The 56141-nt window shown below is 59.2% G+C and carries 58 protein-coding genes, 2 tRNA genes and 1 other RNA gene (1 of these 61 running past the window's edge); 37 read left to right on the top strand and 24 right to left on the bottom strand.

The window, feature by feature from the left end:
- Positions 1-405: 405 nt before the first annotated feature.
- Both ACO9S2_RS08585 and ACO9S2_RS08590 read left to right on the top strand, forming a co-directional pair.
- A complete protein-coding gene (locus ACO9S2_RS08585; protein ID WP_423721584.1) occupies positions 406-735 on the top strand; it encodes a hypothetical protein in 330 nt (109 codons plus the stop codon).
- Positions 736-834: 99 nt separating this feature from the next.
- Entirely contained in the window at positions 835-1203 is a 369-nt protein-coding gene (locus ACO9S2_RS08590; RefSeq protein WP_423721585.1) for a hypothetical protein, read from the top strand.
- Positions 1204-1921: 718 nt separating this feature from the next.
- Here ACO9S2_RS08590 and ACO9S2_RS08595 read toward each other — a convergent pair.
- Positions 1922-2182: a Trm112 family protein gene (locus tag ACO9S2_RS08595; protein WP_423721586.1), complete on the bottom strand. Its 261-nt coding sequence runs from the start codon at positions 2180-2182 to the stop codon at positions 1922-1924.
- 170 nt (positions 2183-2352) lie between these two features.
- Between ACO9S2_RS08595 and ACO9S2_RS08600 the strand changes: the two genes are divergently transcribed.
- From ACO9S2_RS08600 to ACO9S2_RS08655, 12 genes are all read left to right on the top strand, one after another.
- Positions 2353-2964, top strand: coding sequence for a DUF502 domain-containing protein (locus ACO9S2_RS08600; protein ID WP_423721587.1), 612 nt, complete (start codon positions 2353-2355; stop codon positions 2962-2964).
- An 11-nt stretch (positions 2965-2975) separates the two neighbouring features.
- Positions 2976-3497, top strand: coding sequence for an N-acetyltransferase family protein (locus ACO9S2_RS08605; RefSeq protein WP_423721588.1), 522 nt, complete (start codon positions 2976-2978; stop codon positions 3495-3497).
- 12 nt (positions 3498-3509) lie between these two features.
- Complete coding sequence (locus tag ACO9S2_RS08610) at positions 3510-3896, top strand: hypothetical protein (protein ID WP_423721589.1); 387 nt, start codon at positions 3510-3512, stop codon at positions 3894-3896.
- A gap of 1 nt (position 3897) precedes the next feature.
- Positions 3898-4323, top strand: a complete 426-nt coding sequence (locus ACO9S2_RS08615) for a hypothetical protein (protein WP_423721590.1) — start codon at positions 3898-3900, stop codon at positions 4321-4323.
- 65 nt (positions 4324-4388) lie between these two features.
- Positions 4389-5246, top strand: coding sequence for an LOG family protein (locus ACO9S2_RS08620; RefSeq protein ID WP_423721591.1), 858 nt, complete (start codon positions 4389-4391; stop codon positions 5244-5246).
- Positions 5243-6640 carry an MBL fold metallo-hydrolase RNA specificity domain-containing protein gene (locus tag ACO9S2_RS08625; RefSeq protein WP_423721593.1) on the top strand — a complete coding sequence of 466 codons (1398 nt, stop codon included), beginning with the start codon at positions 5243-5245 and terminating at the stop codon, positions 6638-6640. Before ACO9S2_RS08620 ends, ACO9S2_RS08625 begins: the two co-directional genes overlap by 4 nt.
- Positions 6630-7823, top strand: coding sequence for a P1 family peptidase (locus ACO9S2_RS08630; RefSeq protein WP_423721595.1), 1194 nt, complete (start codon positions 6630-6632; stop codon positions 7821-7823). The genes ACO9S2_RS08625 and ACO9S2_RS08630 overlap by 11 nt, the downstream gene beginning before the upstream one ends.
- A 90-nt stretch (positions 7824-7913) precedes the next feature.
- On the top strand, positions 7914-8141 hold the full coding sequence (locus tag ACO9S2_RS08635) for a hypothetical protein (RefSeq protein ID WP_423721596.1): 228 nt from the start codon (positions 7914-7916) through the stop codon (positions 8139-8141).
- A 16-nt stretch (positions 8142-8157) separates the two neighbouring features.
- Positions 8158-9384 (top strand): FIST signal transduction protein, encoded by a 1227-nt coding sequence (locus ACO9S2_RS08640; RefSeq protein ID WP_423721597.1) that lies wholly within the window; start codon positions 8158-8160, stop codon positions 9382-9384.
- A 58-nt stretch (positions 9385-9442) separates the two neighbouring features.
- On the top strand, positions 9443-9814 hold the full coding sequence (locus ACO9S2_RS08645; protein ID WP_423721598.1) for an FKBP-type peptidyl-prolyl cis-trans isomerase: 372 nt from the start codon (positions 9443-9445) through the stop codon (positions 9812-9814).
- A gap of 15 nt (positions 9815-9829) precedes the next feature.
- Positions 9830-10930, top strand: coding sequence for a glycine cleavage system aminomethyltransferase GcvT (gene gcvT, locus ACO9S2_RS08650; protein WP_423721599.1), 1101 nt, complete (start codon positions 9830-9832; stop codon positions 10928-10930).
- A gap of 11 nt (positions 10931-10941) precedes the next feature.
- The gene (locus ACO9S2_RS08655; protein ID WP_423721600.1) at positions 10942-11457 is read left to right on the top strand and encodes an NUDIX domain-containing protein; all 516 of its coding nucleotides are present in this window, start codon (positions 10942-10944) and stop codon (positions 11455-11457) included.
- A gap of 78 nt (positions 11458-11535) precedes the next feature.
- On the opposite strand, the gene ACO9S2_RS08660 is transcribed toward ACO9S2_RS08655, so the two are convergent.
- A complete protein-coding gene (locus ACO9S2_RS08660; protein WP_423721601.1) occupies positions 11536-11748 on the bottom strand; it encodes a hypothetical protein in 213 nt (70 codons plus the stop codon).
- A gap of 222 nt (positions 11749-11970) precedes the next feature.
- Here ACO9S2_RS08660 and ACO9S2_RS08665 point away from each other — a divergent pair, with 222 nt between their 5' ends.
- The 3 genes from ACO9S2_RS08665 (at position 11971) to ACO9S2_RS08675 (ending at position 14426) form a co-directional block, all read left to right on the top strand.
- Positions 11971-12558, top strand: a complete 588-nt coding sequence (locus tag ACO9S2_RS08665) for a mismatch-specific DNA-glycosylase (protein WP_423721602.1) — start codon at positions 11971-11973, stop codon at positions 12556-12558.
- Between the two features lie 214 nt (positions 12559-12772).
- The gene (locus tag ACO9S2_RS08670) at positions 12773-13420 is read left to right on the top strand and encodes a tetratricopeptide repeat protein (protein WP_423721603.1); all 648 of its coding nucleotides are present in this window, start codon (positions 12773-12775) and stop codon (positions 13418-13420) included.
- Positions 13421-13646: 226 nt separating this feature from the next.
- Positions 13647-14426, top strand: coding sequence for an enoyl-ACP reductase FabI (locus tag ACO9S2_RS08675; protein WP_423721604.1), 780 nt, complete (start codon positions 13647-13649; stop codon positions 14424-14426).
- 83 nt (positions 14427-14509) lie between these two features.
- Here the strand turns inward: ACO9S2_RS08675 and arfB are convergent, their stop codons facing one another.
- From arfB to gcvP, 3 genes are all read right to left on the bottom strand, one after another.
- Positions 14510-14920, bottom strand: coding sequence for an alternative ribosome rescue aminoacyl-tRNA hydrolase ArfB (gene arfB, locus ACO9S2_RS08680; protein WP_423721605.1), 411 nt, complete (start codon positions 14918-14920; stop codon positions 14510-14512).
- A 96-nt stretch (positions 14921-15016) separates the two neighbouring features.
- Positions 15017-15241: a hypothetical protein gene (locus ACO9S2_RS08685; RefSeq protein ID WP_423721606.1), complete on the bottom strand. Its 225-nt coding sequence runs from the start codon at positions 15239-15241 to the stop codon at positions 15017-15019.
- Positions 15242-15381: 140 nt separating this feature from the next.
- Positions 15382-18276 (bottom strand): aminomethyl-transferring glycine dehydrogenase, encoded by a 2895-nt coding sequence (gene gcvP / locus ACO9S2_RS08690; protein WP_423721607.1) that lies wholly within the window; start codon positions 18274-18276, stop codon positions 15382-15384.
- 179 nt (positions 18277-18455) lie between these two features.
- Here gcvP and ACO9S2_RS08695 point away from each other — a divergent pair, with 179 nt between their 5' ends.
- From ACO9S2_RS08695 to ACO9S2_RS08710, 4 genes are all read left to right on the top strand, one after another.
- Positions 18456-20126 carry an FAD-binding protein gene (locus ACO9S2_RS08695; protein WP_423721608.1) on the top strand — a complete coding sequence of 557 codons (1671 nt, stop codon included), beginning with the start codon at positions 18456-18458 and terminating at the stop codon, positions 20124-20126.
- A gap of 110 nt (positions 20127-20236) precedes the next feature.
- Positions 20237-20908, top strand: a complete 672-nt coding sequence (locus ACO9S2_RS08700; protein ID WP_423721609.1) for a response regulator — start codon at positions 20237-20239, stop codon at positions 20906-20908.
- A 72-nt stretch (positions 20909-20980) separates the two neighbouring features.
- Positions 20981-22384 carry a sensor histidine kinase gene (locus ACO9S2_RS08705; RefSeq protein WP_423721610.1) on the top strand — a complete coding sequence of 468 codons (1404 nt, stop codon included), beginning with the start codon at positions 20981-20983 and terminating at the stop codon, positions 22382-22384.
- 110 nt (positions 22385-22494) lie between these two features.
- Positions 22495-24006, top strand: a complete 1512-nt coding sequence (locus ACO9S2_RS08710; RefSeq protein ID WP_423721611.1) for a DegQ family serine endoprotease — start codon at positions 22495-22497, stop codon at positions 24004-24006.
- A 157-nt stretch (positions 24007-24163) separates the two neighbouring features.
- Here the strand turns inward: ACO9S2_RS08710 and purU are convergent, their stop codons facing one another.
- Together purU and rimO are read right to left on the bottom strand one after the other, a co-directional pair.
- A complete protein-coding gene (gene purU / locus ACO9S2_RS08715) occupies positions 24164-25030 on the bottom strand; it encodes a formyltetrahydrofolate deformylase (RefSeq protein ID WP_423721613.1) in 867 nt (288 codons plus the stop codon).
- A gap of 77 nt (positions 25031-25107) precedes the next feature.
- Entirely contained in the window at positions 25108-26526 is a 1419-nt protein-coding gene (rimO, locus tag ACO9S2_RS08720) for a 30S ribosomal protein S12 methylthiotransferase RimO (protein ID WP_423721614.1), read from the bottom strand.
- 83 nt (positions 26527-26609) lie between these two features.
- On the opposite strand from rimO, the gene ACO9S2_RS08725 reads away from it, so the two are divergent.
- A complete protein-coding gene (locus ACO9S2_RS08725; protein ID WP_423721615.1) occupies positions 26610-27146 on the top strand; it encodes a gamma carbonic anhydrase family protein in 537 nt (178 codons plus the stop codon).
- Positions 27147-27161: 15 nt separating this feature from the next.
- Here ACO9S2_RS08725 and ACO9S2_RS08730 read toward each other — a convergent pair whose 3' ends face one another.
- The 7 genes from ACO9S2_RS08730 to trmFO form a co-directional block, all read right to left on the bottom strand.
- The gene (locus ACO9S2_RS08730) at positions 27162-27857 is read right to left on the bottom strand and encodes a hypothetical protein (RefSeq protein ID WP_423721616.1); all 696 of its coding nucleotides are present in this window, start codon (positions 27855-27857) and stop codon (positions 27162-27164) included.
- The gene (locus ACO9S2_RS08735; protein WP_423721617.1) at positions 27857-28711 is read right to left on the bottom strand and encodes a M28 family peptidase; all 855 of its coding nucleotides are present in this window, start codon (positions 28709-28711) and stop codon (positions 27857-27859) included. The genes ACO9S2_RS08730 and ACO9S2_RS08735 overlap by 1 nt, the downstream gene beginning before the upstream one ends.
- Positions 28712-28737: 26 nt before the next feature.
- A complete protein-coding gene (argB, locus tag ACO9S2_RS08740) occupies positions 28738-29631 on the bottom strand; it encodes an acetylglutamate kinase (protein WP_423721618.1) in 894 nt (297 codons plus the stop codon).
- 87 nt (positions 29632-29718) lie between these two features.
- A complete protein-coding gene (gene hslU, locus ACO9S2_RS08745; protein WP_423722479.1) occupies positions 29719-31107 on the bottom strand; it encodes an ATP-dependent protease ATPase subunit HslU in 1389 nt (462 codons plus the stop codon).
- Positions 31108-31125: 18 nt separating this feature from the next.
- Entirely contained in the window at positions 31126-31662 is a 537-nt protein-coding gene (gene hslV / locus ACO9S2_RS08750; RefSeq protein WP_423721619.1) for an ATP-dependent protease subunit HslV, read from the bottom strand.
- A complete protein-coding gene (xerC, locus tag ACO9S2_RS08755) occupies positions 31659-32600 on the bottom strand; it encodes a tyrosine recombinase XerC (RefSeq protein ID WP_423721620.1) in 942 nt (313 codons plus the stop codon). The genes hslV and xerC overlap by 4 nt, the downstream gene beginning before the upstream one ends.
- Positions 32573-33889 carry a methylenetetrahydrofolate--tRNA-(uracil(54)-C(5))-methyltransferase (FADH(2)-oxidizing) TrmFO gene (gene trmFO / locus ACO9S2_RS08760; protein ID WP_423722481.1) on the bottom strand — a complete coding sequence of 439 codons (1317 nt, stop codon included), beginning with the start codon at positions 33887-33889 and terminating at the stop codon, positions 32573-32575. Before trmFO ends, xerC begins: the two co-directional genes overlap by 28 nt.
- 208 nt (positions 33890-34097) lie before the next feature.
- On the opposite strand from trmFO, the gene ACO9S2_RS08765 reads away from it, so the two are divergent.
- The 3 genes from ACO9S2_RS08765 to ACO9S2_RS08775 all read left to right on the top strand — a co-directional run bounded on the left by ACO9S2_RS08765 (position 34098) and on the right by ACO9S2_RS08775 (position 35976).
- Positions 34098-34172, top strand: a tRNA-Val gene (locus tag ACO9S2_RS08765).
- A gap of 169 nt (positions 34173-34341) precedes the next feature.
- Positions 34342-34683 carry a hypothetical protein gene (locus tag ACO9S2_RS08770; RefSeq protein WP_423721621.1) on the top strand — a complete coding sequence of 114 codons (342 nt, stop codon included), beginning with the start codon at positions 34342-34344 and terminating at the stop codon, positions 34681-34683.
- 138 nt (positions 34684-34821) lie between these two features.
- Positions 34822-35976, top strand: a complete 1155-nt coding sequence (locus tag ACO9S2_RS08775; protein WP_423721622.1) for a tetratricopeptide repeat protein — start codon at positions 34822-34824, stop codon at positions 35974-35976.
- Between the two features lie 23 nt (positions 35977-35999).
- On the opposite strand, the gene ACO9S2_RS08780 is transcribed toward ACO9S2_RS08775, so the two are convergent.
- From ACO9S2_RS08780 to ACO9S2_RS08805, 6 genes are all read right to left on the bottom strand, one after another.
- A complete protein-coding gene (locus ACO9S2_RS08780; protein ID WP_423721623.1) occupies positions 36000-36446 on the bottom strand; it encodes a TraR/DksA family transcriptional regulator in 447 nt (148 codons plus the stop codon).
- A gap of 86 nt (positions 36447-36532) precedes the next feature.
- Entirely contained in the window at positions 36533-37135 is a 603-nt protein-coding gene (recR, locus tag ACO9S2_RS08785; protein ID WP_423721625.1) for a recombination mediator RecR, read from the bottom strand.
- Between the two features lie 8 nt (positions 37136-37143).
- On the bottom strand, positions 37144-37467 hold the full coding sequence (locus tag ACO9S2_RS08790) for a YbaB/EbfC family nucleoid-associated protein (RefSeq protein WP_423721626.1): 324 nt from the start codon (positions 37465-37467) through the stop codon (positions 37144-37146).
- The gene (dnaX, locus tag ACO9S2_RS08795) at positions 37464-39278 is read right to left on the bottom strand and encodes a DNA polymerase III subunit gamma/tau (RefSeq protein ID WP_423721627.1); all 1815 of its coding nucleotides are present in this window, start codon (positions 39276-39278) and stop codon (positions 37464-37466) included. The genes ACO9S2_RS08790 and dnaX overlap by 4 nt, the downstream gene beginning before the upstream one ends.
- Positions 39279-39367: 89 nt before the next feature.
- Positions 39368-39467, bottom strand: an RNA gene (ffs, locus tag ACO9S2_RS08800) — signal recognition particle sRNA small type.
- A 121-nt stretch (positions 39468-39588) separates the two neighbouring features.
- Positions 39589-39678, bottom strand: a tRNA-Ser gene (locus ACO9S2_RS08805).
- Between the two features lie 129 nt (positions 39679-39807).
- On the opposite strand from ACO9S2_RS08805, the gene ACO9S2_RS08810 reads away from it, so the two are divergent.
- The 12 genes from ACO9S2_RS08810 to ACO9S2_RS08865 all read left to right on the top strand — a co-directional run bounded on the left by ACO9S2_RS08810 (position 39808) and on the right by ACO9S2_RS08865 (position 53100).
- On the top strand, positions 39808-41913 hold the full coding sequence (locus ACO9S2_RS08810; RefSeq protein WP_423721628.1) for an AsmA family protein: 2106 nt from the start codon (positions 39808-39810) through the stop codon (positions 41911-41913).
- Positions 41914-42066: 153 nt separating this feature from the next.
- Entirely contained in the window at positions 42067-43716 is a 1650-nt protein-coding gene (locus tag ACO9S2_RS08815) for an AsmA family protein (RefSeq protein ID WP_423721629.1), read from the top strand.
- 13 nt (positions 43717-43729) lie between these two features.
- A complete protein-coding gene (locus ACO9S2_RS08820; RefSeq protein ID WP_423721630.1) occupies positions 43730-44518 on the top strand; it encodes a mechanosensitive ion channel family protein in 789 nt (262 codons plus the stop codon).
- A gap of 121 nt (positions 44519-44639) precedes the next feature.
- Positions 44640-45179 (top strand): ATP synthase F1 subunit delta, encoded by a 540-nt coding sequence (atpH, locus tag ACO9S2_RS08825; protein ID WP_423721631.1) that lies wholly within the window; start codon positions 44640-44642, stop codon positions 45177-45179.
- A 2-nt stretch (positions 45180-45181) separates the two neighbouring features.
- Complete coding sequence (gene atpA, locus ACO9S2_RS08830) at positions 45182-46699, top strand: F0F1 ATP synthase subunit alpha (protein ID WP_423721633.1); 1518 nt, start codon at positions 45182-45184, stop codon at positions 46697-46699.
- 45 nt (positions 46700-46744) lie between these two features.
- Entirely contained in the window at positions 46745-47623 is an 879-nt protein-coding gene (gene atpG / locus ACO9S2_RS08835; RefSeq protein ID WP_423721634.1) for an ATP synthase F1 subunit gamma, read from the top strand.
- A gap of 92 nt (positions 47624-47715) precedes the next feature.
- On the top strand, positions 47716-49161 hold the full coding sequence (atpD, locus tag ACO9S2_RS08840) for a F0F1 ATP synthase subunit beta (RefSeq protein ID WP_423721635.1): 1446 nt from the start codon (positions 47716-47718) through the stop codon (positions 49159-49161).
- A 126-nt stretch (positions 49162-49287) separates the two neighbouring features.
- Complete coding sequence (locus ACO9S2_RS08845; RefSeq protein ID WP_423721636.1) at positions 49288-49710, top strand: F0F1 ATP synthase subunit epsilon; 423 nt, start codon at positions 49288-49290, stop codon at positions 49708-49710.
- A gap of 88 nt (positions 49711-49798) precedes the next feature.
- Positions 49799-50599, top strand: coding sequence for a hypothetical protein (locus tag ACO9S2_RS08850; RefSeq protein WP_423721637.1), 801 nt, complete (start codon positions 49799-49801; stop codon positions 50597-50599).
- A 327-nt stretch (positions 50600-50926) separates the two neighbouring features.
- Positions 50927-51892 (top strand): RluA family pseudouridine synthase, encoded by a 966-nt coding sequence (locus ACO9S2_RS08855; RefSeq protein ID WP_423721638.1) that lies wholly within the window; start codon positions 50927-50929, stop codon positions 51890-51892.
- A 31-nt stretch (positions 51893-51923) separates the two neighbouring features.
- Positions 51924-52346 (top strand): hypothetical protein, encoded by a 423-nt coding sequence (locus ACO9S2_RS08860; protein WP_423721639.1) that lies wholly within the window; start codon positions 51924-51926, stop codon positions 52344-52346.
- 322 nt (positions 52347-52668) lie between these two features.
- Positions 52669-53100 carry a GNAT family N-acetyltransferase gene (locus ACO9S2_RS08865; RefSeq protein ID WP_423721640.1) on the top strand — a complete coding sequence of 144 codons (432 nt, stop codon included), beginning with the start codon at positions 52669-52671 and terminating at the stop codon, positions 53098-53100.
- A 166-nt stretch (positions 53101-53266) separates the two neighbouring features.
- On the opposite strand, the gene ACO9S2_RS08870 is transcribed toward ACO9S2_RS08865, so the two are convergent.
- From ACO9S2_RS08870 to ACO9S2_RS08885, 4 genes are all read right to left on the bottom strand, one after another.
- On the bottom strand, positions 53267-53908 hold the full coding sequence (locus ACO9S2_RS08870; protein ID WP_423721641.1) for an outer membrane beta-barrel protein: 642 nt from the start codon (positions 53906-53908) through the stop codon (positions 53267-53269).
- 437 nt (positions 53909-54345) lie between these two features.
- Positions 54346-55164: a metal ABC transporter permease gene (locus tag ACO9S2_RS08875; RefSeq protein WP_423721642.1), complete on the bottom strand. Its 819-nt coding sequence runs from the start codon at positions 55162-55164 to the stop codon at positions 54346-54348.
- Positions 55165-55205: 41 nt separating this feature from the next.
- On the bottom strand, positions 55206-55997 hold the full coding sequence (locus ACO9S2_RS08880) for a metal ABC transporter ATP-binding protein (protein WP_423721643.1): 792 nt from the start codon (positions 55995-55997) through the stop codon (positions 55206-55208).
- 54 nt (positions 55998-56051) lie between these two features.
- Positions 56052-56141, bottom strand: partial view of a metal ABC transporter substrate-binding protein gene (locus ACO9S2_RS08885; protein WP_423721644.1) — the end only. The gene runs 864 nt beyond the window's last position; the window shows 90 of its 954 coding nt (coding positions 865-954); the start codon falls outside the window, past its right edge — the gene reads right to left on this strand; its stop codon occupies positions 56052-56054.

Consider the following 56141-nt stretch of genomic DNA (forward strand, 5'->3'; position numbering starts at 1 on the left):
CGAGATGTACAACGATACCGTCCTGGGCTTCAACAAGTCGGGCAAGGAAGTGGCGCGTATTCAGGTCGAAGAGCCGATCTACATTCGGCCGGCCGAGCGCGTGACCTGGCTGTAAGTCTGAGCTAGGGATCGCTTCATGGATGGGCGGAGTTCCTTCGGGAGCTCCGCCCGTTCTTTTTTCTCCTCACCGTCAACATTAAAGTATTTGTCCGGCGGGGATCTCTTCGATCACTCGGATCGATGGAACTGTTCGCGGTGGAGCCAGCTCTATTGGGCCCAGCCCCTCCGTGATATATCCGTCTTTCGGCTCAGGCGCTCTGCTCCTAATGCGCACTTGACGGTTCCTAGGGGCTCCAGTAGAGTGACCAGGTCCTGCTCATTTCCCCGCCATTATGGAGGGTTAGGGTGAACTCTCAGCCAAAACCGTCAGTACCATTTGCCGCACAGGCGGTTGCGTTTGATGAGCTATTGGCGTCCGGAAAGATCCCGCAAGATTTTTTGGCTACAGAATATGTGGCACAGCAATTTGTCGAACGACTCGTCCATTATGTCCTTAGCGTGCCTGCCGGGAGTTATACGATGGCTCAATTGAGCCATTTGCTTGAGCAAATTGACCCGCGTGCCCAGGTCTTCTTTTTTAAGCGGCTCAAAGAAACCAGTCCTGAAAGCCTCAAACATTTTGCCCCGTTGTACTATGGCTTTATGAACGAGTTTCACTCTCTCCTCTTCACCTGATCCCATATCCTCCTCAGGAATTGGTCGAAAATATTTCTTGTCGGTCCCAGTTTCTCAGGTATAATTGAGATGTTAATCATTTTCAGATGAAGGAGCATCATGAGCACAACTCTGCAACGGGCTGTCAGCAGCTTCTATAACCTTATTTATGAAGCTCAAACATTTGCGACGAATATGGCCAGAATCGATACGGCCGAGCAGGAGCACTATGCCGGGAGGATCGAAGGCCTTAACTGGGTCCTCGATCGCTGTCAGGAGCTGGAAGATATGGATACGAATCTGCCCCCGTCCTCCCTCCAGCGTATTCTGGGAGAGGTCAAGTCGGATCTCGAGCACGAGCTATCCGTGCAGCGCAGGGAAAAGGGCCGCCGGGCGGATGGCCGTGAAGAAGCCCTTAATTTCGTCGCCGATTATCTTTCCAGTCTGATCACGGCCACAGAAATCGAATCCGCGAAAGCTGCGGTGTAGCGAGTTCTGCCCATCAGGATCGATCGGTCCCCGAACTTCCCTTTACCCTGACAGGCATCGCTTATGACATTGGCACGGGAGTGGATTATCTTTGCCCTCTGCCTTGGAGCAGGGGGCCATCTCGCTCTAGCCTTCGTTCTGCATGCGCCGGAGCTCTGGCCCTGGAGCCGCGCAGGCTTCTACGGGCTCATGACCGGCTTGACCATTTACGCGGCTGTGCAAGTCCTTCGTTTTCTGTGGAAGCAGTTTCGGCGAACGAAAGGTCTTTCTTCGTCAGAGACCGAATAGCATAAGTAGGACAATTGGCCTGTCAGGCAAGGCGAAGTCCCATTGACCGGGCACCCTCCCTTGAATACAATCTCCCCATGTCGATCTCACGGCGGGTTCCGGTTCCAAATCAGTGGCCTCAGCCAACAACCACCCGGAAACAACGGATGTCCCCGCAGCAAGAGCCCGATCAATTCGGGTCGTTAAAAGCCTCACTCCTGTATTGTCCCCGCTGCCGGGTTGCAACACCCACGCGTGAGCGGTTGCTCCTGGTTCTTCCGACGGGAAACCTCTACGAGTATCTCTGTATGCAGTGTGGAACGTCTACCGGTTCCAAAACCGACACTCAAGGAACTAGTTTGAATTTGTCGATTCCCTGACAGGATCCGCTGGCACGCAGGAGGGGTCGTAATATAGATCGGGCGCTGAAGATCCGTGAGATATGAACCGTTTACGTCAGCTGTTCGAGGGGAATGCCTTCTTCGATCAGCATCACGGGAATGTTTTCACGAATCGGGTAAACGATCTTTAAATCGGATCTCACCAATCCGCCGTCCAGCTCATCGGTCACCGGCTGCTTTCCCGTGTTCCTCAAGTTTCCTTTTCGCACCGCGTCATTTAACTTCGTCAGCAAATCCGTACCGGCAAGGCTAACCGGCTGCTTCGTCTCCGGACAACAGAGAATTGCGAGCAGGTCCTTGTCCACACTCATGGCCTCTTCCTTTCCTCAGGCAACCCGTTGACCTTCTGGCTTAGAGAACCGAGGAGAGCAGCATAAGCTAGAAAGGGAACCGGGTTCAAGAGAAGCAAATCTTCATACGGCTCGGATATTCTGTTAGAATAAAAGTAGAAGCGGTTCAATTCTTGCCGGAGCAACCATCAATGTCTGTCGTTATCTGGAGGGTCTTTGGCGCAGGCCTTTTCCTCCTCGTTCCGACGTGGGCGACCTTCCTGATTCTCTCCGCTCTCTTTAACACGCTCGATGCCCTCCTGACAGATCTCATAGGAGGACGACTACCCGTCCATACCCCAGGCCTGGGACTCCTTCTGCTCCTGGCTCTTGTGCTCATTGTTGGCGCTCTCGTCACCCACGTCATCGGTGAAGGCCTCTTCGTGCGGATTGAGCGGCAGGTCGAGCAGCTCCCACTGGTCCGTACTATTTATCTCACCATGAAGGGGATCACGGACCTACTGAATTTTCGTTCCCGGTTTGGACAAAGTACCGTGGTCGCATTCCCCTTTCCACGCGACGGCCTCTGGGCACTCGGATTTGTCATGGGCGGCGCTCCCGAGGCACTCCAGGTTTCCCCTGCCGCCAGGCTCCTGATGATCTTCGTCCCAACGGCCATTCATCCCTTTACCGGCTATCTCGCCTTTGTCCCGGAAGACGAAGTCCGCAGGCTGAATCTGCCGGCAGAAGACGCGATGAAAATGGAATTCTCTGCGGGGTTCTACCAACCCGCCGCCGGTTGGTTGAATCCAGTGAAGGGGTAGAGAGACTGTCTATGCTTGTGAGAGACGAAGTGCTCATTCGCCCGGCGCGAATGGACGATATTGAGGCGATTGCCTCGTTCAGTGCGGCCATGGCTCTTGAAACAGAAGGTCGGGCGCTCGATCGCGAGCGCCTGCGTCAAGGCACCCGTTCTCTCCTCGCAACACCGGCTCATGGCTTCTTTATGGTGGCGGAGCGGGGAGGAGCGACAGACAGCCAGGTCGTGGGCCAGTTGATGGTTACCTACGAGTGGAGCGACTGGCGGAATGCCGTGTTCTGGTGGATCCAGAGTGTGTACGTCGATCCGACGTGGCGACGACGAGGTATTTTCCGGAGGCTCCATGCGGCAGTCATGGCCACAGCCAAGGCCGATCCGAAGGTCTGCGGTGTCCGCCTCTATGTGGAATCGGCCAATCGCGTGGCGCAGGAAGTCTACCGGCGAGTCGGGTTGCAGCCCTCATCGTACGTGGTATTTGAAACTGATTTTATCCTGGGGCACCGACGTGCTCTGGCAGACCGACCAGACGAAGCGTAAGGAGGGATCTATATGCCGCTGGCACGAATCATTTGTATTGCGCTCCTGAGCCTGATCATGGTCCAAGGCTGCGCCTTCAGCCGAGGCACTTTGGGCGACGAAATCAGAGCAGACGCTATCGCCTCGATCAAGAAAGGCACATCCACGAAAGCCGAAGTTCTCGCACTACTCGGCGCGCCGGATCGGCTGCTGCAAGTCAACGGCCGGGACGTCTTTCAGTACTATCGCTACGATGCGAAAGCCGGCAGCCTGCTTCTCATTGTCGTCAATTTCTCGCGCATGTCCGTCAAGAGCGATGACCTGTTCGTCATTCTGAACCGTGAAGGGATCGTCGAGGATGTCATTTCATCGAAGCGGACGGATGGAATGGAGTTTCGATTCTGGCCATTCGGAGATTGATATGCTGCCACGTGTGTCCCGGTCTTGCCTCATCGCGCTCGTTTTGGCGCTCTCTATCGGCAGCGCTGGGTGTAATGTCATCCGCATTCAATTGAATACGCCACTCACCCAGGATGATGTGGCATTTATCGAGCCGGGGAAAACCGTGCTCACCGAGGTCATCGCCAAGCTGGGTGTGCCCGATTCTATTACGGAATCTTACCTCGGAGTCGTGGCCACCTACCGCTTTCTGGACATGAAGTATTCGCGCGTGAACTTCGGATGGCTGGTGAAACCTTGGTCGCCTGTCGATCCCGATCTGATCATCTCTCGCACCGGTTTTGGAGTCGATGCGTTTGAACTGTACTGCGATGCGAATTGGGTCGTGACGCACCAGAGCTTTCTCCGTCAACTCTCAGGCACCCAATTCAACCCCTATCCATTTTAAGCATGGCCTGATCTGCCTCTCTTCGAGAATTGCCCGCTCAATCCAGTCAGTCTATAATGCCAGTCATGGGTAAGATCCCTCCGGAGGAGTCATCGTTCAACGACGCCATCCTTGCTTCTCCTTCTTATATCCCTGCTGACCGCGATACCGTGTTCCTGCAGCGTGAAGAGCTCCGTCCGCTGCGGCTTGGACTCGAGTTGCTGAAACCGGAGATCATCCAGGCGGAACAGGGGATTCAGTCCACGATCGTGGTGTTCGGGAGCGCCAGGCTGCAGGAGCCCTCGGCGGCAGAGCTGGCGTTACAGACCGCCGAACGGGAAGCTGCCGAACATCCTAACCATCCGGTCCTTCAGAGACAAATGGCCGTTGCTAAACGCCAGCGCGATCTCTCCAGGTACTACGATGTGGCGAGAGAGTTTGCCAGACTGGTCTCCAGCACCTGCCAAACTAACGGGCGATGCGACTATGTCATCGTGACCGGCGGCGGACCCGGCATTATGGAGGCGGCCAATCGCGGAGCCTCCGACGTGCAGGCGAAGTCGATCGGGTTGAATATCACCCTTCCACATGAACAGCACCCGAATCCGTACATCACCCCGGAATTGTGTTTTCAATTCCGGTATTTCGCACTCCGGAAAATGCATTTTCTCATTCGGGCCAAAGCCCTCGTCGCCTTTCCGGGCGGCTACGGCACAATGGATGAGCTCTTCGAAACGCTCACCCTTATCCAAACCGGCAAAGTCAGCGGCGTCAGCGTAGTCCTGGTGGGCCGTGCATTCTGGGATCGGGCGATCAATTGGGACATGCTGGTGGAGGAGGGGCTTATCAGCCAGCAGGACCGCGCGCTCTTTCATTACGCCGAAACAGCCCAGGACGCTTGGGACGTGATTTCGAAGAATCATACGATGAGGCCTCAGCCATGAAACTCTCCTTTCACGGCGCAGCCAGATCGGTAACCGGAAGCCGTCATCTGATCGAGACCGCAGGGTGCCGACTGCTCCTGGATTGCGGCATGTTTCAAGGGCGGAGGGAAGAGGCCGAGAGCCAGAATCGCGATCTCGGGTTCGAGCCGAAGTCACTGTCCTCCGTGCTGCTCTCCCATGCCCATATCGATCACTCCGGCGCCTTGCCGGTTCTGGACAAATATCGGTTTTCCGGCAAGGTGTATCTCACGCGTGCCACGGCTGATCTTACGGAGATCATGCTGCAGGACGCCGCCCGTATTCAGGAAAGCGATTGTCGCTATGTGAATAAGAAAGAACGGCGCAGGGGAAAGAAGTGCGTGGCGCCGTTTTTCGATTCCGATGACGTCGAAGCCGTCACGCGACGGTTCGTCGGGGTGCGCTACCATGATGCAGTCAAAATTGCACCGAGGGTGACCGCCTCGTTTCACGACGCAGGGCACATCCTCGGATCGGCCGCCGTCCGCGTGAAGTATACGGCGCGAGGAGACACAACGACGGTGCTGTTCAGCGGAGATCTGGGGCGGTCGCACATGCCTATCTTGCGTGATCCGGAACCGCCGCCCCCCTGCGATGTCTTGATCCTCGAATCGACGTATGGGGATCGCCTGCACGACCACGCCGCCGAAGAGATGAAGAGGAAGGCGCAGGAGTTGATCGCCCATGCCAGGGTCCACAAGAGCAAGATCATCGTGCCGGCCTTTGCGGTCGGGCGAACACAGGAACTTGTCATGCGGATCAAAGAGCTGGTCGGCGAGCAGCGGATCGACCCCCTTCCCATTTACATCGATTCACCATTGGCATCCAAGGCGACTGAAATCTTCCGGCGGCATCCGGAATGTTATGACGAAGAAACCTACCGCACGTTCACATCGGAGGGGGACCCCTTTGCGTCACGGTACATTCACTTCATCTCCTCTCCCGAAGACAGCAAGCGTCTCAATTCAATGAAGGGCCCCTGTGTCATCATTTCCTCATCCGGCATGTGCGAAGGCGGGCGGGTACTCCATCATCTCAAGCATGCCATTCAAGACGAGGCGAATGTGATCGTCTTCGTCGGTTTCCAGGCAGAACATACGCTGGGCCGGAAGTTGGTCGAAGGTTGGGACGTCGTGCCGATCTTCGGTGTGCCGACACAACGACGGGCCCAGGTGGTGAAATTCAACGGGCTTTCGGCCCATGCCGATCGCAACGATCTTCTGGCCTACGTGCGAGCCATCAATCCGCTGCCGGCCCAAATCTTCATCGTGCATGGCGAAGAAAAGCAGGCACTCTCACTCGGTTCGGCCATTCAAGCTGAGCATCCGGGGATTGAAGTGCAGATTCCTCATCGAGGATCATCCTATGACATCTAGCCGAGGCGCGGTGGCACTGGTGATGGCCGTGGCGACGCTCTGTGGCTGCGTATCGGTGCAAGCGGCAGAGACGTCTGAGCCGCGTCAGCGTATCCGCGATCTGGGAATTACCATCGGGCAGTATCCGACGGGCCCTCTCAATAACATTACCGATGTCGCAGGGGTAAAGGTCGGGCACACGACACTCATCTCGGGGGAGGGGCCGCTCAAACCAGGAACTGGTCCGGTTCGTACCGGTGTGACGGTGATTGTCCCGCGCGACGATGTGTGGCGCAAAAAGGTTCCGGCCGGGGCCTTCGTCCTGAATGGGACCGGGGAGATGACCGGTCTGTCATGGGTGGCGGAGTCAGGCTTTCTGGAATATCCCATCGCGCTGACCAATACGCTCAATGTGCCGCGTGTGGCCAACGGCGTGATGAGTTGGATGATCAGGCAGTATCCGGAGATCGGCATTTCAGACGATACGCTGACCCCGGTGGTTGCCGAATGCGACGACGGGCGTCTTAATGACATTCAAGGTCGCCATGTGTCCGAGCAGGACGTCATGGCAGCACTGGACGGCGCGAGCAACGGCCCGGTCAAAGAGGGGACCGTCGGGGCCGGAACCGGCATGGTGTCCTATGGATTCAAAGGCGGGATCGGCACGGCCTCGCGACGATTATCTGAGAAAGAAGGCGGCTATACGGTCGGGGTCCTGGTCAATGCCAACCATGGCCGTCGGCCTGAGCTTATGGTCGGAGGGGTTCCGGTCGGGCGGTTATATGAAGCGGTGCCTCCCGTCGCGCAGGCGCTTTCGCCTGGTCAAAGCGAAGGTTCGATCATCATTATCATCGCCACCGACGCTCCGCTCGATGGACGGCAGCTCACGCGACTTGCGAAGCGCGCCGCGCTCGGCCTTGCCCGGACCGGCTCTACCGCGCGCCACGGGAGCGGCGACTTCCTGCTGGCCTTCTCCACCGGCAACGTCATTCCTCATTACCCAAGCGAGCCGACGTTTCAGCAGACCCATCTCGCGGACACCCATCTGAATCCGATGATCACCGCAACGGTCGAGGCCACCGAAGAGGCTATTCTCAACGCCCTGACAATGGCGACCACGGTGGTTGGTCGGGACGGCCATCGTATCGAGGCGATGGATCTCGACCGCTTACAAGAGTTGATGGGCGCTGCTTCTCGTCGATAGGCAGATAGTGGTTCATTGCGTTCTGTGCTCGACTTGCAATTTCGTCCGGCCCCTCGTTATTCTGCCACTGACTTTGGCCAAGGAGGGCGCATGAACGAGTATCAAATCGGCGGCGGCCTGCGGCTTCTCACGGCCATCGAAAAGTCCGAGGCCTTTGCCGAATTTCTCAAGAACCGGCTGGTTCGTGCCCTCGAAACAGAAGACCCGACGGAATTGCACTATCTGCTGGCGCAATTGGACGATTACCATTCATACATGTGGCGCTACTATAAAAAGCTGGCCAGCGATCGTTCCGAGCGCATGAATCCCGGCGTGTAACGGCCTTACGACTCACATGCCTAGTTTTCTCCCCACATCCTTGTCCCAGTCCGACACCTTTCAGTTCGTCTCTGCCGTCAGCCGGAGTACCGATACAGAGGCGGCGGCTCGCGATCTTGTCGATGAGATAAGGGGAAAGCTGGGGGGGGCGGCGCCGGATCTGGCCTGCCTGTTCTTTTCTTCTCACCATGTGTCCCGGGCGGAGGTCCTTGCCGAAACGATTGCGGACTCGCTCCGGGCCCGTGTGTGCATCGGCTGTAGCGGCGAAGGTGTGATTGCCGGCGCCGAAGAGCTGGAGACCGCTCCTGCCGTCGCGCTCTGGGTGGCCTGTCTTCCCGGTGTCACGCTGACCCCCGTGAGGCTGTCATTTTCTCCCACCCAGGACCAGTTTTCGCTGGTTGGTTGGCCTGAAGCGGATGGCATCGATTCCACTTTCCTCCTGTTCGCTGATCCCTACACGACGCCCATGCAGGATGTGCTCTCTCTGCTGGAAGAGCGCTATCCCGGGACTCCGGCAATCGGCGGGCTTTCCGGTGGCGGTCAGGATGCGGGAGAGAATCGCCTCGTCCTTGGGCGGCAGGCGTTCGAAAACGGTCTGGTCGGGGTGCGCATATCCGGCCCGGTGGAAGTCCGCCCCGTGATCTCGCAAGGGTGCCGGCCTATTGGCGAACGCTATGTGGTGACCAAAGCCGAACACAATATGGTGCATGAATTGGGCGGAACGCCGGCCTTGGAACGGTTGCAACACGTCTTTGAATCACTCGGCGGCGAGGACCGGCGCCGGGCGCATCGGGCGCTCCATATCGGCATCGTCATCGATGAACATCGTAATCGGTTTGAACGGGGGGATTTTCTCGTGCGGAATCTTGTGGGGGCCGACCAGGCGACCGGCGCTGTGGCCATCGGGGATGTGGTGCAGGAAGGGCAGACGGTGCAGTTTCATCTGCGCGATGCGAAATCGGCCAGCGAAGACTTGAGTTTGCTCCTCGCGGCCGATCGTACGAGTCACAGGAATCCACCGTTAGGCGCGCTGGTCTTTAGTTGCTGCGGTCGGGGGCAGGGGTTGTTCGGCCGCCCCCATCACGATTCGGGAATTTTGGCCGAACGGTTGGGAAACATCCCGGTAGCGGGGTTCTTTGCCCAGGGCGAAATCGGTCCTGTGGGAGGCCGCAACTTTCTCCATGGCTATACGGCCAGCATGGCGCTCTTCGCCGAACCAACCGCGAAATCAGGTGTGAAATAATCGTTGGTGTGCGTCGGTGTGGGGCGATCGGTATTCATCTTTGAGACCAGGAGGCAACATGAGCGGAAATGAGTCATCGGCACCGGAAGGGAAAGAGATCGTGACCTCGTCCGGTCTTCAGTACATCGATCAAGTGGTAGGAACGGGCGAGGTGGCGAAGGTCGGGCAGACCGTCTCGGTGCATTACACCGGCTGGCTGACGAACGGGACGAAGTTCGATAGTTCGGTTGACCGCGGCCAGCCGTTCTCCTTTCCCCTCGGAGCCGGGCGGGTGATCAAGGGGTGGGATGAAGGGGTGCAGGGCATGAAAGTCGGCGGGAAGCGGAAGCTGACGATCCCGGCCAATCTCGGCTATGGCGCGCGCGGCGCCGGAGGGGTGATTCCCCCCAACGCCACGCTGGTGTTTGATGTCGAACTACTCAGCGTGTAGGAGCGGACTGCTCATATGAAACAAACGCCGCTCATCGCACAGCATAGAAATGCCGGTGCGAAGCTCGTCGATTTCGCCGGCTGGGAAATGCCGATCCAGTATTCCGGTGTCATCGACGAATACCAGACCGTTCGCCAGAAAGCCGGCTTGTTCGATGTGAGCCACATGGGGCGGCTCATGGTGTCGGGCACGGGCGGGCTGGAGTTTCTTCAGTCGGTGACCACCAATGATGTCGGCAGATTGGCGGTCGGCCAGGCGCAGTACTCCATGGTCTGTAACGACCAGGGTGGGATCAAAGACGATATCTTCGTCTATCGGCTCAAGCCGATGGACTATCTGCTCTGTGTCAACGCCTCGAATCGCGAAAAGATCCATACGTGGCTGCAGGCCCATGCCAGGGCAACGACCGTGGTACTCGAAGATCATTCCGACCGGATGGCGCAGATCGCTCTCCAGGGGCCATTGTCCAGAGACATTGTCGTTGCGTTGGGCGGGACGGCGGTTTCGGTGCTGAAACTCCACCACACCTGCGAAGCCACGCTGGCCTCGATTCCAACACTGGTGGCAAGGACCGGATACACCGGGGAGTTGGGCTATGAGTTGTACGCGGCGGCGGATCGCATCGGTTCGTTGTGGGAACGGATTCTGGAGCAGGGTGCAGCTCAGGGAGTGAAGCCGGCCGGCTTAGGGGCCCGCGACCTCCTCCGGCTGGAGATGGGGTATCTGCTCTATGGCAACGATATTGGTGAAGAGACGACTCCGATCGAAGCCGGAGTGGAGTGGACGGTGAGTGTCGACAAAGGAATATTTCTCGGCCGCGCGGCCTTGGTGGCACAAAAAGAATGTGGACCGATGAAGCGGTTTGTCGGGTTTGAATTGCTGGAGAAGGCCGTTCCCCGGCATGGATTCAAGATCCTCGAATCGGTCTCCTCACGGGTGATCGGCGAGGTGTCGAGCGGCAACCTGTCGCCCATTCTCCAAAAGGGGATCGGGTTGGGTTACGTTCCCCCCGCGCAGTCTGCCGTCGGCACGCCGATCATGATCGATATTCGCGGGAAAGCGGTTCCAGCCCGGGTGGTAAAGACCCCTTTTTATCGAAAACCCAAGGCTGTGTAGCGGCTATTGTTATGACGAAGAACATCTATAAGGGCCGTGTCGTGACGCTCAACATTGATACGGTGCAGCTGCCCAATGGCGTGACGGTCGATCTGGAAACGATTCGTCATCCCGGCGCAGCAGCCGTTGTGCCGATGAAGGATGACGGTACGGTCGTGTTGATCCGTCAATTCCGCCATGCGGCGGGCGGGTTCATTTATGAAATCCCGGCCGGCAAGCTCAACCCCGGCGAAGATCCGCTTCATTGTGCTGCGCGAGAGTTGGAAGAGGAGATCGGATATCGGGCCTCTACCTTCTCGCTGCTTTCCAGCATCTTCACCGCACCCGGGTTTGTGGACGAGGTGATTCATGTCTATAAGGCCACGGGATTGACTCAGGGCCGGCAACAACTCGATCGGGACGAAGTGCTGGAAGTCGTTGAGATGCCGCTGCGTGAGGCAATGAGAAAAATCGAGGACGGGACGATCCGGGATGCCAAGACGATTGTAGGATTGCAGGCGGTTTATATCAAGGAAGCGGCCAGGTAGAGAACCTGCCCGAGAGAGCTCCCGCTCGAAGCGGGAACTCTCTCAAGCCAGCTAGCCTCGCCAAAAGCAAGAACGGGATTACTTTCCGCCCTTCTCTTCCTTCTTCTTCTCGTCGCCGAACACGACGTGTCCGCCCTTCTTCTCTTCCTTCTTCTTCTCTTCGCCGAACACCACAACGTGTCCGCCCTTCTTCTCGCCCTTGCTTTCCTTCTTTTCCTCACCGGCGAAAGAGGGAGCGCTGAACGACACTGCCACCGCAACCGCCATGACTGCCATCAACATGCGCTTCATAATAAATAACCTCCCTAAGGTTGAAGAAACTTGTGCCTCTGATCGGGCACTACCCTGTGCTTGAGCAAGCGGCATGCCGAAGCGGATCTTCAAATCACTTCATTGTAATTCCATGTGGTTAGGTGCTTTTTCTAATCTGAAAATGAAGGGGAAATCATCCGGTGCCCTGTGGCAGATTGGTTGAAGTCTCAACTAAACTGCCTCAACCTCAGGAGCATGAGCGTGGCCCAACGGTCCCGGTTACCCGATCATATTCAGCCAGGGATACGGATCCTCTTTGTGGGGATCAATCCGGGGCGCAGATCTGCTGCGACGGGCCATCATTATGCGGGACGCTCCAATCGGTTCTGGAAGCTCCTCCATGCGGCCGACCTCGTGTCCGAGCCATTGACCTACCAAGATGATTGGCGGCTACCGGAATGGGGCCTGGGCCTCACGAACATTATCAGCCGGTGCAGTGCGGGCATTGATGTGCTGGAAGCAGAAGAGTATCGGGCCGGGCTGGCGGCCCTGACCAGAAAAGTCCGGCGGTATCAGCCTCAGATCGTGGCCCTCTTGGGTGTCACGATTTATCGAACGATTTTTGGGCAGGATCGTCAATTGCCGTCTCGCCTGGATCTTGGCTTGACGGGAACCTCCCTCGCCGGGGTCCCTGTATTTCTCTTGCCGAATCCGAGTGGCCGCAACGTCCATTATTCGTACAGTCAGATGCTTGAGGCGTTTCAAATCCTTCGCCGCAACATGTCTGTCATGACTACAGGGCACCATTCGAAGCGCGACCCCCGGCATGATGAGGCCAGAAGGTCTTGATGAATTCGTATCCGATCATTCCTGCCCCCCCCGGGGTCGGCCTGCGTCCATGTCACTTTTTGTCAGCAGTTTGTTTCCTTCTTGCAACAAGACAGCAGGACACGAACCACCATCGGTAATCATTTCGATATGTTATGCATGGCTGTCAGTGGCATTAAGCTTGCTTTTTATTTTCGTAGTTTTACCTTGCATAAGGCTGTTTGAGAGGGGGGTTATGTATCGCCTTGCCGGGGTGATTTGTGCATCAGTCGTGATCTGGTCGGGTGGCGTCACGTTCGCGGGCGCTCAACCGACGACGCAAGAACTCATTGCAGGGGCGATGCAGGCCTGTCATGACGGGCGCGTCGCGCCTGATCGGGCGACACGGGCGGGACACTTTGAAAAAGGGCAGGCGTTAGGCGAGCAAGCCGTGGCAGCCGATGAACAGTCTGCGGATGCCCATTTTGCCTTGTTCTGCAACCTGGGGGAACTCATGCGCATCGACGGCGAAATGAGCCTTTCCTCCGTGATGGGCTTTCGCCGCATGATGAAGGAACTGGACCGGACCCTGGTTCTGGCTCCCGAGCATCTCGATGCCCTTTCAGCCAGAGGGACGCTGCTTGTGCGGTTACCCTCTCTCCTGGGTGGCGATCCGGACAAGGGAGAGCAGCTCCTGCGGCATGTGATCCAGCAGGAGCCGCAGTCCGTGAACGCCCGGATCAGTCTCGCGAAGAGTTACTGCAAACGGGGGCGCCATCAGGATGCCGTCAGCCTGGCGTCCGAGGCCTTGACCCTGGCGCAAGCCCAACAGCAAGACGATTTTATCCCCGAAGCCACCCGTGTCGTGGCCCAACTCCGTGCCACCGGCAACAAGGGCAACTAGCCGCCTCCTCCCTTTCCCCGCAGCCTCTTCTAGAACCGCCTCGCAAATCATGTTATCTTCAACGCGCCTTGAATGGCACAGGTTGCTAGTCCAGTGTCCGCCGCGACTGTGAACACGCATCGGGGACACGCCTTCTCGATGTGCGATTGAGCATTGACGCATGACGAGAACGGAGAGAGCAGCTATGAACATCGACTACTAGTCAAAAGCGAGGAGTACCCCCACTATGTTACTGAGCGGAAAGAAAGGCCTCATTATCGGCGTCGCCAACAAGCACAGCATCGCCTGGGCCATTGCCCAGTCGGCCGCGGGCCAGGGCGCCCAACTGATGTTCAACTATCAGAGTGAGCGGCTGCGGGGAAATGTCGAAGAGCTCGTGGCGACCATGCCTGGCGCCAAAGCCTTTCCATGCGATGCCGGTGATGACGCACAGATCGCCGCGTTGATGGAGAACGTGGGCAAGGAAGTCGGCCAGCTCGATTTCCTCGTCCACTCCATCGCGTTTGCGCCCCGGGAGGAACTCACAGGCCAATTCGTCAACACGACCCGGCAGGGTTTCGCGACGGCCCTCGATGTCAGCGCCTATTCCCTCGTGGCTTTCACACGCGCGGCCTTGCCCCTCATGAACAATGGCGGATCCGTGGTCACATTGAGCTATCTCGGCGCGGAGCGCGTCGTGCCGCATTACAACGTCATGGGCGTGGCCAAGGCGGCCCTCGAAGCCTCCGTGCGCTACCTCGCCAACGACCTGGGTCCCCAAAACATTCGCGTGAATGCCATCTCTGCCGGGCCGATCAAGACCCTCGCCGCTCGCGGCGTCTCCGGGATCAGCAAGATGGTCGATCACCACAAAGAGTTTGCGCCGCTCCGCCGCGCCACCGAGCAAGGCGAAGTCGGCGATACGGCACTCTTTCTAGTGAGCTCACTGGGACGAGGCATTACCGGTGAAGTGATCTACGTGGATGGCGGGTATAACATTCTCGGATCGCTGGCTTCGGTTGAGTGACGGTGAAGCGTCTCTTGTGAAGCGTGAAGCGCGAGCCTCATCTCGCGAGAGACGAGATACGACCGACGCGTCACGCGCGATCGCTACTCGATCGTTCCTCTGAGCGCTTTCAGTCGCCCCTGCTTCTTCTTGCTCTCGATCCGCCGGTTCTGAGAGCCCTTCGTCGGCTTGGTGGGCCTACGTTTCTTCCGCGGGATCGCCACGCTCTGAATCAAGAGGCAGAGCCGTTTCAGGGCATCTTCCCGGTTGCGCTCCTGAGTGCGATGCTGCTGCGCCTTTATCGTAATCACGCCGTCATCTGAGATCCGAGTATCCCGCAGCTTCAGCAGCTCTTCCTTATAGAACGGCGGCAAGGACGACGCCTTGATGTCGAACTGCAAATGGATGGCCGTGGAGACTTTGTTGACGTTCTGTCCTCCGGCTCCCTGCGACCGCACGGCATGAATGTCGATTTCAGAGTCAGGGATGGTGACGTGTGATGAGATGTGCAGCATCGTCAAGGAGTGTACTCCAGGCGAGCCGATCTCACAATTGCCGCAGTGGAGGTACAATTTTGATCACGGGGAAATTGACCGGATGAGGGGGAAAGCCTACTGCAGTTCAGGCACGCGGTCGATGATGCGGAGGCGGACGTCGTTCCCGAGTTGAATCTGCACCATCTTAGTCGCCAGCCTTGTGCGGATTTGGTTCACGTCTTCGACCGTGAATTCGAGCGTGCCCCCGCAGCGTTCGACCAGGTGATAGAGCAGCAACGTGGTCAGGTAGCTGACTTCTTCGTCGTTCGCATGTTCGCTGAAATTGAGGATTTGCGGCATGATCGTCCAGCCTCTCCGTGGGTGACGGCTAGTTATCGCCGAATTGAGCGCTGATCGACAATGCCCCAAAAGATGGGGGTTCCGCAAGCGACACTTTTGTACAAAGAGGAAGCGGGGCTCAACAGTCCCGAGGCGGAGGGTTACGATTGATAGCTGTCGATCGGTGGACAGGTGCAGACCAGATGCCGGTCGCCATAGGCTTCATCGATCCGGCCGACGCTCGGCCAGAATTTGTTGGCGCGCACCCAGGAAGTCGGGAACGCCGCCTGCTCTCTGGTGTAGGGACGGTTCCAGTCTGTGGCCGTCACGCTGGATGCGGTGTGCGGCGCGTTTTTGAGCAGGTTGTTGGTGCGGGGCTGACGGCCATCGATGATGTCCTGGATTTCCGCACGAATGGCGATCATCGCCTCGCAGAATCGATCCAGCTCAGCCTTCGATTCGCTTTCCGTCGGCTCGATCATGAGGGTGCCGGCCACCGGGAACGAGACGGTCGGCGCATGGAAGCCATAGTCCATCAGGCGTTTGGCCACATCCATAGCTTCGACTCCGGAGGATTCCTTGAACGGCCGCAGGTCGAGGATGAACTCGTGGGCGACATGTCCGGTGACGCCGGTGTACAGGATGGGATAGTGCTTCTCCAGCCGTTTCGCCATGTAGTTCGCGTTGAGGATGGCCACCTGCGTGGCGGTCTTCAACCCGTCGCGGCCCATCAAAGCAATGTAGACCCAGGAAATCGGAAGAATGCTTGCGCTCCCGTAGGGAGCCGCGGACACCGGGCCGATCGACCCCTGCCCGCCCAATCCGGTGACGGGATGGCCCGGAAGAAAGGGCGCCAGATGACGGGCGACGCCGATCGGTCCGACGCCAGGTCCTCCTCCGCCGTGGGGGATGCAAAAGGTCTTGTGCAAATTGAGGTGGCAGACATCCGCGCCGATATCGCCCGGCCGGCAGAGTCCCACCTGGGCATTCATGTTGGCCCCATCCATATACACCTGGCCGCCGTGCGTGTGGACGATCTGGCAAATGCGGCGCACATCGGCTTCGAACACGCCGTGGGTCGAGGGGTAGGTGAGCATGAGCGCCGCCAGCCTGGCCCGATGAGTTGCGGCTTTGGATTCGAGATCGGCCAAGTCGACGTTTCCCTGCTTGTCGCAGGCGACGACGACGACGGTCATGCCGACCATGGCCGCGCTCGCCGGGTTCGTGCCATGGGCCGATACGGGTATCAGGCAGATATCTCGGTGCGGTTCCCCCTGTGCGCGGTGGTAGGCGCGAATAACGCTGAGCCCGGCGTATTCGCCTTGAGAGCCGGCATTCGGCTGGAGTGAGACGGCGTCAAAGCCCGTGATTTCAGCCAGCCATGATTCCAGTTGATGAAAGAGCTTCTGGTAGCCTTTGGTCTGGTCGGCCGGAGCAAAGGGGTGCAAATGCGCGAATTCCGGCCAGGTGACGGGGAGCATCTCCGCCGTGGCGTTCAATTTCATGGTGCAGGAGCCCAGCGGAATCATGGAATGCGTGAGAGACAGATCTTTCGCCTGCAACCGGTGCAGGTACCGGAGCATCTCATGTTCGGCATGATAGCGGTGGAAGATCTCATGCGTGAGAAACGGGCTGGTCCGCGTCAGTTTGGGCGGATAGCTGAGATCGACGGCCTGAGTCAGATCGGCGAGCGTGAAGGGCAGCCGTTCCTGCCCCGCAAAGATCTCCAGCAGGGTGCGCACTTCTTCTTCGGTGCTGACCTCATCCAGCGACAGGCCGATCGCGCCATCCTCATAGGTGCGGAAATTGAAATTCCGTTCATGCGCTCTGGTAAGAATCGTATGGCTGTGACTGTTCGGGATGCGGACACGGAGGGTGTCGAAGAAGACCTCCGGGCCGACATCGAACCCCAGGCGGCGCAATCCATCGGCCAGGAGGAGCGTCAATCCATGGACGCGTCTGGCGATGCGGCGCAGTCCCTCCGGCCCATGGTAGACCGCATACATGCTGGCCATAATCGCGAGCAGCACTTGAGCCGTGCAGATATTGCTCGTCGCTTTCTCGCGGCGGATATGCTGTTCGCGCGTTTGGAGTGCCAGCCGGTAGGCCGGCTTGCCTGAGACGTCCTTTGAGACGCCGACGATGCGGCCCGGCATCTGGCGCTTAAATTCATCCGTCGTCGTCAGAAACGCGGCATGCGGTCCGCCGAATCCGACCGGGACGCCGAATCGCTGGCTGGATCCGACGGCGATGTCCGCGCCGATTTCTCCCGGCGAGCGGAGCAGCGTGAGCGCCAGCAGATCGGTGGCTATAACGACGAGCACGCCGGCTTCGTGTGCGCGAGCCACGAGGGCGCTCACATCACCCACATAGCCGTCGGTGGTCGGGTATTGGAGCAGCAGGCCGCATAACTGGGGGGCGGAGACCTGTATCGACGTAGTCGCGCCGGTGCGGATCGTCATGCCCAGCGGTTCGGCCCTGGTCCGGAGGACGGCGAGCGTCTGGGGATGGCAGTCCTGCGAGACGAAAAACTCCTTCCGCTCCTGGCCTCTGGAGCGCGTGATGCTGAGGCACATGACCATGGCTTCGGCGGCGGCGGTGGCCTCGTCCAGCAGCGAGGCGTTGGCCAGCGGGAGGCCTGTGAGATCGCCGACCATCGTTTGAAAGTTCACCAGTGCTTCGAGTCGGCCTTGGGAGATTTCCGCCTGATACGGAGTGTATTGCGTATACCATCCCGGGTTTTCAAGAATGTTGCGTTGGATCACGCCGGGGGTGACGCAGTTGTAGTAGCCCATACCGATCAGGGAGCGATACACCTGATTATGTGAGGCGATTTGCTTGAGATCCGCCAACACGGCCTGCTCTCCCCGGTGCATCGGGAGATTGAGCGGTGCATGAAGCTGGATGTCTTTCGGAACGGTCACGTCGCAGAGGGCTCTCATGGAGGGCAACCCTATCGTGGCCAGCATCTCCTGGAGGTCGGCCTCCGTCGGCCCCAGGTGCCGGTGGAGAAAGTGATCCGTCGGTTGAAGGAAATCCGGCTCGAGCGGTGTCATCCGCGTGCCCTCGTGATCATGTGGGTGGCCTGGGACAATTTAATCGGGCGGCAGAGTACCATGCTGTTGTCCCATTTCCAAGCTGTTCTTTGCCCGCCCATGATGACCTTGCGCTCCCCTGGAGAGTTCTGTAAGTACTGTGATGGGCGGGTGCCTTATGTCCTGTGAGAGAGGGTTCCATGGCAGCGCAGAATCCGCACATACATGATCTGCTGATCGTCGGGGCCGGCCTGGCAGGCATGCGCGCGGCCTTGGCGGCACCGGCCCATCTTGACGTCGCTCTGATCTCGAAAGTCCACCCCGTCCGGAGTCATTCCGTGGCCGCCCAAGGCGGCATCAATGCGGCGCTCGGAGAAAACGACTCGTGGGAGGCGCACGCGTTCGATACGGCCAAGGGCGGCCTCTATCTCGGCGATCAAGACGCCATTGAGGCGATGTGCCGGGAGGCGCCCGACGATATTCTCGAACTCGAACGGATGGGGGTTATTTTCAGCCGCGACGTTCACGGGCGCATCGCCCAGCGGCCTTTTGGAGGGGCGGGATTTCCTCGCACCTGTTATGCAGCCGACCGCACCGGCCATGCGCTCCTGCACGCCCTCTATGAACAGATCCTCAAGCGCCGCACCGCGGTCTATGAAGAATGGTATGTCACCTCTCTGGTTGTCGAGGACGGGATGTGCCGCGGGGTCATTGCCTGGGACCTGCTCCATGGCGGGTTGCAGCTGATTCAGGCCAGAGCCGTGATTCTGGCGACGGGCGGGAGCGGGCGGGTGTTTTTCACCAGTACGAACGCCGTGATCAATACCGGGGACGGCATGGCCCTGGCCTATCGTGCGGGCGCGCCCTTGATGGATATGGAGTTCGTGCAGTTTCACCCGACCACGCTAAGGGATACCGGCATTCTTATTACGGAGGGGGCGCGCGGGGAAGGCGGATATCTGCTCAACACGCTCGGAGAGCGGTTCATGAAACGGTATGCGCCGGAGCAGATGGAACTGGCGACCCGCTCCACGGTCTCGCTGGCGATCGGCCAGGAAATTCTCGAAGGCCGTGGAGTCGAGGGTTGTGTGCTCCTGGATCTCCGGCATCTCGGCCGGGCGAAGATTCTTGAACGGTTGCCTCAAATCCGGCAGTTGTCGATAGAATTTGCCGGGCTGGATCCGGTTGAAACTCCCATTCCCATCAGGCCCGGCGCGCACTATCAAATGGGCGGGGTCCGGACAAATCAGTGGGGAGAAACCTCGGTCGCCGGTTTGTTTGCCGCAGGAGAATGCGCCTGCGTGAGCGTGCACGGCGCCAACCGGCTCGGCGGCAATTCGCTCCTGGAAACGATAGTGTTTGGCCGGCGGGCCGGAACAAGGGCCGGCGAATATCTCCGAGGGGTCGATCATGTTCCGATTCCCGTCTCGCATCTGGCCGATGAAGAGCGGCGCGTGCAGGCGCTGCTCTCTCAGCGCGGGAGCGAACGGTCCTGGCAGGTGCGGGACGAGCTCGGCACCGTCCTGAGCACGAATCTCGGGATCTTTCGCACGAAGGAGTCGATGACGGCGGCTCAGGACAAGGTCCGCGAATTACAGCATCGTGCGGCGCAGGTGAGGGTGGAGGACAAAGGGCGCGTATTCAACAGCGATTTAATCCAGGCGCTGGAGCTGCAGTGCCTCGTGGAATTGGCCGGGACGATCGTCGCGGGCGCGCTGGCGCGGGAAGAGAGCCGCGGGGCCCACTACCGGTCGGATTTTCCCGCGCGCAACGACGCGATGTGGCTCAAGCACACGATCGCGCAGCGAACATCCGATGGCCCGGTCCTGTCGTATGCCCCGGTGACGATCACCCGATTTCAGCCGAAGTAGCGGCCTTGTCTCACGTGGATTGTCGCAGGTCTTGTCCGCAGCACGTTCCCGGATCGTGCCCGGGATTGCCGTTGGCAGGTTTGGTATAATCAGCGCCTAGCGGGGTGTTCATGCGCGTCCTGGTCATTGAAGACGAAACCAAAGTCGGCTGCTTCATCAAGCGGGCGCTTGAGGAAGAGAGCTATGCCGTCGATCTCTGCGAGGACGGCGCCAAAGGGCTTGAGATGGCCCTGGCAACGAACTACGACTTGATCATCGTCGATCTCATGCTCCCGTCGATGTCGGGGATGGAGATCCTGAAAGCCGTTCGTCGCGAGCGCATTCAAACCCCGATGATGATTCTGACGGCGCAGTCCCAGGTGGACCAGCGTGTGAAAGGGCTCGATGCCGGCGCCGACGACTACCTGACCAAACCGTTTGCGATTGACGAATTGCTGGCCCGTGTGCGCGCGCTCCTGCGGCGGGGTTCAACGGAAAGTCCCGGCATTCTCCAGATCGACGATCTGGTGTTGAATCCGGCCACGCGCGAGGTTACCCGGGAGGGGCAGCGGATCGACCTCACGTTGAAGGAATACGCGTTGCTGGAATACCTCATGCGCCACACCGGCCGTGTGCTCACGCGGCCGATGATCTCCGAGCACGTGTGGAATCAGGACTTCGATACGTTCACCAACGTCATTGACGTCTACGTCAACTATCTGCGCAACAAGATCGATCGGGGCCGGGCCAAGAAACTCATTCACACCATTCGCGGCAGCGGGTACATGTTGAAGGCCGACTAGCAGGATGCTGACACTGTCTGTCTTGCGCATTCAGGACAACCCTGGGCGACCGGCTTGTGTAGGAGCCTGGTGATGCCGCTCCGCGTCCGGCTGACGATCTGGTACGGCAGTACACTGGCGCTCGTGCTCATTATCTTCTCCGTCGTTTTGTACAGCGTCACCGCGCGGAGTCTCCGCGACGAAGTCGATCAGGCGCTGGAGGAAACGGCGACCGCCGCCGTCCGTTCGCTGGAAGAGCGCGGCTTCCTGCCTCTGATCGACGAAGAATCATTGCTCTCGCAGTTTCCCGAGCTTGCGCGCATCGACAAGTTCTTTCAGATCTTCAGCCCGTCGGGGACGATCACGATTCGTTCCCCCAATATCAAGCAGCATGAAGTCCCCTTGAGCCGTCTGGCGATCGAAGCGAGCGTCAGCGGAAAGACGATCTTCGAGTCAGCCCGCTATCCCAAAGAGCCGCCGCTCCGGCTGATCTCGATGCCGATCATGTATCGGGGGAGCCTGCTGTATATCGTGCAGGTCGGCACCTCGATGAAATCCATCGAGGACACCTTGCAACGTCTTCTGCTGGTGCTCCTCGTGACGATGCCGATCGCCCTGGCGGTGTCGCTGGCCAGCGGCTGGTTTTTGGCCGGCCGGGCGCTGCGGCCTGTGGATGCCATCACCCTGGCGGCGCAGCGCATTGCCGCGGGGGATCTCAGCCAGCGGCTGACGGTGTCGACGTCGCCGGACGAGATTGGCCGGCTGGCGCACACCTTCAACGACATGATCGGGCGCCTTGATGCCTCATTCCGGCAGATCCGCCAATTCAGCAGCGATGCCTCACACGAACTCCGGACACCGCTGACGGTCATGAAAGGAGAGACCGAACTGGTGCTCCGGCGGCCTCGCCCTCTCGCCGACTACCAATCGGTGCTCGAAAGCAATCTGGAAGAAATCGACCGGATGACGCACATCGTCGATGAATTGCTCTTTCTCTCCCGGGCCGACATGGGAGAAGTGAGAATGGAAGCGTTGCCCGTCGAGCTGGAATCGCTGGTGGAAGACATCCACCGCCAGGCGACCTTGCTCGGGCAGGATCGGCAGATCGACGTGGTGCTGGGGACGATGATGCCGGCGGCTGTGCAGGGCGACGAATTGCGTCTGCGGGAGCTCCTGCTGAATCTGGTGGAGAACGCCATCAAGTATTCCCATCCAGGCGGGAAGGTCGAGATCTCCCTCATCACAGAGGGAGCGCAGGCCAAGTTGTCGGTCACCGATCAAGGGATCGGCATTGCGCCCGAGGACCAGCGGCGTATCTTCAACCGGTTCTTCCGGACCGACGCGGCGCGGGGGCATACCAAGAAAGGAACGGGTCTCGGGTTGGCCATCTGTACCTGGATTGCGGAATCTCACAAGGGCCGGATCGATGTCACCAGTCAGCCGGGCCTCGGCTCCACCTTTGCCGTGACGTTGCCGCTTGCGCCCGCTGCTGCTTAGCTACTTCTAATTCGCTCCTAATCCTCTTCTCATCGCCGGTTGTTACCGTGATTCGTATTCATATCTGAGAGTACGAGGGCACCGGTTTCATCTATTAAAAGGGGGGACCTATGAGACAGAGCGTTCGAAGCACAGTGGGATCCGTCGTCGCCCTTGCGGCGGTGGGAGCGGTCTTGATGTGGGGCGGGCAATCGTCGATCTCGTCCCATGCATTCGGCGGGACGCAGGCGAATGCCGGTGGTCCGGTCGCTTTGCCGGCAGCGCCGGCTTCGAACGGATTTGCCGAGGTGGCCAAGGCCGTCACGCCCGCGGTGGTGAATATCACCACTGTCACCGGCGAGAAAGTCTCCGAGGGCCGGAACGTGCCGGATGAATTGCGCGACAGGATGGAGGAGTTTTTCGGCGGGCCGGGGGGACCGTCCGGCCCGCGTGGATTCCGTGGACCTCAGGGACCGGGTGAGCCTCGGGGACACCGTGGCGGAGGCCAGGGCTCAGGGGTGATCGTTTCGAGCGATGGCTATGTGCTGACGAACAACCATGTCATCGATGGCGCGCGGGAAGTGACGGTGACTCTTCCCGACAAGCGTGAATTCAAGGGCAAGATCGTCGGGGCCGATCCCAAAACGGATTTGGCGGTCGTGAAGATTGACGGACAGAACCTTCCGACGGTGGCCTGGGGCGATGCGACGAAGCTGCAGGTCGGTGAATATGTACTGGCCGTCGGCAATCCCTTTGGGCTGAATTCGACGGTGACGCTCGGCATTGTCAGCGCGCTGGGGCGCGGGCGCATGGGGATCACGCAGTACGAAGATTTCATTCAAACCGACGCGGCCATCAATCCTGGCAACTCCGGCGGCGCGCTGGTGAACACACGCGGTGAGTTGGTCGGGATCAACACGGCGATTTTCTCCCAGACCGGCGGGTATCAGGGTGTCGGATTCGCCGTCCCGACCAGTATGGGCAAGCCGATCTATGAAAGCCTGATCAAGACGGGCAAGGTTGTCCGAGGCTACCTAGGCGTCGGCATTCAGGACCTCAGCCAGGATCTGGCGAAGTCGTTTGGCATCAAGGATGCCAAGGGGGCGCTGGTCAGTGATGTGAAAGAGGAGAGCCCGGCGGATCAGGCCGGCCTGAAGCAGGGCGATGTGATTATCTTCTATCAAGGTTCACCCGTCGAGGATGCCGTGGCCCTCCAGCGCCTGGTGACCAGGACTGCGGTGGGCACGAAGGTGCCGGTCAAGGTCATTCGTGACGGGCGCGAGAAGGACCTGACGGTGACGATTGCGGAGCAGCCGGATACGACCAGGATCGCCAAAGCCGACCAGACTGAAGCGGACTATGCCTTTGCCGGCGTTGCCGTGCAGGATCTCGATCGGGAGACGGCCAAGGAACTGGGGCTGAAAGGCAAGACACAGGGCGTGGTCGTCACCAGTGTGGAGCCGGACAGCGGGGCTGAAAAAGCCGGTCTGATGCCAGGCGACGTGATCCGGGAGATCAACCGTCAGCCGGTCAAGTCGGTGAAGGAGTTCGAGAAGGTTTCGTCAGCAGTCAAGAAGGGGGAGAACGTTCTGATCCTGATCAATCGCCGTGGCAGTTCCTTGTTCCTCACCGCGAAAGTCTAATAGTGCAATTCAGGGGGTGGGGCACGGGCCTCACCCTCATCCCTAAAGGCTATTCCAAACGGCCGTTCAGCAAGGTCGCAGCGAGTCGTACCCTTTGGGGTACGTTGAGGGCCTAAACGACGCGAGAAGGAAGCCGGCGGGCATTTCCTTCATCCTGTTAATCGAAGACGACAGTCTTCCTGCCATACACCAGCACGCGATGCTCAATATGGCGCCGCACCGCGCGGGCCAGCACAATTTCCTCCAGGTCGCGTCCTTTCCTCACGAGGTCATCTACCGTGTCCCGGTGTCCGACGCGAATGACGTCCTGCTCGATGATCGGTCCCTCGTCCAGATCTTCCGTCGCGTAATGGGCCGTCGCTCCGATGATCTTCACACCCCGCTCGTAGGCCTGGCGATAGGGATTCGCTCCGATGAAGGCCGGAAGGAAGGAGTGATGGATATTGATCACCGGGCAACCGATCTGCGAGAGAAAGTTCGCGCTGAGTATCTGCATGTATCGGGCCATCACGACCAACTCCACACGATATTCCTTTAGTTTCGACACGACCTGCTCCTCCTGCTGCGGCTTCGTCTCCTTCGTGACGGGATAGACCGCAAACGGTATCTTGAAGAGCTCGGCCCAACTTGCGCAGGTATCGTGGTTGGAGATGATGGTGGGGATGTCGATGCGGAGTTCATCGCGCCTGTGTCGCTGAAGCAGGTCTGCCAGACAATGATCCTGCTTGGAGACGAGCATGCCAACCCGGAGGCGATGGCTTGAGGGATGTACCTCAAAGCGCATGTCGAAGATCTTCGCGATGGGCGCAAAGGCGGCGGGAATCTCGTTCGGGGGAATCTGCAACCCTTCCGTCGAGAACTCCATCCGCATCAGAAAGTCATTCGTCTCCTCGTCGGTGTGATGATCCGAGTCGAGGATGTTCCCGCCAAACTCATGAATGAAACCGGAGACGCGGGCCACAATGCCTTTCCGGTCTTTGCAGTGGATCAGGATGACGACGGACTCTTTGCGATTCGCGGTCATAGCGGGTTGGTCCCTTTCTTCCGTTGACAAGAGATGCGTCAGATCATAAGGGTGCCGTGAACGGTCCTGGAGAGTGCCTATGACACGATGTGGCCCACGAGATCGTAGGTGGCGGCGTCCGTAATCTCGACCTTCACGAGATCGCCCGGGTTCGCGCTGCCGTCATTGATATAGACGACGCCGTCGATCTCAGGGGCCAGACCTTCATGCCGCCCTTCCAGCAAGAGCGGGGTTTCTTCGGACGGCCCATCGACCAGGACCTCCATGACCGAGCCGATGCGTGCCTGGCCCTTCGCGGCGGCAATCTCTTCCTGTATGGCGAGCAACTCATTGCGCCGTTCGTCCATTATGGCTCGCTCAACCTTGTCGTCCAACGAGATCGCGGTCGTATCTTCTTCATCCGAGTAGAGAAATACGGCAACCCGGTCGAATTCCTTCTCCGTCACATAGGTCTTGAGCTCCTGGTAGGCCTTTTCCGTCTCACCGGGAAATCCTACGATGAAGGCCGTCCGGAAGGTCACGCCGGGAATGCGGGTACGGATGCGGTCCACGAGTTTGTCGATGGCGGCGCGAGTCCCCAGCCGATGCATGCGCTTCAGCATCCGGTCATTGATATGTTGCAGCGGCATGTCGATGTACTTGGTAATCTTCTCCTCACCGGCATAGAGGTCGAGCAGGTCGTCGGTCACTTGCTGGGGGTACAGATAGAAGGGTCTGATCCACCGGATGTCCGTCACCTTCACGAGCGCGCGGAGCAGGGTGGTCAATCCGCCTCGAATGCCCAGATCGACGCCGTAGTTGATCGTATCCTGTGAAATCAGGTTGATTTCTTTCACCCCTTCTGCGGCGAGCCGTTCGGCTTCGGCCACAATTGATTCGACCGGGCGGCTGCGTTGCTTCCCCCGCATGATGGGAATCGCGCAGAAGGCGCAGTTCCGATTGCACCCTTCGGCGATCTTCACATAGGCGCTGTGCGCCTTCCCGAGGCGGAGGCGAGGGGCGTCGGCGTCGTAGAGATACGGAGGCTCGCTGATCCAGAGCCGTTGCTGCCGTTTCTTGGGGGCCAAGAGGTCCCGACAGATCGTCGCGATCTTCCCGAATTCTCCGGTTCCCACCACTCCATCCAATTCCGGAAGTTCTTTGAGCAGATCACCCTGGTACCGTTGCGCAAGACAGCCCGCGGCAATGAGCACCCGACAGGCGCCCTTTTTCTTCAGCTTGCCATGTTCGAGGATGGTGTTGATGGATTCCTGCTTGGCCTCTTCGATAAAGCCGCAGGTATTGATGATGACGACTTCGGCCTTCTTCGGGTTGCCGGTCAACTGAAAGCCGTCGTTGACGAGCGTGCCGAGCATGACCTCCGAGTCCACCTGGTTTTTTGAACAGCCCAGGTTCACGAAACCGATAGTCGGTTTTTTGCCGGCCACAGCCGTCTTTGCGAGAACAGCCTTCTTCGTCGTCTTTTTCCGGTCGAGTTGGATTAGCGGTGTAGACATCCAGGCAGTCTACGGGACGGTGAAAAATTCTGTCAACTTCGTGCCCCTTGCCCCTTGCCTCTTGCCTCCCGTAAAGTGCAGCCATGATTCGGACATTCCAAGGCATCAAGCCGACCATTCCCGATTCCTGCTTTATCGAAGATACGGCCGTCGTGATCGGCGACGTCGTCATGGGCGAGGCCTGTAGTGTCTGGTTCAACGCCGTGATCCGTGGCGATGTCCACTACATCCGCATCGGGAACCGGACGAATGTTCAGGATCTCTGCATGCTCCATGTGACCCACGACACCCATCCTCTCATCATCGGCAACGAGGTGACCATCGGACATAGCGTGGTGCTGCACGGTTGCACCATCAAGGATCGTGTCCTGGTGGGGATGGGGGCGATTGTCATGGACGGCGCGGTGATCGGAGAGGATTCGGTCGTCGGGGCCGGGGCGCTGGTGGTGGAAGGCACCATTGTGCCGCCCAAAAGTTTGATCCTGGGATCGCCTGCGAAGGTCAAGCGCGCGGTGACCGAGCAGGAATTGGCCTGGGTCAAGGAGTCGGCGGAGAACTACGTGCAGTACGCCCGCCAATATCTCAGCGATACGGCGAAGCCCACCGGGTTTCGCCCGTAGCCACGCGTTGTCCCTTTACCCCGTACCGATTTTCACAAAACAGATCGGGTCTCCCACCAATGCCGTGGGATATTGCCGCCGTTCGACACGGTAGGGGATCTTTTTCCGATGGCACCAGTCGGCGATCCACACTACTTCTTCTGTCGAGGTCGTCATCAATCCGGGGAGGCTCAGCTTCGGCAGGCAGCGATCGACGATCGACCGCACAATCCGCCGCTGTTGTTCAAACCGGCGCGGGTCGAAGCTCACGGGATCGGCGGTCCCGTAGGAAAGCGGAGCCAGGTTGGGAAAGCGTTCCGGGTCATTCAGGACGCTGACCATCCAGAGATGGTCGAAACGGCCCTGAGCCTTGGCCGCATCCTGGCTATGAAATCGCACCGGCAGACTGCGACAGGCACGGTTCAGCGCCGCCACCTCGGTGCGTCTCAGATTGTAGGGCTCGACGGTGCGGCCCAACTCAAGCGCTTCCGCCAACAACGGGGGTAGTTCCGCCACACCGGCACCCACATACAGGCTCCGGCCCTGCGGGGCGAGACGTTGGCAGAGAGCCTGGGCGATCTGTGCGCCAAGCCTCTGGCAGGGTCCTCGTTTGGCCCGCCAAAATTCATCGCCCCCCTCGTAGCAATAGACGCGGCCCAAGGTCGTGTAATCCAGGCGGCTGAACACATCGCTGATGACGCGTCGTATGGAACGGTGCAGTGTCGCGGCCATTATTCCTCAAGCTGGTTGGCGGCCAATGAGCGCACGGCGGCGGTCACCGCATCGGCCACGGATGAAAGAAAGTCGAAGTTGAGCGTATCGATGGTATCGGTCGATCGATGGTAGTGGGGATTTCTGAAATTAGCCGTGTCGGTGATCATGACGGCGGGGAAGCCCTGCTCCCAAAAGGCCGTATGGTCGCTTCGTCTGGTGTCGGGGAGCTGTTCGCCGTTGCCCGGGACAATCAAGGGGACGACCGGGACAGAGAGGCTCATGGCCTGCGCTACCGTGCTGGTCAACGAAGCAGAGGCCTGATTGCCGATGATCGCGAGAAAATTGCCAACGGTCGGGACGGTGACGGGAATGCCCGGCGGAGTTTTCTGTGATCCTTCTTTGTCGCTCGCATAGCCGACGCACTCAAGGACGATCGCTCCGTGAATCGATTGGCTGGTGGCCGCGAGATGTGTGGTGTAAGCCTGGCTTCCCAAGAGGTCCTCTTCCTCCAGGCAAAACGCGATGAACTGCACGGGGCGGGCAAGATCCGTCTGCGCAAGTCGCCCGGCGACTTCGATGAGCACCGCCAGGCCGCTGGCGTTGTCGTCCGCGCCGGGCGAGCCTTCGACGGTATCGTAGTGGGCGGCCAGGATCAGCGGAGCTGATGACTGGCCCTTCGCGGCCGGCCTGGTCGCGATCAGATTGTCGTAGAAACTTCCCCAGGCTTCGAATCGATGCGTGGTTACGTCGAGCCCCTGTCTGGCGAATGCTTGCGTGAGGTAGGCCGCCGTGTCTTGCAGGGCTGCGGGAGACGTGTGGGGATGCCGCTCTCTGGCGAGATGGATAAGATGTGGGGTGAGGTCATCAGCCACGCGCGGGGATTCCTTGCATCGAGATGCTACGACACAATCTCGGTGCCGATGCCTTTGCGGGTGAAGATTTCCAGCAAGAGCGCGTGGGGAATGCGGCCGTCGATGATATGGGCTTTCCCGGCGCCGCCGACCAGCGCGTCGAGGCAGGCCTGCACCTTGGGCAACATGCCCTCGCCGATGACGCCCTTTTTCACCATCCGCTGCACATCTTTGCGCGACACGGTGGAGAGGTGGCGGCTGTTCGCGTCGCGGATGCCTTTCACGTCCGTCATCATGACCAGCTTTTCGGCATGGAGTGAGGCGGCGATCGCACCGGCGACGAGGTCCGCATTGATGTTGTAGGTGTTGCCTTCCCGGTCCGTCCCGATGGGAGCGATGACGGGGATGTAGTGATCCTGCTGGAGTTTCAGCACCAGGCTGGGATCGACGGATTGCACTTCTCCGACGAGCCCGAAATCGCCCTGGTCGTCCCCTTCGAGATCTTTGCCCAGACTGTCCGCCCAGGCCTTGGCCGTCAGCGGGCGTGCCATGATGAGCCCGCCGTCTTTTCCGCTGAGTCCGACGGCCCGTCCTCCATGGCGATTGAGGAGTTCCACAATCTCCATGTTGATCTTGCCGGCCAGGACCATCTCGACGATTTCCATCGTGGCTTCGTCGGTCACCCGGACACCGTGGCGAAACTTGGCTTGGATGCCCAGCCGGGTGAGCATCTTGTCGATCTGCGGTCCTCCGCCATGCACGATGACAGGGTTGAGCCCGACGTATTTCAGCAGGACGACATCTTCGGCAAACCGTTCCTTCAGCGCGGTCTCTGTCATCGCGTGGCCGCCGTACTTGACGACCACGGTTTTGCCACGGAAGGTCCGGATATAGGGGAGCGCCTCGATCAGAACGTTGGCCTTTTTAATCAATCGATTCATGTACGCCTCCGGCGTTAGGCAAGGGGGGACGGGGCTAGAGGCGAGCGGGGTTAGTCTTGTCCACGGGTCTCTCGCCACTTGCCTGCATTAGAGAATATACCGGCTCAAGTCCTGGTCCTTCACGATGTCCTTCAAGCGCTCACGCACGTAGGCGGCGCTGATCGGAACGGTTTTGTCCGGCCACTCCGGCCCGGCAAACGAAATCTCCTCCAGCAGCCGCTCCATGATCGTGAAGAGACGGCGGGCGCCGATATTTTCCGTCCGCTCATTGACCTGGACGGCCAGCTCGGCGATTTCTTCGAGCCCGTCCTGCGTAAACTCGACGGTCAATCCCTCCGTGGCGAGGAGCGCCTGATACTGCCGGACCAGCGCGCCGCGCGGCTCGGTGAGGATGCGCACGAAATCGTCTTTGGTCAGCGGACTCAGCTCGACGCGAATCGGAAACCGGCCCTGGAGTTCCGGAATCAAGTCCGACGGTTTTGCCACATGGAACGCGCCCGCGGCAATAAATAAAATGTGATCGGTGAGCACCGGGCCGTGTTTGGTGTTGACGGTGCAGCCTTCCACGATCGGGAGCAGGTCGCGTTGCACGCCTTCGCGCGAGACATCCGGCCCCGCCGTTCGCTCGCGGCCCGCGATCTTATCAATTTCATCCAGAAACACAATCCCGGTCTGCTGGACTTTGGCGATCGCCTCGCGCACGACCTCGTCCATGTCGATGAGCTTCTGCGCTTCTTCCTGGGTCAATTGTTTGAGCGCGTCCGCCACTTTCATGCGCCGGTTCTTTTTCTTGCCCGGCAACATGCCGCCGAGCATGTCCTGGAGATTACTCTGCAGGTCTTCCAGGCCGCCGATATTCGAGGTCACGCCTACCGGAAGCCCCCGTTCCTTGACCTCCAGCTCGACCGTGCGCTCGTCCAGCTTGCCTTCCCGCAGCTGCAGCCGAAGCTTGGATCTGGTCGTCTCGTAGGAATCATGTCCGGCCGGGGCGGTGGAGTCGGTGGAACTCTCCACGCTTATGGGCCGGGGCGGTGGCGGCGGGAGCAGGAGATCCAGCAAGCGGTCTTCTCCGTGCTGTTCGGCCTTCTGCTGAACATCTTCGAGGCGGCCGGTCTTGACCATGTTGATGGCCAGTTCCGTCAGATCGCGAATGATCGATTCCACATCGCGCCCGACGTAGCCCACTTCGGTAAACTTGGACGCCTCGACCTTGATGAACGGGGCTTGCGCCAGTTTGGCCAGGCGGCGCGCGATCTCGGTTTTGCCGACGCCGGTCGGGCCGATCATGATGATATTCTTGGGCATGACCTCATCGCGTAGATCCGGCGCCAGTTGCTGTCGCCGCCAGCGGTTCCGGAGCGCAATGGCGACCATCCGTTTGGCGTCTTTCTGGCCGATGACGTAGCGGTTCAGCTCCTCGACGATCTGGGATGGGGTCAGGCTGTTCACATTCAACGGCGCGGTATCGGTCTTCATCTGTCCCACGGTTGTGATTTACCCTCGTAGTTCCTCAACAATAATCTGCTGGTTCGTGTAAATGTCGATGGCTCCGGCAATCATCATGGCTTCCTTCACGATGGCTGCGGCGTCCAGCTGTGAATGCCCCAGCAATGCTCTGGCTGCCGACAGGGCGTAGGGCCCCCCGGAGCCGATGGCCAGAATGCCGTCCTCCGGTTCCACCACGTCGCCGGTTCCCGAGATGATGAAGGACTGGTCCCGGCCGGCGACGGCCAGCAGCGCCTCCAGGCGGCGGAGCACGCGATCCGTGCGCCAATCTTTCGCCAGCTCGACGGCGGCTCTGGTCAGATTGCCGCGAAACTCTTCGAGCTTGCTCTCGAACTTTTCAAACAGGGTAAACGCGTCGGCGGTTGCGCCGGCAAATCCTGCCAGGACCTGGTCATGGTGCAGGCGCCGGAGCTTTTTGGCGTTTTGTTTCATGACGGTCGTGCCGACGGTTACCTGCCCGTCGCAGCCCATGGCCACCCGGCCGTCCCGTCGTACGCACAAAATGGTCGTCGAGCGAATTTTCATGATCCGGTGTCGTCCTTTTGGGGAGCCGATGGCGTCGCCGTCCTGGCCCGGGGGTGGGCCCGGTCATAGACGGCGAGGAGCTGGTCTGCTGCCAGGTGGGTGTATTTCTGTGTCGTATTGAGAGACGCATGCCCCAGCATTTCTTGAATGGACCGCAAGTCCGCCCCTTCGTCCAGCAGATGCGTGGCGTAGGAGTGGCGAAGGGCGTGTGGGCTGACGGCCCCGCCCGCGAGGCGGCTTGAATAGCGGGACACCAGGCGGGCCACGCTGCGAGTGGTGAGGCGGCCGCCGCGGTGGTTGAGGAAGAGGGGTGCCGAAGGCTGTTGTGCATGGGCCGGCAACGTCAGTGAGGCGCGATACGTTCGGATGGCTTGGAGTGCGAGGTCCCCGATCGGGACGATCCGTTCCTTCCGTCCTTTCCCGCGCAGCCGCACGAGACCGTCGTCGAAGTTGAGATCGCGTAGATTGAGGCCCACTGCTTCGCTGACACGCGCACCGGTCGAATACAGCGTTTCGAGGAGCGCCCGATCTCGCAACGCCAGAGGTGACGTTCCTTCAGGGAATTCCATCAAGATATTCGCGTCATCTTTGGTCAGGACCCGAGGTAACGGCTTGGGGAGTTTGGGGCTGCGAATCTCTTCGGCCGGATTCTTCGTGACCGTGCCTTCCCGCAGGTGAAACCGATAGAAGCTGCGCAGGCAGGCCAGCTTGCGCGACAGCGAGGATGACTTTTCGCCTTTCCGGTCCAGCCAATGGAGATAGGTGCGGATCGATTCCGCTGTAATCTCGCCGGCGTGGATCGGGCTGGGCGGCTGCTGCCTCTGACTGAGGAAGGTGGCCAATTGGGTCAGGTCTGACCGGTAGTTGCGAATGGTCTCCGGCGAGGCATTGCGCTCGACTGCAAGGAATCTCATGAAAGCGCGGATTGCGTCATCCATCGATCAAAATCCTCGCGGGCTCGCTGGGCGATGAGTTGCCGCTTCCTGTCCTTGTCTCTCGGCGGTTGCGCAAGCGGCGGAAAGAGGCCGAAGTTGGTGTTCATCGGCTGAAAGTGCTTGGGGTCGGAGGAGGACACGTGCCCCACCAGGCATCCGTGCGCTGTGGTCGGAGGGGGAGTGACGAGTGGTAAGCCAGCCAGCGCTCGCGCCGCATTGATTCCCGCGAATCCGCCCATGGCCGCCGATTCCGTATAGCCCTCGACGCCGACCAATTGCCCGGCGAAGAACAACGTACCCCGCGCCTTGAACTGCAAGGTATTCAGGAGCAGCTGCGGGGAGTTGATGAACGTGTTCCGATGGAGACTTCCATAACGAAGGAACTCGGCCTGTTCCAATCCCGGAATCATGCGAAAGACGCGTTTTTGCTCCGGATAGGTGAGCTTGGTCTGAAACCCGACCATGTTGTAGCAGGTGCGATGCACGTTCTCCGTCCGCAGCTGAACGACCGCCGTTGGTCTGGTACCGGTCCGGGGATCTTCCAGGCCGACCGGCTTGAGCGGGCCGAATAGCATGGTCTGCCGGCCTCGCTCGGCCATGACTTCGATGGGAATGCAGGCTTCGAAGTACGGCGTCTTTTCAAATTCTTTGGGCTGCACTTTCTCGGCGGCCATCAGGGCGTCGTAAAACGCGTTGTATTGGGCTTCGTTCATCGGGCAGTTCAGGTAATCGTCTCCGCCTTTGTCGTAGCGGGAGGCGGCGAAGACGATGTCCATGTTGATCGAGTCCGCGTCGATAATCGGAGAGATGGCATCGAAGAAATAGAGGTGCTGAGACTGGGTGACGGCACGGATGGCTTGCGACAATGTGTCCGACGTCAGCGGACCGGTGGCGATGATGCAGATACAGTCGGTCGGGATCTCCGTGATTTCTTCGTGAAGAATTCTGACGTTCGGATGGCCTTCGAGGGCCTGGGTAATCCTGAGTGAGAATTGATCGCGGTCCACCGCCAGCGCCGATCCCGCCGGAACCTTCGCCTGTTCGGCCGAGGCCATAATCAACGAGCCCAGGCGCCGCATTTCCTCTTTCAGAATTCCGGGTGCATTCGCCGGATCGGTCGAGCCGAGGGAATTGGAACAGACCAACTCGGCCAGGCCGCCCGTTTTATGCGCCTTCGTCATTTCCTTCGGACGCATCTCGTAGAGCGTGACTTTCGCCCCGCGCTTGGCGGCTTGCCAGGCTGCCTCTGAACCGGCCAGACCACCCCCAATGATGACGATGTCATCTCGCATGCCCACGTCCAACTCCTTACGGGATAAAAGGGAAGGGCTCATTCTAGAAACCGAGTTTTGTGTCTGTCAAGGCAGGACTGTGGGAGTCTGCATTATCCGGAGGGGGCCGATCGAATCGGAGCGCCGCACATGCTAACCCGTCCGAGGGACCTTCGTTTCGGCCATCATTGATCGAATAGGGGGGGCCATGTTAGACTCCCGCCCGGTTGGGCGATTAGCTCAGTGGTAGAGCGCTTCCTTCACACGGAAGAGGCCACAGGTTCGATACCTGTATCGCCCACCATCGTCTTCCCCATTTCCTCCCGTCTTTCCCCGCATAAGTCGTTGCTTTTACAGACAGGTAAAACTCGTTCTGTTTCTGGACAGAATGGGAGTTGTCGGCTACACTTTTCACAGAACTGGCGAAATTGAGCGCCAAGTGGTTTATGTGGTCGAACAAAGTGAGGTTAGGCATGAGAGCAATGTCTTGGGCAGCCGGAGTGGTGATGATGGCCGTTCTTGCCGCTGGATGTGGAACGACGAATCAGTCGGGGAGGGCCAGTGCGGAGCAGGAATATGTGCCTCCGACGAGTATTTATAATATTCTCGACAGCACGGCGATGATCTATTCGGATCCATCGGCGGGATCGCCGATCAATGACAATCCATGGCGGTGGGCGGGGTTTATTCTTCATCCTGTCGGGCAAGCTCTCGACTATGTGTGGAATCGGCCTCTCTATAAGCTCGCGGGCATGTTTCCCTATGCAACGGGATATACCCAGGAGGATTCGATGGTTGACGCGCAGCGTCGCTAAGCCGTCTGACGCCATTCAATTGGTAAGGCCCGTTCTCTCTTTTCTGGGGGGACGGGCCGTTTTTTTGCGCTCTTCGCATCCCAGGGCAAATCGTGTAAGGTTTGAGTGGCGGGTAGGGTGGGATTCAGAGGAGGTGTTGTGCGCGTGATTGAGCGGCACGTTCTTCTCATCGGAATCAGTCTCGTTTTCGGGTTGCTACATGGCTGTAGTGGCGCGCCTCCTCCGGTCAGGCCCGATCTTCCCCCATCTGAAAGCGATCTAGTGCTCCTTGAGTCGGTGGTCCTCTGCGACCGCAAGGCCGATGTCTTCAAGAAACTGCCTCAGGCTTCCTTGTCGTCCCGCTCATGGGGGAGCGGACAGGAGGTGGTCTATCCGGGAACTCAGAGCCCTTCGCATGGGGACGAATCCTATTTCTTTGACGAGGATGGTCTGCTCGTCGGGGCGGTGTTCAGCTTTCCCTCCGGCCTGAACCTTCAACCTTACCCGGAGTTGCGGCGGACGCTCTCGCGCCTCAAGCCTGCTCTGGAGTTTTATCTCAATGCCGCACAGCTGGCGACCAAGGCGGATATGGACAGCAGCACCATCTTTGAGACGGGGGACGAAAAGACCACCTTCCAATACCTGGTGACAGGCAATCAAGAACGGCCTGTTCTGTTGATGGCCTCCTTCACGATCGATCCCTATGCGCGGTTGTTTTCACCCTATCGCCGGGAGTTTCTTGAGCGGCTCAAGCAGCCGTCCGTCGGGAAAGGAGGGCAGAGGATTGAAAGCCAGGGAAGCGAAGACAAAGAGCCCTTCGCCTCCTTGCAACAGTTTGCCCGTGGACAGGCGGCACAACTCGCCTACTGTCAGGAGAAGAACTACGATATCGCTGCGGATGCCTATCAAAAGGCGATCACGAGCGGGTTTACGAACAAAGTCTGGCTGGCGGAAGCCCATCATCGGCTCGGGGTGTCGTGGGAGGCGAAAGGCCGGCTGGATCAGGCCAAAGCGGAGATGCTTGAGTCTCTTGCCATCAGACCGAACAGTCCCGAGGTGCTCAACAATCTCGGGACCGTTGAGCGGAAACTGGGCAATAAAGCCGCTGCCCTCAGCCTGTTTGAAAAGGCGGTGATCCTGCGCCCCAACTATGCCATGGCCCGCTACAACCTGGCCGAGGCGTATGAGCCGGTCAACCCCAAGCGGGCTATCACTGAGTATGAAACGTTCCTCGTCCTTGTCGAAGGGATTCCGGAGGAAGAGGGACGTGTCGCGCACGTCAAGGAACGGCTGAAGACGTTGAAAAAACATTGAATCGGAGTTGGCCGGAGGCGCGGTCAGCGGCGGGCTTGTTCTTCCTGTTCCTGGAGCGTTTTGCACTCGATGCAGAGGGTGGTGACGGGGCGGGCCTTCAATCGCTTGTAGGGGATGTCTTCACCGCACCGCTCGCAGATGCCGTAAATCCCTACTTTCATCCGGTCCAAAGCCTCATCGATTTTCTTGAGCAACTTCTGCTCGCGCTCGCGGATGCGCATGGAGAAATGTTGATTCACTTCCGCAGAGGCTTGATCGCTCACATCCGGAAGTGCCTCCTGGTCCTGGTGCTGCGTGAGCACTTCGCCCACTTCGCCTAAGAGGTTGGCCCGCTGGCGCTCCAGCGCCCGGCGGATATCAGGATATCTGGTCTTTGGGGCGGAGGATTTCGACGCGGTGGATTTTGATGCGCGTGCGGAAGTCGAGGATTTCTTCGAGGGAGCCCGTTTGGCGGAAGGACGTGCCTTCATAAGCCTCACCAGCAAGAGCCGCAGTAAAGGAGTCGGGAATATAACAGTCTGATGGAGAGAGGGTCAACGGGAATGGGAGGCTCCCGTTAAAGATCGCGCCGACCTTCAATTGACTTGAGCAATGTGACCTCGTCGGCGTATTCGATGTCCATTCCCACCGGTATGCCGTAGGCAATCCGGGACACCCGCACGCCATAGGGCTTCAGCAGCCTGGTGAGATAGATGGCCGTGGCTTCCCCTTCGATGGTGGGGCTCGTGGCCAGGATGATCTCATCGACACCGCCGGGCTTCACGCGTTCCACAAGTTCTTCGGCGCGAATATCTCCGGGCCCGACTCCATCGAGGGGAGACAGCGAACCCAGGAGAACGTGGTAGAGACCGCGATAGCCCGCCGCACGTTCAATCGCGTAAATCGTGCTCGGCTCTTCCACGACGAGGATCTTCGTCCGATCACGTTTCGGGTCGCGGCAAAACTCGCACAACTCGCCTTCGGCGATATTCCGGCATTGCCGGCAAAACGCCAATCCGTCCTTGACGGCGCGAATCGCATCGGCCAGGCGGAGCGCCTCTTCCCGGTCGAGTTTCAGCAGGTGAAACGCCAGCCGTTGGGCGCTCTTCTGCCCCACACCGGGAAGGCGGACAAGCTCCTTTACCAGCCGGGCGAGCAAGCCTTGTTGGTCGATAGCCATACCGTCGCCTAGAAGAGCCCCGGCATCTTGAGGCCGCCGGTCAGCGCTTTCATCTCCTGCTCCATCAGGTCCTTCGCCTTCCGGAGCGCTTCATTGGTGGCTGCCAGGACAAGGTCCTGAATCATCTCCACATCGCCGCCTTTTCCGACTTCGGGGTCGATCACGACGCTCACGATCTGCATGGCGCCGTTGGCCGTCACGGTGACGATACCGCCGCCGGCCGTGCCGCTGGCCGTCTTCGTCGCCGCCTGCTCTTGCAGCTTCGCCATTTGCTCTTGCATGGCCTGGGCCTGTTTCAAAATGTTCGACATATTGCCAAAGGGATTTTTCATTCGTCTGCCTCCTTCTGCGCCACGGTTCTGACGTCGGCCAGGTCTGCGCCGAATATGTCAAGGGCCTGTTTCACGATGGGATTGGCCCGTGCCTGCTCAAACAAGACCACTCGCTGTCCCTGCTCTTTCGCAGCGCGCAGCTGAGCCATCGTCGGTCCGGGCGGATCGGACTCCGACAGTTCCACCACCCGGACTTTGATGGGATATCCGACCTGCTTTTCACACAATGTGGCGAGGGCACGGAGATTATCTTCTTTTTCCAGCATCGCCCGCGCCAAGGCCGATTGTTTTCCAAAGCCGATTGTGACGTGGTTGCCTTCCAGACCGACATAACGCCCTGTTTCGAGAAAGGGGGCAAAGTTAGGAAAAGAGGCGGCCACTTCTTCTTGCACCAGTTCCCAATTCAGTACGGATGGAGAGCGGTTTGCCGGGGTTTCTGTGGGCTTCTGGACAGGACCGGGTTTCGGCTCCGGTCGTTCAATCACCGGCTTGGGAGAGGCAGGGGACGCTGTCAGCCGCGGGGCGGCTGGCGGCGGTGTGCGTTCTTGGATGGCCGGCCGCGCCGGACGGACTGTGGAAGGCGCGGCCGTGACCGATGGCCTCGTTGAAGGCGCCGGCGGCGCAGGTTTTCCGGACGGCTGCGTTGCGAGGGGTTTGGTTCCTGCCGGAGCGGTGGCCGCAGGCGGCGGCGCTTGCGCCCGGGGTTCTTGTTGCCGCAAGACGCGGGTCGCCCGAACCGCCGCTGCCTCCAGCACAAAGCGGGGGTGGGCGGTAAAGCGAAGGGAATCCTCGGCTTGCGAGAACATCGACAGCAATTCTTGCAGTTGTTCGGGAGTCAGTTTGTTGGCTTTTTCGGCGAGCTGGTGAAGGTCTTCGTCGGAGGCTTCGATCAGCCCGCGCAGGTCCGTCGCGGCCGGTACCACGGATGCGACGAGGAGATTGCGGAGGTATTCGACCACATCGGCACAAAAGGCTTTGAGGTCGTGGCCCTGGTCGAGGAGGTGCGCGACCACCGTCAGCGCCGCCGGGCTGTCCTGAGCGAGCACCGCCGCGATGAGGCCTTGGACGAGTTCTTGCGGCACGGCACCCAGCAACACTTCCAGATCCGCATGGGCGATGGTCTTCCCGCCGAACGCCACCGCCTGATCAAGCAGGCTCAATCCGTCCCGCATGCTGCCTTCACTGGCGCGGGCGAGGGCCGTGAAACTGCGCTCCTCGATGTTCAGCCCGTCTTCTTTGGCCACGTGCCGGAGGCGGTCGATAATCTCCTGCCGGGCGATCCGACGGAAATTGTAATGCTGGCAGCGCGAGAGGATGGTCGCCGGAATCTTGTGAATTTCCGTCGTGGCAAAGATGAAGACCACATGGGCCGGCGGTTCTTCCAGCGTTTTCAAGAGCGCATTGAACGCCGAATTCGAGAGCATGTGCACTTCGTCGATGATGTAGACACGGTAATGACCGCGAAAAGGAGAGAACTTCACATTTTCGCGGATCTCGCGCACGTCATCCACGCTGGTGTTCGACGCGCCGTCGATCTCCATGACATCGACGGAGGTGCCCTGCGTAATTTCGACGCAATTGAGGCAGGTATTGCAGGGATGTCCCGTGGGCCCCTGCTCGCAATTCAGCGCCTTGGCCAGAATGCGGGCGATCGTGGTCTTGCCGACTCCACGCGTGCCGGAGAAGAGATAGGCGTGGGCGATGCGCCTGGTGTCGACCGCGTTCATCAGCGTCTGGACCACGTGCGGTTGGCCGACGACATCGTCGAAGGTGCCCGGCCGGTATTTGCGCGCGGAGACTTGGTAATCCATGCTGCGTCGTTCGTTAAGCGTGAAGCGTATCTCGTCCGTGATTCAGACGCGGCCCGAATGACGTTTCACGAGATACGCCATTGGGAAAGCGGGGCCAGGTGATCCTGCGGCACACAGAACTGACCGCTTACCGTTGCTTCCTTCCGGACCTGGCGGGGTTCACAGGGTTCTGTTGCACAGGGCCCGGCCCCTTTTTTCAGTCCTGGGTGCTGAGTGAGGTAGCAAGTGCTGAGAAACTCAAGGAGAAGAGCGGTTCGTCCTTATCTGCAAAAGCTCAGGACTCAGCACCCGGCACTCAACGCTATTCGTATGGCGGAGAGGGTGGGATTCGAACCCACGGTCCCGTTGCCGGGACGCATGCTTTCCAAGCATGTCGATTCGTCCACTCTCGCACCTCTCCGCGCCCATACGAGAGGCGGGATTGTAGCATGCGGTCCTGTGAGCGGCAAGGCAGGAACGGGCGCCAGTGGCGCGACATTGACCCCCCCTGGGGGCTTTCCTATACTGCGAGGAGGATGGGAGATGGGGGATGAAAATCGTGATCGGTCTCGGCGTGGTCGTCGTCCTGCTCGTCGGCCTGGTGTTGCTCCTCCCCTTCCTAGTCGATCTCAATAAGTATCAAGACCAGTATCGCCCCCTGATTGAAGAGGCGCTGAATCGCAAGGTGACTCTTGCGGATATTCGTTTGACGATCTGGCCGCGCCTCGGTCTCCGCATAGGGGGCGTCACCGTCCTCGACGATCCAGCCTTCAGCTCCGGGCCCTTTGCGTCCCTGACGTCGTTGGAGGTCGGGGTCAAGCTCCTACCTCTCCTGAGTAAAAAGATCGAGGTTGAAGAGATCACGTTGCGTGACCCCGTCATTGCTGTTGTGAAAAACCATGCCGGTGTGATGAATGTTTCCAGCATGGGCGGGGCCATGCCGGCGCAGGCTCCGGAACCGGGCACCCCCCCGCCTGCCAGCAGTGATCCGCTGCAGATCTTGGCCTTGTTTGCCGTCGATCGTGTCTCGATCGAGGGCGGAAAGGTGACCTATCGTGATCTCTCAACTGTGCCGGTCGCCGAATATCAGGTGCAGGATCTCGACCTGTCCGTACGATCCGTCCATCTGGGACAGATGCCAACGGTCCGCTTTAAAGCGACGGTTCAGCCCCTCAATCTTCCGATCTCGCTCGATGGCAGCTTCGGACCGCTGGTCGAGAGATTAGAACTCAAGCAGTACGACTTTGCGATGGGAGTCGGGAAGATGGTCCTCGCATTGAAGGGCGCCCTTGTCGGGGGTGTGTTGGATGCGACGCTCTCGTCCCCTCTCATCGATATGGCCGATCTCCCGGTTTCATTGCCTCTCACCAGGCCCGTGCAAATCAAGGATCTGTTGGTGGTGGCCCAGCTCCCTTATCCGCTCAAGGAGGGAGTGCCCCCGCTGGAGGTCGCGAATATTCCGACGCTCGGCTTGGCCGTGGTCATGGGCCATTCCTCTTTGAATATCAAAGGCAGCATCCTTGGCGGCCAGGCTGATGTCACCGTCACCTCTCCCTCCGTGAAGACGACCGACCTGCCCGTCGCGGTGCCGCTGGCCAAACCGGTAGAGATCAAGGACCTGACGGTCAGGGCCAAGACGCGCGTGCCGTTCAAACCGGATGTGCCGCCACTGGAGATGGCGGATGTCCCGGATCTCCGCCTCGGTGTGGTGCTGGGCCGGTCCGTCCTGGATGTCAAAGGCAGCGTCCTGAATGGCCAAGCGCTTATGGCTGTGTCGTCGCCGTCGCTGCAGACCGGAGACTTGCCTGTAGAAACCGGCCTTGCGAAATCCATCGAAATAAAAAATCTTCTCATCAATGTAGGTCTCAAGGGGCCGGACGCTCGGGTTTCCCTTTTTTCTGCTCAGCTCTTCAACGGGCAAATCAAGGCACAAGGTGGAATGGTCATGGGATCTGCCGGTCCACCATTCACCGGCACGCTCACGATCGACGGATTGCAGCTCGGGCCGGCGCTGGAGGCCCTCAGCCCGGATAGCCGGGTATCGATGAGCGGGACGGCGGCGATGAAACTGGCCGTAACCGGCCGCGGGGTCACCATGCCGGATGTGGCTCAAGCGTTGGAGGGGGCGGGGCATTTGCGAGTCAAAGACGGGACGATCGAAGGGGTCAACCTCCTGGAGGAAGCGGTCACGCTGCTGAAGGCTGCCGGTGTCTCACTCGGTCATGCAAAGGGGACCGTCTTTTCGACGATTGAAACCGATGTGACGGTCAAACGGGGTCTGGCCACTGTGCAGAAGCTTCTGGTGGACAGTCATGATTTTCAAGCCACCGGCGGGGGAACGGTGGGATTCGACCGGACGCTCCGTCTGGCGGTCAATCTGAACCTTTCCCAGGCCCTGAGTCAGAAGCTGGCCGGCTCTTCCCCGTTTGCAAAGCTTGCGATGAAAGAAGGCCGTGTGAGACTGCCGCTCATCATTACCGGCACCATGGAACAGCCCTCCTACGGGTTGGACATGAAGGGGCTGGCCGGCACATTCCAGGAACAGGTGCAAGAGCAGGCCAACGAAGCGGTCAAGGGCTTGCTGGAAGGCACAACGACCCCCGGCGATCTCCAGCGGCAGGGCAGGGACATCCTCAAAGGATTGTTCGGGCGGTGAACGAGGCGTCTTCCCGTTGTGCTTCAATTGTCTGGTCAAGCCGGTTCCTGCGTAAAGTGAAGGCCTGTTCGGTCATGGCCGTCTTCGGGAGTGGACCTTCATTGACCGCTTCAGCGGTGGCTTCTATATTGGGTCTGGAATGGGAGGTGCAGAATGAAAATCGCGATCGGTCTCGGGGTGGTCGTCGCCTTGCTCGTCGGCCTGGTCCTGCTCCTTCCCTTCATCGTCGATCTGAATAAGTATCAAGACCAGTATCGTCCGCTGATTGAAGAGGCGCTGAATCGCAAAGTGACTCTTGCGGATATTCGTCTGACGATCTGGCCGCGATTAGGTGCCCGCGTGGCGGGGTTCACGGTTGTGGAGGATCCGGCCTTTGGGGTGGGGCCGTTTGCCTCGCTCGCTTCGGTGGATGTCGGGGTCAAGCTGATGCCGCTGTTGAGCGGGAAGGTCGAAGTCGAAGAGATTACGCTTCGCGAGCCGCTGATCACGGTCGTCAAGAATAAGAACGGTGTTCTCAATGTTTCTACGTTGGGGCGCAAGGGTGTGGCTATACCGGAGAGGCCGTCGCGCGCGCCGGTGCCGTCGCCCGACGGGCCGCTGAAAATTCTTGCGCTGCTGGCCGTGGATCGTGTGACCATCGTCGGTGGAAAGGCGACGTATCGGGATCTGTCGCAACCCCAACCGGTTGAATATGTGTTGCAGGATATGGAGCTCTTGCTGCGGTCGGTTCATCTCGGGGAGACGCCGAGTTTTCATCTCGCTCTGTTGGTTCAACCGTTGAACCTGCCGGTCTCACTCGATGGGACATTCGGTCCGCTCAAGGAGACCGCTGATCTTGATGCCGTTAACCTGCAATTAGCACTCGGGAAAACGAGTTTCGCGATCACGGGGAAGACTGCGGGCCAACACATGGCTTTCACCGTGACGGCTCCGGCCATCAATACCGCCCACTTGCCGATGACCTTGCCGCTCAAGAAGCCGGTCGAGGTGAAAGACTTCAAGCTTGAGGCGGATCTGAAAGGCCAGGAGATGCGCCTGTCCGATCTCTCCTTTCAGCTCTTTGAGGGAACGGTGGCAGCGCAGGGTGGGCTGATGTCCGGGGCGGCCGCCCCGCCCTTCAACGGAAAGGTGGTGCTGCAAGGGCTGCAGCTCGGTCCTGCGCTCGGTGCGGTTGCGCAGGTTCCAGTCTCGATCAGCGGAACTGCCGGGGCGGAGCTGTCGGTCAAGGGGCAGGGGTTTACCATGCCGGATCTCACAAGGGGGCTGGAGGGTGTCGGCCATGTGGGCGTAAAGGACGGGAAGATCGACGGAGTGAATTTGCTCCAGGAGGCGGTCTCGATTTTAAAGGTCGCCGGCATTTCTGTCGGGGAAGCCAGGGCAACGGCGTTCTCTACCATTGAGACGGATCTGGGGATCAAGCAGGGAGTGGTCACGCTCCGGAATCTTCTGATGGACAGTCACGATTTTCAGGCCGCCGGCGGGGGCACGATCGGGTTCGATCATGCGCTGAATGTCACGGCCAATCTCCGGCTTTCTGAAGCACTCAGCCAACAAATCGCCGGCGCTTCCCCGGTGGCGCGGCTGGCCATCAAAGAGGGGCGGCTCACTCTGCCGCTGCTGATCGGTGGTACGCTGGAAGCACCCGTCTATGGACTCGATATGAAAGCGCTCACCGGCAAGGCGCAGGAGCAGATACAAAAGAAGGTAGAAGAAGCGGTGGGCGGGTTACTCAAGGGCACGATCAAGCCAAAGGATCTGGAACCGCAGGGACATGAATTGCTGAAAGGATTGTTCAGCCGGTAGGAGGAAACCGAGAATGGCAATGGAAACCGTCACGCAGTATGCGGTGCAGTATGGGATGCAGGCGATCGTGGCCGTCGGCATTTTTTCCGTCGGCATCCTGCTCGCACGATGGGCGGGAAATCTGGCCCAACAGTGGCTGGAAGGCCAGACGCTCGAGCCGCCCGTCCGGATGTTGTTGGTGCGCGTCATCAAGATCGTGGTCCTCCTGTTTACGGCCGTGATTGCGCTGGATGCGCTCGGGGTTCCCATTGCGCCCTTAGTGGCCGGGATCGGGGTGGCCGGTGTCGGTATCGGTCTCGCGCTGCAGGGCGTCTTGAGCAATGTGATGGCGGGGCTCTCCATTATTTTCACCAAGCCCTACAAGGTGGGGGAGCACATCTCCCTGTTGGACGTGCACGGGGATGTGGTGATGATCGATATCTTTTCGACGACCCTGATGCATCCGGACCATTCGCGGGTGGTTGTGCCCAACCGGAAGATCGTCGGCGAAATTCTCCACAATTTCGGGACCATCCGGCAGCTGCATCTCACCGTCGAGGTGTCCTACAAGACGGATCTCAATCAAGCCCTCGCCCTGGTGCAGGACATCCTGTCCTCGCATGCGCATGTGCTCAAAGAGCCGGCTCCCGTCATCGGCGTGAGCCGGTTGGGCCACCCCGCAATCACGATCGCCGTGGAGCCTTGGGCGAAGGTTGTTCACTATGGCTCCCTTCAGGGCGAGTTGAGCAAGACGATCGTCGAGCGGTTCCGTTCTGCCCAGATCGAATTTCCCGCGCCGCCGGTCGCTCCGACGAGTGCCTAACCAACTCGATCAGCTAGGTTGACAGTCCTGCGCCTCCAGTGGTACCTTGGCGCGCTATTTTTCGTGCGGATTGCACGAAACTATTTCGTGTGCCCAAAGAAGAAGTGAGTGAACGGAGACAGTGATTAAGACAGCAGTTGCGCGACGTTACGCACAAGCACTCTTTGAGCTGCTCGAACAATCGAATATTGAAGCCACTCGCGCGGCCCTCAATGGCCTGGGCGCAGCCGTCAAGGATTCGGCTTCGCTCCGTCATGTGGTGGCCTCACCGGCGTTCGGGGTGGATGAGAAGATTGCGGTCCTCGGTGAACTCGGCTCCCGTCTCGGCTGCCCTCCGATTGGGAAGACCTTCCTCGCTCAGCTTGTGAAGAAGAATCGTGTCGGCTTCCTCCCTGAGATCGCCGAGGCCTTTGCCAGGCTGGTTGACCAAGCGAAAGGCACGCAGCCGGTGACCGTGTCATCCGCTGCCGCCTTGTCTTCCGCCGAACAAGATCGAATCAAAACCCGCCTTCGCGACACGCTGAAGCGCGAGGTCGATGTCACCTTTCAGGTTGACGCAAGCCATCTGGCCGGTGTGCAAATTCATATCGGCAGCGCCGTTGTCGATAGTACCGTCCGCGGGCGCTTGCGCGCGATGCAGAGTCTGTTGACTAAGGAGTAGCCATGCAGATCAAGGCAGAAGAGATCAGTGCGATTATTAAAGAAAAGATCAAGGGCTTCGACAAGCAGGTCGATGTCAAGGAAACCGGGTCCGTCATCCAGGTCGGCGACGGTATCGCCAAGATCTATGGGCTGGATGGCGCCATGGCCGGCGAGATGCTGGAATTCCCCGGGGGACTCTATGGCATCGCGCTGAACCTCGAAGAAGATAATGTCGGCGCCGTGTTGATGGGCGACGACGTCGGAATTAAAGAGGGCGATCCTGTTAAGCGCACGGGCCGTATTGCCGAGATTCCCGTCGGCGAAGCGCTGGTCGGTCGCGTGGTCAATGCGATCGGTCAGCCGATCGACGGCAAGGGGCCGATCAATTCGCCGCACTCTTCCCGTATCGAAGTCGTGGCGCCCGGCGTGAATACGCGTCAATCCGTTCATGAGCCGTTGCAGACCGGCATCAAGGCCATCGATGCCATGATTCCCATCGGCCGCGGCCAGCGCGAGCTGATCATCGGCGACCGGCAGACCGGGAAGACGGCCATTGCCGTCGATACGATCATCAATCAAAAGGGCCTCGGCGTGTTTTGTATTTACGTCGCGGTCGGGCAGAAGCGTTCGACCGTCGCCCGCGTCGTGAAGACGCTCGAAGAAAATCATGCGATGGAATACAGCATGGTGGTTGCGGCGACGGCCAGCGATCCGGCTCCGATGCAGTTCTTGGCCCCCTTTGCGGGAGCCGCGATCGGCGAGTATTTCCGTGACAACGGCAAGCACGCCTTGATCGTGTACGACGACCTGTCCAAGCATGCCGTGGCCTATCGCCAGTTGTCCCTGTTGCTTCGCAGACCGCCAGGCCGTGAAGCCTATCCGGGCGACGTGTTCTATCTCCATTCCCGGTTGCTGGAGCGGGCGGCCAAGCTGAGCCAAAAGCTCGGCGGGGGCAGCCTCACGGCGTTGCCGATCATTGAAACGCAAGCCGGCGACGTGTCGGCGTATATTCCGACGAACGTCATTTCGATCACTGACGGGCAGATTTATCTCGGCAGCGACCTCTTCTACTCCGGTATTCGGCCGGCGATTAACGTCGGTCTGTCGGTCTCCCGCGTCGGCGGCTCGGCCCAGATCAAGACGATGAAGCAGGTGGCCGGTACGCTCCGTCTGGATCTCGCACAGTATCGTGAAATGGCGGCTTTCGCCCAGTTCGGGAGCGAACTGGACAAGGCGACGCAGATGCAGCTCGCGCGCGGCGTCCGTATGGTGGAGTTGCTCAAGCAGGGCCAATACAAGCCGATGCCGGTGGCCGATCAGGTGCTTTCGATCTATGCGGGCGTCAACGGCTTCCTCGACGATGTGCCGGTGGACAAGGTGCAGCAATTCGAAGCGGACATGCTGCATTACATCCAGCAGCACCATCCCGAATTGAAGAAGGAAGTGACCAGCATCGGGAAGATCGATGACAAGGTTGCTCCGCGCATTAAAGAAATCATTACGACCTTTAAGCAGAAGATGGGATACGGCGCAAAGTAGCCATCGGCGCGCTGCTGATCGCTGGCGGCTGAAAGCTCAGAAACCATGCCCAGTTTACAAAGTCTGCGCCGCAAGATTGCGGCCTTCAAGAATACGCAGAAGATCACCAAGGCCATGAAGATGGTGGCCGCGGCGAAGCTCAAGCGTTCGCAGGATCGCATCCTGGCCGCCAGGCCCTATGCGCACAAAATGCGCGGGGTGCTGAGCAACCTCAGCCAGCGCGTCAATCGTGCGTCCCATCCGCTGCTCCAAAAGCGCGAGGGGAAGAAGATCGAAGTGCTCGTGATCACGAGCGATCGCGGTCTCTGCGGCGGCTTCAACGGCAATATCGTCCGGAAGAGCGCCGAGTTCGTCCGGCAGTGTGAAGCGCGCGGCCTTCAAGTCAATTTGAGCATTGTCGGCCGCAAGGGGCGTGATTACTTCCGCCGCCGCACCTGGCCGATCAGGCAAGAGTGGGCCGGGGTCTTCGACAAGCTGAGCTTTGAGCATGCCATCGATATCGGCGGGGACCTCACCGATAACTTCGTTAAAGGCACGTTCGACGAACTCTATGTCGTGTATAACGAATTTAAGTCGGCCATCCAACAACGTGTGATCGTCGAGAAGCTGTTCCCTGTGGATACAGCCGCCGAGTTCGGCGCGGCGCAGGCCGAGGGTACCACCGGAGGCAGCTATCTGTACGAGCCGGATGAAGCGGAACTCCTGAATGTGCTGGTCCCCAAGCATTTCCAGATCCAGACCTATCGCATTCTCCTGGAGTCGGCGGCCGCCGAGCACGGCGCCCGTATGGCGGCGATGGACGGTGCCACGAGGAACGCCGGTCAGCTGATCAAGAAGGTGACGCTCTACTACAACAAGACCAGACAGGCCGCGATCACCAAAGAACTCATGGATATCGTCGGCGGCGCTGAAGCGCTTAAGTGAGAAGACAGTGCTGAGGCAAGCGTTCTGAGTGCTGAGCATTCGACTCAGGACTTAGCACTAAGCACGCAGCACTTTAGACAAAGGAGCATCCCGTGGCTGCAACAGGCAAAGTCATCCAGGTCATCGGACCGGTCGTGGACGTGGAGTTCCCTCCCGGCCAACTGCCGAATATCTACAACGCGCTCAAGGTCAATCAGGAAGAAAATCAAGCGGCGGGCAAGCCGGCCGTCCGCATTACCCTTGAAGTCGCTTCGCATCTTGGTGAGAACCGCATCCGCAGCATCGCCATGTCCACTACGGACGGTTTGACCCGCGGCATGGATGTGTTGGATACGGGCGCGGCCATCTCGGTTCCGGTCGGGCGAGAAACCCTCGGACGGCTGATCAATGTGCTGGGGGAGCCGGTTGACGAAAAGGGGCCGATCAAGGCGAAGAAGACCTATCCGATTCACCGCGCTGCGCCGAAACTGGAAGACCAGGACACCAAGACCGAAGTGCTGGAGACCGGCATCAAGGTTGTGGACCTGCTTGAACCGTACAGCAAGGGCGGAAAGGTCGGGCTCTTCGGCGGCGCCGGGGTCGGCAAGACCGTCATTATCATGGAGCTCATCAACAACATCGCGTTGCACCACGGCGGATTCTCCGTGTTTGCCGGCGTCGGTGAGCGCACCCGTGAAGGCAACGACCTCTGGCACGAAATGCAGGAGTCCAAGGTTATCGATCCCGACGACTTCACCAAGTCCAAAGCGGCTTTGGTCTACGGTCAGATGAACGAGCCCCCCGGAGCGCGTCTGCGCGTGGCCTTGACCGGGTTGGCGGTCGCAGAATACTTCCGTGATGAAGAGAATCAGGACGTGCTGCTCTTCGTCGACAATATTTTCCGTTTCACCCAGGCCGGTTCAGAGGTGTCCGCGTTGCTCGGCCGTATGCCATCGGCTGTCGGCTATCAACCCACCCTTTCGACGGAGATGGGGACGTTGCAGGAGCGCATCACCTCGACCAAGCGTGGATCGATCACATCGGTGCAGGCCATCTATGTGCCGGCAGACGACTTGACCGACCCGGCGCCGGCCACCGCGTTTGCCCACCTGGACGCGACGACGGTGTTGTCACGGCAACTGGCCGAGTTGGGCATTTATCCCGCGGTCGATCCGCTGGATTCCACCTCCCGTATTCTCGACCCTCAAGTCCTCGGCGAAGAACATTACAAGGTGGCGCGCGGCGTCCAGTCTGTGCTCCAGCGCTACAAAGACTTGCAGGACATCATCGCGATTCTCGGAATGGACGAATTGTCCGAAGACGACAAGATGGTCGTGGCCCGCGCGCGTAAGATCCAGCGGTTCCTCTCGCAGCCCTTCCACGTCGCCGAGGCGTTCACCGGTTCGCCAGGCAAGTACGTGAAGCTGAAGGACACCGTTCGGAGCTTCAAGGAAATTCTCGAAGGCAAGTACGATCACCTTCCTGAGCAGGCCTTCTACATGGTCGGTCCGATCGAGGAAGTCATTGCCAAGGCCGAGAAAATGGGCGTGAAAGTGTAGAAAGCAGGCGAACCGAGCGTCCTCCTTGCTCGCGCCACGCGTGGTCTCGGAAGACCCTCGTCGCATGCGCGCAGTGGAGGACGTATCGCTCCACCAGCTTGTTGAGAAGATGGAAAAGGGAAGAGAATGGCTGGGAAGATTCTGTTAGAAGTGGTGACTCCCGAGAAGCAGCTGCTGAGCCAGCAGGTGGATGAAGTGATTGCCCCAGGCTCGGAAGGGGAGTTTGGTGTGTTGCCTGGCCACTGCCATTTTCTTTCGACGCTCCGCATCGGCGAGCTCCGCTATCGTATCGGCGAGCAGACGAACCACATGGCGATTCTCTGGGGCTATGCCGAAGTCACTCCGGGAAAAGTGACGATCATGGCAGAAATTGCGGAGAAGGCCGAAGATATCGATGTGGACCGTGCACAAGCGGCCGTTGAAAGAGCCGAACAGCGCCTGAAGGCCGGCGGTCTGCCGTCAGAAGTCAAAGAAGCCGAGATCAGTCTCGAGAAAGCCCGTCTTCGCAAGAAGATCGCCGAACGCACCCGTAAGACCGGTCACGCGTAAGTTCCCCGTTTTACCTCGTTCCGGTTTCTGTTCGCTTCCTGTCCGCGCGAGCCGCTCTGTCAGGGTTCTTCCGGCGGAGGCCTTTCCGATGCGACCCCCGCTCCATGACAGCTGGAAGTTCAGGTCGCTGGTGCTCTTCCTCTGGGTGATGGTTTTGATCGCCGGATGTACCGGGCTCACCGTAACGAGCCGCGTCATTCAGGAAGAATCCTCCTGGTTCATTCGTCTGGATTCGTATGCGCCCGGGGGAGTCTCGTCCCCTGGCTACGACCATTCTGCGACCTGGACCGAGCCAGAGCTGACGGCCATTCTCGGACGGATGCTCCTTGAAGATCGTGTCGGTCTGATGGATAGCCCGCAGCCGCCCCGCCCTGTCTTTTCCCAGGAAGAACTCACTGTTTTAGTGCCAGCCGTCAGAGATTCCTTTCAGCGGGCAACGCCGCAGGAATGGCTTTCCTTCTTTACCTCCGGCTCAAGTGGCACCGGATTGGCCGTGACATCAGGCGGGATATTTCTGGCCGATTCACTGTTGCACATTGTTGTCGCGAACCATCGTACTGTCCTTGCAAAAGGATCCGACGACCTGGCGGCGGTGCGAGAAAACCCCTTCCATTCTGTGAGGGGGAGTGGCGGGGCGCTGACCTTTGAATCGCCCCGCTTCGTGTTGCGTCGCCAGGCGAATTGGTCCGGTGGTCATCGGGCGTCGGCCAGCGAACTGGTCTTGGACCACCACGGCTTTCTCTCATTCCTTCAGCGTATCGGGCCTGTGGTCACCAGCTCCTCGAATGCAGAAGGGATTCCCGCCATTCCGTCATCCCCATCTACCAGCGGGATTGTCTCCGGGCCTGAATCAACGCCAGAGACGGTCATCCTCCAATTGCAGGAGTAGGTACAGCGTTTGAAAGGCAAGGTGGCTGAGCAGGAACGAGAGATCGAACGCCTCAAGCGCCAGCGCTAAATCGATTAACGGACAACCCTCTGGTATCGGGCCAGAAACATCTTCACGGGCACGCTTCTCCGTCCCAAGGGTCATAAATGACCTCTGGACAGGCCGGATCCCATAGCCGGGCAATGAGGCGCTATCCAATAGTGTCGATCCAACGACGCATGTCAGTACGGTCGTCGTTCGGAAAGGCAGCACCAAAATCTGCCGCACGGACTGCCGGACTATCCCCGCATTGATTTCTACCCATCGATCCCAGTAGGTTTGCTTCATATGCAAACTGAGTTTGTGATCACCGCCGGCGAGCAGCCCAAGCGGCTCGACATCTTTCTCGTGAATCGGGAGCCGAACCTCTCCCGTTCGGCCATTCAACGGCTGATCGAGCAAGGCCGGGTCAAGATGAACGGGCAAGCGGCGAAGCCCAGTCAGAAGATCAAGCCGGGCGATCGCATCGCCTTTGACATTCCCAAGGCGGAGCCTCTGGAGCTGAAAGGGGAAGCGATCCCGCTCGAAATTTTGCACGAAGACGACCACCTCCTGGTCTTAAACAAGCCGGCCGGCATTGTTGTGCATCCCGCCCCTGGAAACTGGGCCGGCACATTGGTCAATGCGCTGCTCTATCATTTTGAGCATTCCGGGGGAACGGTCTCGACCATTGGAGGAAAGGAACGTCCCGGGCTGGTCCATCGACTGGATAAGCAAACGTCAGGGGTCATGGTGATTGCCAAGCGCGACCAGGCGCACCGGCATCTTGCCTCGCAGTTCAAGCATCACTCCATCACCCGGGTGTATGAGGCCTTGATCTGGGGCGTGCCGAAGAAAGGCCACGGTCTCATCGAACTGGCCATCGGGCGGGATACCAAGGAGCGCAAGAAATTTTCTGCCCGTACTACCAACCCCAAAGAATCCGTGACCGAATACAAGGTGGACCGGAGGTTTGGCAAGCTGGCGGCTCATGTCCTGCTCTATCCGAAAACGGGCCGGACGCATCAGCTCCGTGTGCATCTGACCTCTCTCGGGCATCCGATTCTCGGCGACCCCACTTACGGGGGGCGGAAGGTGACTGAGATCGAAGGGATTGAAATCCCGCGAGTGATGCTGCATGCGAGGACATTGGGTTTTCAACATCCGGCAACCGGGGAAACGCACGAATACACCAGGCCGCTCCCGCCGGACATGGTTGAGGTGATGCAGGCACTCGAAAAGCTCGTTCCGCAGAAAACCACCAAGGGTGTGTGACCCTTTTCGCCAAGTCGAACAGGACGAACGTATGCAGACCGCAGATGTACTCGATGCAGTCGGTGGATTGACCTCCCAACTCAAGATCTATGCGGCCAAGCTCCCGCCCATTGTTCATCTCACGGCCGTACCGACCGGTGTGAAACCGAAGCTGGAAGCCATCGACGAGTATGAGGAGATCGTCTCGCGTTTTCGCCAACAGAGCGCCGGGACGGTATACAAAGGCTTGAATGAATCGTTTATCGAGTCGCTGGAGGCGTTTGAAGTGGGAAAGTTGCTCGGGTCCGTCCAGCCCCTGCTGGCCGTCCTTGATCATTTGGAACGGATGCAACGGGATCAGGAAATCGAAGTGGGGCGGATCGACGAAAAACGCCTGGCGGAGTACCGGGCTGCCCTCCATAAGATCATGCCCGGGAATAAGCCTGAACTAGATGGGTCCGGGCGGGGGATGTAGCAGGAATTCTGCGCTGATAGGGCTGAGTGATCAGCCCGGCCTGAACTCTAAACTCAGAGCTCCGAAAATCGCGAAGCGATCAGTGACCCATCTTTGGGCCGGCCGCATTGGCCCCTTCCGAAACGAGACGAAACCGCACTGTTGCCCCGCAATGGGGACATCTGGTGCGCACGAAGACCTCGTCCATGACTTCATACTGATCAGGCTTGAGCCACATCAACTGGAAGCATTTGGGGCAGCTACGTACTTGCGTTGACATCGGTTTCCTCGTACACTCCGGCTAATCTATCGGGTCATTCAGCGGGAGATACTTTAGTACACAATGCCCCCCACCCTCAAGACTACCCTTACCTTTTCAGAGAAAAAGACTCTCGATCCCCAGCAGTTGCTCAGTCTCTTTCGACAGGCGCCATGGGCGAAAGGGCGGACATTGGAAGACGCCAGGGAGATGCTGCGCCATACCGACCTCGCGCTCTGTGCCTGGGACGGCGAACAGCTGGTCGGGTTCGGCCGGGTGCTCACCGACTTCGTCTATCGCGCGACGATCTGGGATGTCATCGTCGATCAGGCCTATCAGAAGCAGGGCATCGGTTCAGAGATCGTCCAGCGCATCTTGCACCATCCTCGCCTCAAAAAAGTCGAACTCTTCTGGCTCTGCACCAGGCGGCCGGGCTTTTACGAAAAGCTCGGATTCAACTCAGGAGAGCAGACCGGCATGGTCTGGAGCCGCAGTAAGAACTCGCGACAGGAATAACGCTCGTCTCCCTGCCCTTCCTAGTCAGGATAAGGCCGGATGCCCGAAGGGGGATGGGACAGGCTCGCTCCGCGTAGCAGCGGACTTCTTCAGACCAACATAGAAAAGGCAGGATATCCGGCCTGGCCGGATACCCCGCCCCTTCCGCAGAGAGTATGAGAGCTTTTTAGAAGTACAGTTTCACGCCGAACAGGAACCCGAAGGATGAGGCGTTCCAATCGTCGTTCCGTAAGCCGTCGATTGTCGCGTGCCCATCGTTCCGCTTGTAGGCCATTTCCGTGTTGAGGGCGAATTGCTTCGTCAGCATGTAGTCCGCTCCCCAGCCCAACCGCCAGGCAAACGTGGTGCTGGGGCTGATGCTGTTGTTGGAGTTTTCTCCAAAGCCGTTCGAGTTGACGCCGAAGCTCATGTTGACATACGGGCTTAATTGACCAAAGTTCCCCGGGCGGAGTTCAATTGTCGGCAGTACCGAGACGGTGTCCTGGTGGCCCAAACTCCCCGAAGTCCGTTCAATGTCGACGGCATGGCGTTCCCACTCCACCATCAAGCCGAGGAGCAACCACCGGTTCAGGCTATACATCGCCTGAAAGTTGACCAGTGATCCGACATCGGTTGAGGTACCCGCGGTGAGCTCTTGGGTGAGCGGCGCAAACCCTGCCCGCATACCCAGCACCCACTTTCCAGGCTCCATCCCGCCAAACTCTTGCTTTCCATCCTCGGCGAGGGCCGGGACTGCCGGGGCTAGTGCAATGGCGAGAAAGGCCACCGCCAGGCTGGTGAATATCCATTGCCGTAATCTCTTCTGCATGCGGTTCCTCCATGGTGAATTTGTCACATAAGACGATCGTCGAGAAATAGACCGCAAGTTTTATACCGAATCGCTTGTGCAAGTGAAGTATAAAATACAGAGATCAAAGACAACCAAGTGGTCGGTTCACTAGCTGACACCATCCTCGAGAGGAGATTTCTGCCCGACAACTGCATCAATAACTACACAGGCCCTGTAGTCTGGGGCCTACAGTGAGGCCATTATAATGATTGGGGTTCAGGCTGCTAGCAGGCTGGTGAAAACCTATTTGTGACCCTGTGCAATCAAGATCGGTTCGAGGTTACGCTCCGGATAAGGATCGCCAGAGGCCGTTCAAAAAGGCCGTAGTGAGCGAAGAGGGGAAAGCGTAATTTCTGCTGTACGCTGATCCTCTGAGCGAGGCGGGAACGCCGCTGGCGGAATGTTTCAACCGCCTGCTAGGGGCGATGGGATTCCATGCAGGGCTTTGCCGCCACACGAGGCTGACGCTTTGGCGAAAACAGAACGGCGAGGAAAAAGATTGTGGTGGCCAGGAGAACAATCGCAGGCCCGGAAGGAATATCCCATGTGGCCGACATCACGACTCCGGCTACGGCGGTAGAGATGCCGATGACCACGGAGTACCACGTGAGCGTTGTCAGGCTATGGGTAAGTTGATAGGCCGTTGAGGCGGGAATGAGGATCATGGCAAACACGAGAATGGCACCCACGGTCTTCAGCGACACGACGACGGTGAGGGCGACGAGGGTCAGCAGCAGAAAGAATATGCCGCGAGCCGGGACGCCGGAGGCCTCAGCCATTTCCTGATCGAACGCAATGAAATACAGTTCTTTGGAGAAGAGCAGGATCAGTCCCAGTACCAGGATGCTGAGTCCGCCGATCACCTGCAGCTCTTCGCTGGTGACGGAAAGGACGCTGCCGAATAAATAGCCATACACTTCCGCGTTATAGGTCTTCATGAGGCCGAGAAAGAGAATCGCGAGGGCCATGGTGGTGGTGTAGAGAATGCCGATCGAGACATCCAGCTTCATCCGGCCCTTTTCCTCCACCCAGCCGGTGATCCAGACCGTGGCGAGTCCAAACACGATCGCTAAAAGCAGGGGGGGCCAGCCCATCAGATAGCCCAATGCCACTCCGGCAAAGGCCGCGTGGGATGTGCCGGCCCCGACAAAGGCCAGCCCGCGCAGCACCACGAAGACGCCGATGACGGAACAGAGCCCCCCCACCATTGCCGCGGCGAGGAGTGAGCGTTGCATGAAATCGTAGGTGAAGAGTTCCAACATGGATAACCAGACAATTAGTGGTGGTGGTGATAGTCCTCGACGATGACCAAATCCTTCTCCGTAATCACCAGGTCTTTCCCGTACACCTGGCGTAGGATGTCAGGCTTCAGGACTTCCGCAGGAGGCCCTGCGGCGAAGAGTCTCGTTTTGAGCAGGACCAGACGATCGACTCGCGACCGGATCATATTGATGTCATGAGTGATCAAGAGCACCGTCAAGCCGAGCTCCTTATGCAGATGCGCGACCAATTCGATGACATTGTGCTGGGTGGTGATGTCCAGGCCGGTGGTGGGTTCGTCGAGGAGCAGCACTTTGGGTTGTTGGGCCAGGGCCCGTGCGATGAAGACCCGCTGCTGCTGCCCGCCTGAAAGGTGTCCCAGCGCAGTATCCCGGTGAGTCTCCATGTCGACGTGCGCCAGCGCTTCCAGGGCTATCTGCCGATCCTGCTTACCCGCGCGCTTGAAGAGCCCGAGTGCTCCGTAGCGTCCCATCATGACGGTTTCTAACACCGTAACGGGAAAGTTCCGGTCCACCACGCCTTTCTGCGGCAAGTAGCCGATTTGGGCCCGATGGTGGCAGCGCAGTTCGCCGCAGGCACAGTCAAAGATTCGCAAATGTCCTTCGATCGGGGCCATCAGGCCGAGCATGGCCCGGCAGAGGGTCGTCTTGCCCGATCCGTTGGGGCCGATGACGCCGACAAATTCTCCGGCTTTGACGGTGAGAGAGATGTCCTGGAGTGCTATGACCCCGGGAAAGCCGAAGGAGGCATGGTCAAATTGAATGATGGAACTGTTCTGAGTCGACACGAGGAAGCGGGCTCCTTCCGGCGCTGAGGAGTCGGAGTGATGTGAGCGTGAGTGTTAAGCGGCCTCGAGCGCGTTGACTAATTGGAGCACATTATAGCGGAGCATGTCGAGGTAGGTCTCGGTTCCGGGGAGGCCCCCCGGGAG

Origin of the sequence: Nitrospira sp. NS4, from assembly GCF_049546785.1 — a bacterium.
Taxonomy (GTDB): domain Bacteria; phylum Nitrospirota; class Nitrospiria; order Nitrospirales; family Nitrospiraceae; genus Nitrospira_D.

Bases quoted from the DNA above. Each gene is read 5' to 3' on its own strand.
- ACO9S2_RS08590 (WP_423721585.1), top strand. From the start codon at position 835: ATGAGCACAACTCTGCAACGGGCTGTCAGCAGCTTCTATAACCTTATT.
- ACO9S2_RS08595 (WP_423721586.1), bottom strand. From the start codon at position 2,182: ATGAGTGTGGACAAGGACCTGCTCGCAATTCTCTGTTGTCCGGAGACG.
- ACO9S2_RS08600 (WP_423721587.1), top strand. From the start codon at position 2,353: ATGTCTGTCGTTATCTGGAGGGTCTTTGGCGCAGGCCTTTTCCTCCTC.
- ACO9S2_RS08605 (WP_423721588.1), top strand. From the start codon at position 2,976: ATGCTTGTGAGAGACGAAGTGCTCATTCGCCCGGCGCGAATGGACGAT.
- ACO9S2_RS08610 (WP_423721589.1), top strand. From the start codon at position 3,510: ATGCCGCTGGCACGAATCATTTGTATTGCGCTCCTGAGCCTGATCATG.
- ACO9S2_RS08615 (WP_423721590.1), top strand. From the start codon at position 3,898: ATGCTGCCACGTGTGTCCCGGTCTTGCCTCATCGCGCTCGTTTTGGCG.
- ACO9S2_RS08620 (WP_423721591.1), top strand. From the start codon at position 4,389: ATGGGTAAGATCCCTCCGGAGGAGTCATCGTTCAACGACGCCATCCTT.
- ACO9S2_RS08625 (WP_423721593.1), top strand. From the start codon at position 5,243: ATGAAACTCTCCTTTCACGGCGCAGCCAGATCGGTAACCGGAAGCCGT.
- ACO9S2_RS08630 (WP_423721595.1), top strand. From the start codon at position 6,630: ATGACATCTAGCCGAGGCGCGGTGGCACTGGTGATGGCCGTGGCGACG.
- ACO9S2_RS08635 (WP_423721596.1), top strand. From the start codon at position 7,914: ATGAACGAGTATCAAATCGGCGGCGGCCTGCGGCTTCTCACGGCCATC.
- ACO9S2_RS08640 (WP_423721597.1), top strand. From the start codon at position 8,158: ATGCCTAGTTTTCTCCCCACATCCTTGTCCCAGTCCGACACCTTTCAG.
- ACO9S2_RS08645 (WP_423721598.1), top strand. From the start codon at position 9,443: ATGAGCGGAAATGAGTCATCGGCACCGGAAGGGAAAGAGATCGTGACC.
- gcvT (WP_423721599.1), top strand. From the start codon at position 9,830: ATGAAACAAACGCCGCTCATCGCACAGCATAGAAATGCCGGTGCGAAG.
- ACO9S2_RS08655 (WP_423721600.1), top strand. From the start codon at position 10,942: ATGACGAAGAACATCTATAAGGGCCGTGTCGTGACGCTCAACATTGAT.
- ACO9S2_RS08660 (WP_423721601.1), bottom strand. From the start codon at position 11,748: ATGAAGCGCATGTTGATGGCAGTCATGGCGGTTGCGGTGGCAGTGTCG.
- ACO9S2_RS08670 (WP_423721603.1), top strand. From the start codon at position 12,773: ATGTATCGCCTTGCCGGGGTGATTTGTGCATCAGTCGTGATCTGGTCG.
- ACO9S2_RS08675 (WP_423721604.1), top strand. From the start codon at position 13,647: ATGTTACTGAGCGGAAAGAAAGGCCTCATTATCGGCGTCGCCAACAAG.
- arfB (WP_423721605.1), bottom strand. From the start codon at position 14,920: ATGCTGCACATCTCATCACACGTCACCATCCCTGACTCTGAAATCGAC.
- ACO9S2_RS08685 (WP_423721606.1), bottom strand. From the start codon at position 15,241: ATGCCGCAAATCCTCAATTTCAGCGAACATGCGAACGACGAAGAAGTC.
- gcvP (WP_423721607.1), bottom strand. From the start codon at position 18,276: ATGACACCGCTCGAGCCGGATTTCCTTCAACCGACGGATCACTTTCTC.
- ACO9S2_RS08695 (WP_423721608.1), top strand. From the start codon at position 18,456: ATGGCAGCGCAGAATCCGCACATACATGATCTGCTGATCGTCGGGGCC.
- ACO9S2_RS08700 (WP_423721609.1), top strand. From the start codon at position 20,237: ATGCGCGTCCTGGTCATTGAAGACGAAACCAAAGTCGGCTGCTTCATC.
- ACO9S2_RS08705 (WP_423721610.1), top strand. From the start codon at position 20,981: ATGCCGCTCCGCGTCCGGCTGACGATCTGGTACGGCAGTACACTGGCG.
- ACO9S2_RS08710 (WP_423721611.1), top strand. From the start codon at position 22,495: ATGAGACAGAGCGTTCGAAGCACAGTGGGATCCGTCGTCGCCCTTGCG.
- purU (WP_423721613.1), bottom strand. From the start codon at position 25,030: ATGACCGCGAATCGCAAAGAGTCCGTCGTCATCCTGATCCACTGCAAA.
- rimO (WP_423721614.1), bottom strand. From the start codon at position 26,526: ATGTCTACACCGCTAATCCAACTCGACCGGAAAAAGACGACGAAGAAG.
- ACO9S2_RS08725 (WP_423721615.1), top strand. From the start codon at position 26,610: ATGATTCGGACATTCCAAGGCATCAAGCCGACCATTCCCGATTCCTGC.
- ACO9S2_RS08730 (WP_423721616.1), bottom strand. From the start codon at position 27,857: ATGGCCGCGACACTGCACCGTTCCATACGACGCGTCATCAGCGATGTG.
- argB (WP_423721618.1), bottom strand. From the start codon at position 29,631: ATGAATCGATTGATTAAAAAGGCCAACGTTCTGATCGAGGCGCTCCCC.
- hslU (WP_423722479.1), bottom strand. From the start codon at position 31,107: ATGAAGACCGATACCGCGCCGTTGAATGTGAACAGCCTGACCCCATCC.
- hslV (WP_423721619.1), bottom strand. From the start codon at position 31,662: ATGAAAATTCGCTCGACGACCATTTTGTGCGTACGACGGGACGGCCGG.
- xerC (WP_423721620.1), bottom strand. From the start codon at position 32,600: ATGGATGACGCAATCCGCGCTTTCATGAGATTCCTTGCAGTCGAGCGC.
- trmFO (WP_423722481.1), bottom strand. From the start codon at position 33,889: ATGCGAGATGACATCGTCATCATTGGGGGTGGTCTGGCCGGTTCAGAG.
- ACO9S2_RS08770 (WP_423721621.1), top strand. From the start codon at position 34,342: ATGAGAGCAATGTCTTGGGCAGCCGGAGTGGTGATGATGGCCGTTCTT.
- ACO9S2_RS08780 (WP_423721623.1), bottom strand. From the start codon at position 36,446: ATGAAGGCACGTCCTTCCGCCAAACGGGCTCCCTCGAAGAAATCCTCG.
- recR (WP_423721625.1), bottom strand. From the start codon at position 37,135: ATGGCTATCGACCAACAAGGCTTGCTCGCCCGGCTGGTAAAGGAGCTT.
- ACO9S2_RS08790 (WP_423721626.1), bottom strand. From the start codon at position 37,467: ATGAAAAATCCCTTTGGCAATATGTCGAACATTTTGAAACAGGCCCAG.
- dnaX (WP_423721627.1), bottom strand. From the start codon at position 39,278: ATGGATTACCAAGTCTCCGCGCGCAAATACCGGCCGGGCACCTTCGAC.
- ACO9S2_RS08810 (WP_423721628.1), top strand. From the start codon at position 39,808: ATGAAAATCGTGATCGGTCTCGGCGTGGTCGTCGTCCTGCTCGTCGGC.
- ACO9S2_RS08815 (WP_423721629.1), top strand. From the start codon at position 42,067: ATGAAAATCGCGATCGGTCTCGGGGTGGTCGTCGCCTTGCTCGTCGGC.
- ACO9S2_RS08820 (WP_423721630.1), top strand. From the start codon at position 43,730: ATGGCAATGGAAACCGTCACGCAGTATGCGGTGCAGTATGGGATGCAG.
- atpA (WP_423721633.1), top strand. From the start codon at position 45,182: ATGCAGATCAAGGCAGAAGAGATCAGTGCGATTATTAAAGAAAAGATC.
- atpG (WP_423721634.1), top strand. From the start codon at position 46,745: ATGCCCAGTTTACAAAGTCTGCGCCGCAAGATTGCGGCCTTCAAGAAT.
- ACO9S2_RS08845 (WP_423721636.1), top strand. From the start codon at position 49,288: ATGGCTGGGAAGATTCTGTTAGAAGTGGTGACTCCCGAGAAGCAGCTG.
- ACO9S2_RS08850 (WP_423721637.1), top strand. From the start codon at position 49,799: ATGCGACCCCCGCTCCATGACAGCTGGAAGTTCAGGTCGCTGGTGCTC.
- ACO9S2_RS08855 (WP_423721638.1), top strand. From the start codon at position 50,927: ATGCAAACTGAGTTTGTGATCACCGCCGGCGAGCAGCCCAAGCGGCTC.
- ACO9S2_RS08860 (WP_423721639.1), top strand. From the start codon at position 51,924: ATGCAGACCGCAGATGTACTCGATGCAGTCGGTGGATTGACCTCCCAA.
- ACO9S2_RS08865 (WP_423721640.1), top strand. From the start codon at position 52,669: ATGCCCCCCACCCTCAAGACTACCCTTACCTTTTCAGAGAAAAAGACT.
- ACO9S2_RS08870 (WP_423721641.1), bottom strand. From the start codon at position 53,908: ATGCAGAAGAGATTACGGCAATGGATATTCACCAGCCTGGCGGTGGCC.
- ACO9S2_RS08875 (WP_423721642.1), bottom strand. From the start codon at position 55,164: ATGCAACGCTCACTCCTCGCCGCGGCAATGGTGGGGGGGCTCTGTTCC.